At 55.0% G+C, this 57,671-nt stretch carries 45 protein-coding genes and 2 pseudogenes (2 of these 47 running past the window's edge); 24 read left to right on the plus strand and 23 right to left on the minus strand.

Annotation, left to right across the window (positions count from 1 at the left end; genetic code table 11):
* Together IEY11_RS08440 and rsxC are read right to left on the minus strand one after the other, a co-directional pair.
* Positions 1-32, minus strand: partial view of an RnfABCDGE type electron transport complex subunit D gene (locus tag IEY11_RS08440; RefSeq protein WP_110435488.1) — the start only. 982 nt of this gene lie to the left of the window's left edge; 32 of the gene's 1,014 nt are visible here — the first part of the coding sequence; its start codon is at positions 30-32; its stop codon lies off the left edge, out of view.
* Between the two features lie 14 nt (positions 33-46).
* A complete protein-coding gene (rsxC, locus tag IEY11_RS08445; RefSeq protein ID WP_117750996.1) occupies positions 47-1,459 on the minus strand; it encodes an electron transport complex subunit RsxC in 1,413 nt (470 codons plus the stop codon).
* A gap of 460 nt (positions 1,460-1,919) precedes the next feature.
* Here rsxC and IEY11_RS08450 point away from each other — a divergent pair, with 460 nt between their 5' ends.
* Positions 1,920-4,928, plus strand: coding sequence for a heavy metal translocating P-type ATPase (locus IEY11_RS08450; protein ID WP_188886292.1), 3,009 nt, complete (start codon positions 1,920-1,922; stop codon positions 4,926-4,928).
* Between the two features lie 145 nt (positions 4,929-5,073).
* Here the strand turns inward: IEY11_RS08450 and IEY11_RS08455 are convergent, their stop codons facing one another.
* The 5 genes from IEY11_RS08455 to IEY11_RS08475 form a co-directional block, all read right to left on the minus strand.
* Entirely contained in the window at positions 5,074-5,925 is an 852-nt protein-coding gene (locus tag IEY11_RS08455) for a helix-turn-helix transcriptional regulator (RefSeq protein WP_117491843.1), read from the minus strand.
* Positions 5,926-5,944: 19 nt separating this feature from the next.
* A complete protein-coding gene (locus IEY11_RS08460; RefSeq protein ID WP_158578246.1) occupies positions 5,945-6,121 on the minus strand; it encodes a hypothetical protein in 177 nt (58 codons plus the stop codon).
* A 144-nt stretch (positions 6,122-6,265) separates the two neighbouring features.
* Positions 6,266-7,285, minus strand: a complete 1,020-nt coding sequence (locus tag IEY11_RS08465) for a Gfo/Idh/MocA family oxidoreductase (protein ID WP_118728742.1) — start codon at positions 7,283-7,285, stop codon at positions 6,266-6,268.
* Positions 7,286-7,514: 229 nt separating this feature from the next.
* Entirely contained in the window at positions 7,515-7,703 is a 189-nt protein-coding gene (locus IEY11_RS08470; RefSeq protein ID WP_118728741.1) for a ferredoxin, read from the minus strand.
* 47 nt (positions 7,704-7,750) lie between these two features.
* Complete coding sequence (locus tag IEY11_RS08475; protein ID WP_188886293.1) at positions 7,751-7,909, minus strand: hypothetical protein; 159 nt, start codon at positions 7,907-7,909, stop codon at positions 7,751-7,753.
* A gap of 171 nt (positions 7,910-8,080) precedes the next feature.
* On the opposite strand from IEY11_RS08475, the gene IEY11_RS08480 reads away from it, so the two are divergent.
* Positions 8,081-9,913 carry an NAD(P)-binding protein gene (locus tag IEY11_RS08480; protein ID WP_118728740.1) on the plus strand — a complete coding sequence of 611 codons (1,833 nt, stop codon included), beginning with the start codon at positions 8,081-8,083 and terminating at the stop codon, positions 9,911-9,913.
* Positions 9,907-11,667, plus strand: a complete 1,761-nt coding sequence (locus tag IEY11_RS08485) for a [FeFe] hydrogenase, group A (RefSeq protein ID WP_188886294.1) — start codon at positions 9,907-9,909, stop codon at positions 11,665-11,667. Before IEY11_RS08480 ends, IEY11_RS08485 begins: the two co-directional genes overlap by 7 nt.
* Positions 11,668-12,393: 726 nt before the next feature.
* Here the strand turns inward: IEY11_RS08485 and IEY11_RS08490 are convergent.
* Positions 12,394-13,440: a LacI family DNA-binding transcriptional regulator gene (locus IEY11_RS08490; RefSeq protein ID WP_188886295.1), complete on the minus strand. Its 1,047-nt coding sequence runs from the start codon at positions 13,438-13,440 to the stop codon at positions 12,394-12,396.
* A gap of 523 nt (positions 13,441-13,963) precedes the next feature.
* Here IEY11_RS08490 and IEY11_RS08495 point away from each other — a divergent pair.
* From IEY11_RS08495 to IEY11_RS08510, 4 genes are all read left to right on the plus strand, one after another.
* Positions 13,964-14,974 carry a sugar ABC transporter substrate-binding protein gene (locus IEY11_RS08495; RefSeq protein WP_118728738.1) on the plus strand — a complete coding sequence of 337 codons (1,011 nt, stop codon included), beginning with the start codon at positions 13,964-13,966 and terminating at the stop codon, positions 14,972-14,974.
* Positions 14,975-15,242: 268 nt separating this feature from the next.
* Positions 15,243-16,253: an inositol 2-dehydrogenase gene (gene iolG, locus IEY11_RS08500; protein ID WP_188886296.1), complete on the plus strand. Its 1,011-nt coding sequence runs from the start codon at positions 15,243-15,245 to the stop codon at positions 16,251-16,253.
* A 111-nt stretch (positions 16,254-16,364) separates the two neighbouring features.
* On the plus strand, positions 16,365-18,026 hold the full coding sequence (locus IEY11_RS08505) for a solute:sodium symporter family transporter (protein WP_188886297.1): 1,662 nt from the start codon (positions 16,365-16,367) through the stop codon (positions 18,024-18,026).
* 263 nt (positions 18,027-18,289) lie between these two features.
* The gene (locus IEY11_RS08510; RefSeq protein WP_188886298.1) at positions 18,290-19,078 is read left to right on the plus strand and encodes a TIM barrel protein; all 789 of its coding nucleotides are present in this window, start codon (positions 18,290-18,292) and stop codon (positions 19,076-19,078) included.
* Positions 19,079-19,304: 226 nt separating this feature from the next.
* On the opposite strand, the gene IEY11_RS08515 is transcribed toward IEY11_RS08510, so the two are convergent.
* Both IEY11_RS08515 and IEY11_RS08520 read right to left on the minus strand, forming a co-directional pair.
* Entirely contained in the window at positions 19,305-20,330 is a 1,026-nt protein-coding gene (locus IEY11_RS08515; protein ID WP_118728736.1) for a YeiH family protein, read from the minus strand.
* Positions 20,331-20,455: 125 nt separating this feature from the next.
* Positions 20,456-20,851, minus strand: coding sequence for a pyridoxamine 5'-phosphate oxidase family protein (locus tag IEY11_RS08520; RefSeq protein ID WP_118728735.1), 396 nt, complete (start codon positions 20,849-20,851; stop codon positions 20,456-20,458).
* A 174-nt stretch (positions 20,852-21,025) separates the two neighbouring features.
* Here IEY11_RS08520 and IEY11_RS08525 point away from each other — a divergent pair, with 174 nt between their 5' ends.
* A complete protein-coding gene (locus tag IEY11_RS08525; protein ID WP_118728734.1) occupies positions 21,026-21,367 on the plus strand; it encodes a winged helix-turn-helix transcriptional regulator in 342 nt (113 codons plus the stop codon).
* Positions 21,368-21,409: 42 nt separating this feature from the next.
* On the plus strand, positions 21,410-22,318 hold the full coding sequence (locus IEY11_RS08530; RefSeq protein WP_118728733.1) for an asparaginase: 909 nt from the start codon (positions 21,410-21,412) through the stop codon (positions 22,316-22,318).
* Between the two features lie 94 nt (positions 22,319-22,412).
* Here the strand turns inward: IEY11_RS08530 and IEY11_RS08535 are convergent, their stop codons facing one another.
* The 3 genes from IEY11_RS08535 to IEY11_RS08545 are packed head-to-tail and all read right to left on the minus strand — an operon-like array spanning position 22,413 to position 27,755.
* Positions 22,413-25,760 carry an ATP-binding protein gene (locus IEY11_RS08535; protein ID WP_188886299.1) on the minus strand — a complete coding sequence of 1,116 codons (3,348 nt, stop codon included), beginning with the start codon at positions 25,758-25,760 and terminating at the stop codon, positions 22,413-22,415.
* Positions 25,729-26,361 carry a DUF4194 domain-containing protein gene (locus tag IEY11_RS08540; RefSeq protein WP_118753445.1) on the minus strand — a complete coding sequence of 211 codons (633 nt, stop codon included), beginning with the start codon at positions 26,359-26,361 and terminating at the stop codon, positions 25,729-25,731. Before IEY11_RS08540 ends, IEY11_RS08535 begins: the two co-directional genes overlap by 32 nt.
* Positions 26,358-27,755: a Wadjet anti-phage system protein JetA family protein gene (locus tag IEY11_RS08545; protein WP_188886300.1), complete on the minus strand. Its 1,398-nt coding sequence runs from the start codon at positions 27,753-27,755 to the stop codon at positions 26,358-26,360. Before IEY11_RS08545 ends, IEY11_RS08540 begins: the two co-directional genes overlap by 4 nt.
* A 186-nt stretch (positions 27,756-27,941) precedes the next feature.
* Between IEY11_RS08545 and IEY11_RS08550 the strand changes: the two genes are divergently transcribed.
* Positions 27,942-28,157, plus strand: a complete 216-nt coding sequence (locus IEY11_RS08550) for a hypothetical protein (protein ID WP_147358057.1) — start codon at positions 27,942-27,944, stop codon at positions 28,155-28,157.
* A 295-nt stretch (positions 28,158-28,452) separates the two neighbouring features.
* On the opposite strand, the gene IEY11_RS08555 is transcribed toward IEY11_RS08550, so the two are convergent.
* Positions 28,453-29,403, minus strand: coding sequence for a calcium/sodium antiporter (locus tag IEY11_RS08555; RefSeq protein ID WP_119214615.1), 951 nt, complete (start codon positions 29,401-29,403; stop codon positions 28,453-28,455).
* A 583-nt stretch (positions 29,404-29,986) separates the two neighbouring features.
* Here IEY11_RS08555 and prfB point away from each other — a divergent pair.
* The 4 genes and pseudogenes from prfB to IEY11_RS15305 all read left to right on the plus strand — a co-directional run.
* Entirely contained in the window at positions 29,987-31,126 is a 1,140-nt protein-coding gene (gene prfB / locus IEY11_RS08560; protein ID WP_117491877.1) for a peptide chain release factor 2, read from the plus strand.
* A gap of 1,084 nt (positions 31,127-32,210) precedes the next feature.
* Complete coding sequence (locus IEY11_RS08565) at positions 32,211-32,546, plus strand: hypothetical protein (protein WP_116704759.1); 336 nt, start codon at positions 32,211-32,213, stop codon at positions 32,544-32,546.
* A gap of 120 nt (positions 32,547-32,666) precedes the next feature.
* Positions 32,667-35,483 carry a preprotein translocase subunit SecA gene (secA, locus tag IEY11_RS08570; protein WP_118728728.1) on the plus strand — a complete coding sequence of 939 codons (2,817 nt, stop codon included), beginning with the start codon at positions 32,667-32,669 and terminating at the stop codon, positions 35,481-35,483.
* 265 nt (positions 35,484-35,748) lie between these two features.
* Positions 35,749-35,894, plus strand: a pseudogene (locus tag IEY11_RS15305) (IS3 family transposase); the annotation flags it as partial.
* Between the two features lie 263 nt (positions 35,895-36,157).
* Here the strand turns inward: IEY11_RS15305 and IEY11_RS08575 are convergent.
* The 5 genes from IEY11_RS08575 to IEY11_RS08595 form a co-directional block, all read right to left on the minus strand.
* Positions 36,158-37,195 (minus strand): substrate-binding domain-containing protein, encoded by a 1,038-nt coding sequence (locus tag IEY11_RS08575; RefSeq protein ID WP_118728727.1) that lies wholly within the window; start codon positions 37,193-37,195, stop codon positions 36,158-36,160.
* Positions 37,196-37,258: 63 nt separating this feature from the next.
* Positions 37,259-38,245 carry an ABC transporter permease gene (locus IEY11_RS08580; protein ID WP_118728726.1) on the minus strand — a complete coding sequence of 329 codons (987 nt, stop codon included), beginning with the start codon at positions 38,243-38,245 and terminating at the stop codon, positions 37,259-37,261.
* The gene (locus IEY11_RS08585) at positions 38,242-39,717 is read right to left on the minus strand and encodes a sugar ABC transporter ATP-binding protein (RefSeq protein ID WP_118728725.1); all 1,476 of its coding nucleotides are present in this window, start codon (positions 39,715-39,717) and stop codon (positions 38,242-38,244) included. The genes IEY11_RS08580 and IEY11_RS08585 overlap by 4 nt, the downstream gene beginning before the upstream one ends.
* Before the next feature lie 52 nt (positions 39,718-39,769).
* Positions 39,770-41,515, minus strand: coding sequence for a PHB depolymerase family esterase (locus IEY11_RS08590; protein WP_188886301.1), 1,746 nt, complete (start codon positions 41,513-41,515; stop codon positions 39,770-39,772).
* A 217-nt stretch (positions 41,516-41,732) separates the two neighbouring features.
* Positions 41,733-42,890, minus strand: a complete 1,158-nt coding sequence (locus tag IEY11_RS08595; protein WP_118728723.1) for an MBL fold metallo-hydrolase — start codon at positions 42,888-42,890, stop codon at positions 41,733-41,735.
* Positions 42,891-43,113: 223 nt separating this feature from the next.
* On the opposite strand from IEY11_RS08595, the gene IEY11_RS08600 reads away from it, so the two are divergent.
* From IEY11_RS08600 to IEY11_RS15235, 7 genes are all read left to right on the plus strand, one after another.
* Positions 43,114-44,727, plus strand: coding sequence for a response regulator (locus IEY11_RS08600; protein WP_158578244.1), 1,614 nt, complete (start codon positions 43,114-43,116; stop codon positions 44,725-44,727).
* 13 nt (positions 44,728-44,740) lie between these two features.
* Positions 44,741-45,745, plus strand: a complete 1,005-nt coding sequence (locus IEY11_RS08605) for a sensor histidine kinase (protein WP_118728721.1) — start codon at positions 44,741-44,743, stop codon at positions 45,743-45,745.
* Positions 45,746-45,748: 3 nt separating this feature from the next.
* Positions 45,749-46,075 (plus strand): ATP-binding cassette domain-containing protein, encoded by a 327-nt coding sequence (locus tag IEY11_RS08610; RefSeq protein ID WP_188886302.1) that lies wholly within the window; start codon positions 45,749-45,751, stop codon positions 46,073-46,075.
* A gap of 48 nt (positions 46,076-46,123) precedes the next feature.
* The gene (locus tag IEY11_RS08615) at positions 46,124-47,158 is read left to right on the plus strand and encodes a sugar ABC transporter ATP-binding protein (RefSeq protein ID WP_194461867.1); all 1,035 of its coding nucleotides are present in this window, start codon (positions 46,124-46,126) and stop codon (positions 47,156-47,158) included.
* A 121-nt stretch (positions 47,159-47,279) separates the two neighbouring features.
* Positions 47,280-47,516 carry an IS3 family transposase gene (locus IEY11_RS08620; protein ID WP_118728719.1) on the plus strand — a complete coding sequence of 79 codons (237 nt, stop codon included), beginning with the start codon at positions 47,280-47,282 and terminating at the stop codon, positions 47,514-47,516.
* Positions 47,517-47,546: 30 nt separating this feature from the next.
* Positions 47,547-47,888: a DDE-type integrase/transposase/recombinase gene (locus tag IEY11_RS08625; protein ID WP_188886304.1), complete on the plus strand. Its 342-nt coding sequence runs from the start codon at positions 47,547-47,549 to the stop codon at positions 47,886-47,888.
* A 45-nt stretch (positions 47,889-47,933) separates the two neighbouring features.
* Positions 47,934-48,275: an IS3 family transposase gene (locus IEY11_RS15235; protein ID WP_407926650.1), complete on the plus strand. Its 342-nt coding sequence runs from the start codon at positions 47,934-47,936 to the stop codon at positions 48,273-48,275.
* Positions 48,276-49,024: 749 nt separating this feature from the next.
* Here IEY11_RS15235 and recG read toward each other — a convergent pair.
* Positions 49,025-51,079: pseudogene (gene recG / locus IEY11_RS08635) on the minus strand (ATP-dependent DNA helicase RecG); the annotation flags it as partial.
* Between the two features lie 722 nt (positions 51,080-51,801).
* Positions 51,802-52,392, minus strand: a complete 591-nt coding sequence (gene lexA, locus IEY11_RS08640) for a transcriptional repressor LexA (RefSeq protein ID WP_118728714.1) — start codon at positions 52,390-52,392, stop codon at positions 51,802-51,804.
* Between the two features lie 297 nt (positions 52,393-52,689).
* Between lexA and IEY11_RS08645 the strand changes: the two genes are divergently transcribed.
* Positions 52,690-53,040, plus strand: coding sequence for an Asp23/Gls24 family envelope stress response protein (locus IEY11_RS08645; protein ID WP_118360094.1), 351 nt, complete (start codon positions 52,690-52,692; stop codon positions 53,038-53,040).
* 309 nt (positions 53,041-53,349) lie between these two features.
* On the plus strand, positions 53,350-54,999 hold the full coding sequence (locus IEY11_RS08650) for a DAK2 domain-containing protein (RefSeq protein WP_188886306.1): 1,650 nt from the start codon (positions 53,350-53,352) through the stop codon (positions 54,997-54,999).
* Between the two features lie 76 nt (positions 55,000-55,075).
* Here the strand turns inward: IEY11_RS08650 and IEY11_RS08655 are convergent, their stop codons facing one another.
* A complete protein-coding gene (locus IEY11_RS08655; protein ID WP_188886307.1) occupies positions 55,076-55,840 on the minus strand; it encodes a hypothetical protein in 765 nt (254 codons plus the stop codon).
* Entirely contained in the window at positions 55,833-56,387 is a 555-nt protein-coding gene (locus tag IEY11_RS08660) for an RNA polymerase sigma factor (RefSeq protein WP_116704761.1), read from the minus strand. The genes IEY11_RS08655 and IEY11_RS08660 overlap by 8 nt, the downstream gene beginning before the upstream one ends.
* A 937-nt stretch (positions 56,388-57,324) precedes the next feature.
* On the opposite strand from IEY11_RS08660, the gene glgB reads away from it, so the two are divergent.
* Positions 57,325-57,671: the start of a 1,4-alpha-glucan branching protein GlgB gene (glgB, locus tag IEY11_RS08665; protein ID WP_188886308.1), read on the plus strand. The gene runs 1,408 nt beyond the window's last position; the window shows 347 of its 1,755 coding nt (coding positions 1-347); the start codon lies at positions 57,325-57,327; the stop codon falls past the right edge of the window.

A 57,671-nucleotide genomic window follows, 5' to 3' on the forward strand; every position in this document is an offset into this window, starting at 1 on the left:
GTTACGACTACTTTGCTAAGATCATAAGCCATTTTCGTTTTCCTCCTTACTTGTTCTCTGCGGGCTTTTCAGCCTCTGCCTTCGCAGCAGCCTCCGCCTCGGCCTTTTTCTTCTCAGCCTCAGCCTTGGCGCGCTCTGCAGCACGCTTAGCCTGGATCTTGCCCTTGGTCAGACGGAACTGTGCAACCAGCGGGATACGAGCCGGGCAGACATAAGCGCAGGAGCCGCACTCGATGCAGTCCATCATGCCGCAGTCAACGGCGTTGTCCAGATCCTCCTGCTTGCCGTATACATTCATGTAGATCGGCAGGAGGTGCATCGGGCAGGCGTTGATGCACTTGCCGCAGCGGATACACTGGGGATCCTTAACGCGCTTATCCTCATTACCTGCAAAGGCGAGGAATGCGTTGGTGCCCTTGACAACCGGGGCATCCAGAGAGAACTGGGCGTTGCCCATCATCGGGCCGCCGGCAAGGAGCTTGTTCGGAGCTTCCTTGAAGCCGCCGCAGGCATCGATCAGCTTTTCGATCGGGGTGCCGATGCGTGCTTCGAGGTTCTTCGGCTCGGCAACAGCGGAACCGGAGATGGTAACGATACGACGGATGACCGGCATGCCGGTGGTGAAGCGACGGTAAACCGCACCTGCGGTATCTACGTTGAATACCGCGCAGCCGGCGTCTGCCGGCAGCTTGCCGGACGGAACTTCACGGCCGGTGCAGGCATTGATCAGCTGCTTCTCAGCGCCCTGCGGGTACTTGCAGGTCAGCGGATACAGCTTGAGGCGGGAATCGTCCGCGATCAGCTCCTCGATCTTGGCGAAGGTATCCTTCTTGTTTTCCTCGATTGCAATGATTGCGGTCTGTACGCCCATGATGTCGGCGAGCATCTTCAGGCCGCCAATGGTCTCTTCCGGACGCTCGAGCAGCAGACGATGGTCGGACGTGATGTACGGCTCACACTCTGCAGCGTTGATGATGACCGTGTCGCACTTGCCGATACCGGACTGGATCTTGACATGGGTCGGGAAGGTTGCACCGCCATGGCCGACAATACCGGCAGAACGGATGCACTCGATACGCTCCTCATTGCTCATGGAAGCGAAGTCGTAGGGATGCACGGACTCGTGCTTGCGGTCCTCGCCATCATTTTCAATTACGATGGACAGAACCTTGCTGCCGTTCGGATGCAGGCGAGGCTCGATTGCCTTTACCTTACCGGAAACGGTAGCATGGACAGGAGCGCTGACAAAGCCGCCGGCTTCCGCGATAGGCTGTCCCAGGTCCACGGTGTCGCCAACCGAAACGATCGGCTTTGCCGGTGCGCCGATGTGCATGGAAACCGGCAGGATTACCTCATCAGGCAATGCCAGCTTCTCGATCGGCTTGGTGTTTGTCGCGGATTTATAGCCCGGGTCTGCGTGAGTACCCGGGTGTATGCCGCCACGGAACGAATACGCCATTTCTTTCACCTCTCTAATATTTTGCGCAAGAAGAACCGGACGCGCGCCCGGCTTCCTCTTCTTCAGAAATTGGCTGGCTATGCGTGAAGCATAGCCTTACAGTATAGATTATACTGGTTTTTGTACAGTATTGGCAAGACCAAAAGCAAAAAAAAATCGAATAAAATACAGGGAAACTTTGTACATCTTGTTAAGTCTATCATTTTTATCCGCTTTTTCTTTGTGAATAACGCTCGGGTTCGGTCAGTTTAGACGGATGCAGGCATTCTCTTTCCGGCTTGCATTTTTCGCAAAACCGGCTGAAATGCGCGCAAAATGCGAAGTTTTGCCCTCTGCCTTTTGTGCACATTTTTCGTATACCGCTATTGACTTTCCCTTTCTCCAGTTATAATATGAATACATGAACATATGAGCAATCGTTCATATATTATTGACTATCACCGACAGGAGGCGATCCGAAATGGCAGACGAACACAAGCATGAGGATACCTTATTAAATGAAGAAGTGCATGAGCACGAACATCACCATCACGAGCACGATGATGACTGCGGCTGCGGCTGCGGACACCATCACCACCACGATGAGGATGAACATGAACATCACCATCATCATGACGATGACTGCGACTGCGGCTGCGGACACCATCACCACCACGATGAGGACGAGGAGCACGAGCATCACCACCATCACCACGATGACGATGACTGCGACTGCGGCTGCGGTCACCATCACCATCACGACGAGGATGAGGAGCACGAGCATCACCACCATCATCATGACGATGACTGCGACTGCGGCTGCGGCCATCATCATCATCACGACGAGGATGAGGAGCACGAGCATCACCATCACCACGGCGATGACTGCGACTGCGGCTGCGGACACCATCACCACCACGACGAGGATGGGGAGCACGAGCATCACCATCATCACCACGATGACGATGACTGCGATTGCGGCTGCGGTCACCATCACCACCACGACGAGGATAAGGAGCACGAGTACCACCACCATCATCATGACGATGACTGCGACTGTGGCTGCGGACACCATCACCACCATGATGAGGACGAGGAGCACGAGCACCACCATCACGAGCACGCCGCCGGCGCGCACAGCGTCAAGCGCGTTTACACGCTGCAGAATGTCGGCTGCGCACACTGCGCGGCAAAAATGGAGCAGCGCATCAGCGAACTCGAGGGCGTGGAGGACTGCGTTCTCGTATTTGAGACCAAGCAGCTGCGCGTAACCGGCGAAAATCCGGATGCGCTTCTGCCGAAAATCCGTGAGATCTGCTCGTCCATCGAGAGCGACGCCAAGGTCATCGCACCCAAGCCCAAGCACTACGGCAAGGACGGTCAGCGCGTTTACACGCTCGAAAACCTCGGCTGCGCACACTGTGCCGCCAAAATGCAGCACCAGATCAGCCAGCTGGACGGTATCGACGATTGCGTGCTGGTTTATGAGACCAAGCAGCTCCGCGTAAAGGGTGACAATCCGGACGCGCTGCTGCCCGAAATCCGCAAAATCTGCTCGAATATCGAGAGCGAGGTCAAGGTCATCGCGCCCGAGGAGGAAAAAGAGGACAAAGGCGGCAGCCATCCGCTTGCAGAAATGCTGATCGGCGCGGGTCTGTTTATCGCAGGCGTACTGGTTCCGGTTACGGCGGTCAAGATCATTCTGCTGCTGGCAGCATACCTGCTGCTCGGACGCCATGTCCTGCTGACAGCTGCGAAGAACATCGGCCGCGGTCAGGTATTTGACGAAAACTTCCTGATGACCGTTGCAACCATCGGTGCATGGGCGGTCGGCTCGTTCGACGAGGCAGTCGGCGTTATGCTGTTCTACCGTGTCGGCGAATACTTTGAGGATCGTGCGGTTGACCGTTCGCGCAAGCAGATCATGGATGCGATCGACCTGCGTCCCGAGACGGTAAATCTGGTCAAGGACAACGGCGAAATCGAGGTTATTCCGGCCGAGGACGCACAGGAGGGCGACATTGTTCTGGTGCGCCCGGGCGACCGCGTTCCGCTGGACGGCGAGGTTGTCGAAGGCGAAAGCCGTCTGGATACCTCGGCTGTCACCGGTGAGCCGGTTCCGGTTCGTGTCGCTGCCGGCGACAAGGCAACCTCCGGCTGTGTCAACACCGACGGCGCAATCAAGCTGCGCGTCACCCACATTCTCGCTGAGAGCATGGTACAGCGCATTCTCGACAGCGTGGAGAACGCAGCGGCCCGCAAGCCGAAGATCGACCGCTTTATCACCCGTTTCTCCCGCGTTTACACCCCGGCTGTTGTTGCGATTGCCCTGCTGACCGCCATTATCCCGAGCCTTGTTACCGGCGAGTGGCACAAGTGGGTCTACACCGCGATGACCTTCCTTGTAATCTCCTGTCCGTGCGCACTGGTGCTCAGCGTACCGCTGACCTACTTCTCCGGCATCGGCGCAGGCTCCAGACGCGGTATCCTGTTCAAGGGCGGCGCTTCTCTGGAAGCACTGAATAACGTTAAAACCATTGTTATGGATAAGACCGGCACCATCACCAAGGGCAACTTTGTAGTACAGAAGGTCGTTCCGGCGCAGGGCGTTCCGCTCGATGAGAATGAGCTTCTGTGGCTGGCTGCCGCCTGCGAGGGCGCTTCCACCCACCCGATCGCCAAGTCCATCATCAACTCCTACGAGGAGCGCAAAACGTCCGCGGCAAAGGCCGGCGACTTTTCTCTTGTTGCCGTTGGTGCAACGGTTGAGAACATCCGCGAGCAGGCCGGCGAAGGCATTTCCGCCGAGTTGGAAGGCAAAACCATACTCTGCGGCAACGTAAAGCTGATGGAGCGCAATAACATCGACCTTTCCGGCTACCACGGCACCCCGGGCAGCACGGAAGTGCTGCTGGCGATGGACGGTCACTTCCTCGGTCATGTTGACATTGCCGATACCATTAAGGCAGATGCCAAATCCGCAATCAGCCGCATGAAGGCTCAGGGACTCACCACCGCCATGCTGACCGGTGACGGTCAGGCCAGCGCGGATGCAGTCGCACAGGAAGTCGGTATCGACGAAGTGCGTGCCCGCCTACTCCCGCAGGATAAGCTGTCGGCGCTGACCGATATCCGCGAGAAGTGCGGTGCGGTTATGTTCGTCGGTGACGGCATCAACGATGCCCCCGTACTCGCCGGTGCAGACGTCGGCGCGGCAATGGGCAGCGGCGCAGACGCGGCAATCGAGGCCGCAGATGTGGTGTTCATGAAGGCCGACCTGACTTCCATCCCGATCTCGATCAAGATCGCCCGCAAGGCGAATATCGTCTCCAAGGAGAACATCGTGTTTGCACTTGCGATCAAGATTCTTATTATGCTCCTCGGCCTGTTCGGCATCGCATCCATGTGGCTGGCCGTATTCGCTGATACCGGCGTGGCTATGTTGTGCGTGCTCAATTCGATCCGCATGCTGTATATGAAGACCGAATAATGCATACTCTTTGCACATTTTATATAGAAAGACTCCCGTCCGATTGGAACGGGAGTCTTTTGTATACCATATCGTCTGTGCTGATACGCAGGGTTTTCGCCCGAGAGGCGAACGGCAAACCACCGTTTACACCCGGCAAGCAAACTCATTTGTGGAAAACATACTCTTTTCTGAAAGTCCTCGGCGCCATACCCACCGCCTTGGAAAACTGCGCATTGAAATGGCTCGGGTTGTCATACCCCACCTGCGATGCAATCCGTGTTACCGGCAAATCAGTTGTGATAAGCAGCGTCTGCGCTTCGCCAATCCTGCGGCGCAGAACATACTGCAGCGGCGAATATCCGGTCACTTCCTTGCAGATATGCGCCAGATAGTACGGACTGACGTGCAGCGCATCCGCCATCTGCTGCAGAGAAAATTCGTCCGCAAAATGCTTGTCGATGTAGTCCTTGATGCGCTGTGCAAAAGCGTTGCCGCTGTGCGTACTGCCCTCGGCTGCGGTCGCGCGGAACTGCTGCACGAGCGTCAGGATCGCAAGTAGAAGATGATGCGCACCGTCGTCGTTGCCCTCGGTCAGCTCATCGTAAAGCACGTCGTACAGATGCTCCAGCCGCACGGTCTGCGGCTCGGTCAGGCGGCACACCGGACACGAATCCTCCGCGATCAGCGTATTTTCGCGCAGTCCGGGCACAGCCAGTCCGCCAAGCGCCAGACTTGAGGTTGCTACCGGACGATCCGGTCCGGACGGCTCATCGTGCACGACGCGGCTGTTGAAGATGAACAGATCGCCGCGGCGTGCCTCATACGGCGTGCCGCCGACAAAATAGCGGCTCTCGCCGCCTCGCACGAGCACGATTTCCACTAAATCGTCATGCGCGTGCATAACGCGCGGATGCGCCGATGCCTTTTCATCTGTGCGGCTGACCGAAAACAGACGCGGCATCTGCGTCAGGCCGAATGGCGCTTCATATTCCTTTTTCACAAAGCATTGAATCATAAAAACGCTCCTTTTTTCCTCAATTCTGCGGCAAAAGCGCCCTTCTGCGGCGGAGATAGTATCCGCAGCCCACAAAATCCGCGAGAAACCAGCCGATCGGGATAACAATCCGGATACCGACCTCACCGACCGGCCCCGCCAGCGCAAACCAGATCAAACCTTTGGCGATACTGCCTTTTGTCAGATCGCGGTACATAGAATCACCTGCATACTAAGATAAATTCATTATAGCGCTCCTGTGACGAAAACTCAATGCAGCGCTTCACCCGCTGCAGCCCGGCAGGGCTGCGGATAACAGAAAGCCTGCCACCTATGGTGACAGGCTTTCTCTATGCTGATTTTATCGAATCGGCAGCATCTTGCCGGTCTCAAAGGACTCCTTGCAGCGGTAAGCAGCCTCGGAAACGGCGGTGCCGTCATAAACGGTGAGGTCAGTCGGCTTGGTGTTGTCGCGGACATGGCCGGTGAAGGCAACCATCTCGGCTACGAAAGCCTCGTGCCAACGGCTCATGAAGTCCGGATAATACTCCTCGCGGGAGCCGTGCTCATCCACGATATTCAGCAGGTTCTTTGCGCCGACGTTTGCAATGCGCAGCGTGCCGTGGGTGCCGATAATCTCGGTCTCGACATTGCAGCCTGCGGCATGGGTGCGGTTAGTGAACATAAAGCCCATTGCGCCGTTCTCCATCTGGATGGTAGCAGCTGCGTTGTCCGCATCGTTCAGCTCCTTGTACAGGTCGAACTCGAATACGCCGCCGATTGCCCATACATTCTTGACATCCGAGCCGGTGAACCAGCGGATGAGGTCGATATCATGCACGCACATATCGAGGTACTGACCGCCGGAGTGCGGTGCAAACTTGAGGGTGGACTCGATAGTGGAGCGCGGGTCCTGCGTGTAGGAACGAACCAGAACTACCTTGCCGATATCGCCGTTGTCGATCTTGCGCTTTGCCTCGGCGTAGGACTTGTCAAAGCGGCGCATGAAGCCAAGCTGGAAGATCAGGTCGGGATGTGCCTCGATGACCTTCTCGGCAGCCTTGCACTGTGCAACATCCGTGCCGAGCGGCTTCTCGCAGAACACATGCTTGCCGTGGTTCATGGCAATTTCAATCTGCTGGCAGTGCAGGAAGGACGGGGAAACGATAACGATCGCGTCCAGCTCCGGATTCTTGCACATTTCTTCAAAATCGGTGTAAGTATTCGGCACGCCGAGCTCTGCCGCAACTTCCTTTACGCGGTTCGCATCTACGTCGCAGATGGCTGCCAGCCCACAGCCCGGAACCTGCGTTGCAAGGTTCTTTGCGTGCTCATAACCCAGACGACCCAGACCTACCGAACCAACCTTAACAGTTTTCATGGTATATTCTCTCCTTTTATATGTAACTCTCTCACTCTTACGCGGCGGTTTTGCCGCTCTCCATTTGATGATTTTATTGTAGCGTTTCGGGAGCTGAAAAAACAGAGCATTCTTGCGAAAAGAACGCCCCTATTTGCGGGATATGAGCGGGACTCCCGGGCAAACTTTCAAATTCTTGCGGTCGATGTAAAAAGGCAGACCCGACGGTCTGCCTTTACGCTTACGTTGTTCAGCTGACATGAATGACGGCCACCGGACAGCCGCCTGCAGCCTCCTGCGCGCCCGCCTGCTCCTCTGCGGTTTCCGGCTGATGATGGACTTCGGCAAGGCCGTCTTCCGCCATGCGGAACACGGAAGGACAGGTTCCTTCACACAGGCCGCAGGAAATACAGCCGCCTCGTTCGATTGTAACGTGCATACCGATACACTCCTTTCGGAGATTCAGTTTGCCCCGTTTCCGATGATTTATGCGTTCCTGCGCGCGAAACAGCGATGGCGGATGCCGCCGAAGCCGCCCGCAGCTACGGTGCAGTCCTTCGCGGTGATGGTCTGTCCCGGCCGGATAAACTGCTCCACCTGATATACCTTATCTATATTCAGCGAACCGAAATTGATGATACGCACAGCTTTGCTCTCCTTCTCTTTTCTGGCAGTATAGCATATCCGTCCTCCAGCTGCCACTGCAAGCAGCTTTTTATTGGTATTTTCTCCAAAATCACTGAGTTGCAATTGACTTATCCGCCAAAAAGTTCTATTATTTTTTATATGTTTTTACAAGAAAGGGAGGGGACTTTTTTGAGTCGTTTATCCATTGAAACGCCGGGCAAGGCTGAGACCGTCATTGCCGGCTTGTACCGCGATATCGAGCGGCGCATCAGCGCCAGTCCTCCGGGTCTGTGTCCGGTGGATATGTCGCTGTCGTTCCTGCGTCTGTGCCATGCACAGACCTGCGGCAAATGTGTTCCGTGCCGCATCGGTCTGGGACAGCTGACCACTCTGCTCGAGCAGGTGCTGGACTCCACCGCAACACCGGAGACCATTGACCTGATCGAGAAAACCGCCCGTGTCATTCAGGATACGGCGGACTGCGCCATCGGCTATGAGGCTGCCCGCATGGTTCTGCAGGGCGTGCAGGGCTTCCGCGATGACTACCTCTCCCATGTGGAGAGCGGCCGCTGTCTGTTCGGCTGGGATCATCCGGTACCGTGTGTAGCACTGTGCCCTGCCGGTGTGGATATTCCGGGCTACATTGCACTCGTGCGTGCCGGCCGCTACAACGACGCTGTGCGCCTGATCCGCAAGGACAACCCCTTCCCGACCGTATGCGGCTATGTCTGCGAGCACCCGTGCGAGGCACACTGCCGCCGCAGTATGGTGGACGATGCGGTCAACATCTGCGGCATCAAGCGTTTCGCGTGCGACCACGCAGACAACACCACGCCGCCGGATTCCGCACCCTCGACCGGCAAGCGCATCGGCATCATCGGCGGCGGACCGGGTGGTCTGTCAGCGGCGTATTTCCTGTCGCTGATGGGTCATCAGGTCGTAGTCTATGACCAGCGTCCCAAGCTCGGCGGCATGCTGCGCTACGGCATTCCGGATTATCGTCTGCCGCAGGACAAGCTGGATGCGGATATCGACTTCATCCTGTCCACCGGCATTGAGGTGCACACCGGCGTTTCCATCGGCCGCGATATTTCGTTCGCTGAGATTGAGAACCAGTACGACGCGGTTTACATCTCCATCGGTGCGCATAACGACAAGAAGATCGGCATTCCCGGCGAGGACGCAGTCGGCGTACACTCCGCGGTGCAGCTGCTCCGCGACATCGGCGAGGGCCGCGTGCCGGACTTCAAGGGCAAGCGCGTCTGCGTCATCGGCGGCGGCAACGTGTCGATGGATGCAACCCGAACCGCTATCCGTCTCGGTGCCTCCGCAGTAACGTGCGTCTACCGCCGACGTGTGACCGATATGACCGCGCTCGCTGAGGAGATCGAGGAAGCACAGAGCGAAGGCTGCCAGATTCTCTCGCTGCAGGCACCTGATCACATCGAAACCGATGAAACGGGCCGCGTTACCGCTCTGTGGACACGTCCGCAGGTCATCGGCTCCTACGGCAAGGACGGTCGTCCGCGTCCCTACGATGCCGATCAGCCGCTGCTCCGCACGCCGTGCGATGTCGTTATCGTAGCCATCGGCCAGTCCATCGACGCAAAGCCGTTCGAGCAGATCGCTCCGGTCGTACGCGGCAAGATTCAGGCTGAATCCGACGCATTTGTGCCGAACACCCCGCATGTATTCGCGGGCGGCGATGCCGTTACCGGTCCGGCGACCGTTATCCGCGCGGTAGCCGCCGGCAAGGTGGCTGCAGCCAACATTGACGCGCACCTCGGCTTCCGTCACGTTATCAAGAGCGATGTTGAGATTCCGGCACCGCATCTGACCAATATGCCGGCCTGCGGCCGCATCGAGCTGCGCAGCAGACCCGCCGAGGAGTGCGTCGGCAACTTTGATCTGGTAAAGTGCGGCATGACCGAGCAGGAGGTTCATCAGGAGACCTCCCGCTGCCTGCGCTGTGATCACTTCGGCTACGGTATTTTCAAGGGAGGGCGTTCTTCTAAATGGTAAATCTGACGATCAATTCTATCCCGGTGACTGTACCGGAAGGCACCACCATTCTGGATGCCGCCGCCTCTGTCGATATCGAAATCCCCAGCCTGTGCTACTTAAAAGAGCTGAACGAAATCTCCGCCTGCCGCGTCTGCTGTGTCGAGGTAGAGGGCGAGGGCAAGCTGGTTCCCTCGTGCAACAACGTCGTGCGTGAAGGCATGGTCATCCACACCAATTCTCCGCGTGCACTCGAGGCGCGCCGTGTCAATATGGAGCTTATCCTCTCGCAGCACGACAACAAGTGCGCGACCTGCATCCGCTCGGGCACCTGCCAGCTGCAGAAGATTGCAAACGATATGGGCATTCTGGGTGTTTCCTACCCCACCGACCTTGCACGCGGCAAAAAGGCCGACTGGACGACCACGTTCCCGCTCTACCGCGATGTAAATAAGTGCATCAAGTGCATGCGCTGCATTCAGGTATGCGACAAGGTGCAGTCGCTGTCCGTCTGGGATATCAGCGGCTCGGGTGCGCGCACCACCATTGATGTTTCGGAAAACCGCGTAATCAAGCAGGCGGACTGCTCGCTGTGCGGTCAGTGCATTACGCACTGCCCGACCGGCGCTCTGCGCGAGCGCGATGACACGCAGAAGGCATATGCTGCGCTCGGCGATCCGGACCGCGTGACCATTGTGCAGATTGCTCCGGCCGTGCGTGCTGCATGGGGCGAAGCCTTCGGCATGCCGACCGGCAAGGCAACCGTCGGTCAGCTGGTGTCCGTTCTGCGCAAGCTGGGCGCAGATTATGTGTTCGACACCACGTTTTCCGCCGATCTAACCATCATGGAAGAGGGCACCGAGCTGCTCCAGCGTCTGCAGGCGGGCGATCTGGACAATCAGCCGATGTTTACCTCGTGCTGCCCGGGCTGGGTGCGCTTTTTGAAGTCGCAGTTCCCGGAAATGACCGGCCGTCTGTCCACCGCCAAGTCGCCGCAGCAGATGTTCGGCGCGGTCGGCAAGACCTGGCTGGCGCACAATCTCGGCGTGGACGCAGACAAAATTTACAGCATCTCCATCATGCCGTGTATCGCAAAAAAGGCCGAGCGTGAGCTGCCGAGCATGGATTCGGCCGGTCACGGCAGCGATGTCGATCTGGTCATCACCACCCGAGAGCTGGCGCGCATGGCGCGTGCCGAGCACCTCGATGTGGAAAACATCGCGGAATCCGCGTTTGATTCTCCGCTGGGCGACGGCACCGGCGCAGGCGTTATTTTCGGCGCGACCGGCGGCGTTATGGAGGCCGCGCTGCGTTCGGCGTACTTCCTCACCACCGGCGAAAATCCGTCGCCGGATGCATTCCGCGAGGTGCGTGACGACGGCACGATTTCTCCGCTGCCGTGGCGCGAAGCAACGTTCGAGCTGGCAGGCCGGACTGTGCACTGCGCGGTAGCAAGCGGACTGGGCAACGCACGTCAGCTTCTGCACTCGCTGCAGCGCCGTGAGGTACACTATGAGTTTGTGGAGATCATGGCATGCCCGGGCGGCTGTGCAGGCGGCGGTGGTCAGCCGGTGGACGGCACCGACCGCGAAAAAGCCGCCGACCGCGGCAAGGTTCTGTTCCGACTCGATCAGAATGCACCGCTGCGTTTTTCGCATGAAAATCCGGCGGTTCAGGCGTTGTACCGTGAGTATCTGGATGAGCCGTGCTCGCACAGAGCGGAGGAATTGCTGCATTGCGACCATTTCGCATGGCAGATGAACGCTGCCCGCTGAGGGCACAAGAGGATAACAACCTACGGTTTTTACCCTCTTGTGAATCTCCCATTTCCCTTTTGGGATAGCACGGCGGCTGTTCAGAACTGAGACTATAAAGGAACGAGCGTACTGTTCCTCTTCCGCAGGGCGGACCTTTGGGTCCGCCCATTTCTTTTTCTTAGCCGCTCAAGCTGTTTTCGTACTGCTACACATGCGGTTAGTCTACGCTGGGTGCGGCATAATAGTGCCGCACAATTCGTTGGCACGTTATATAATAGACAGCACCTGCGAATTTAGATATTTAATACCATTTATCTTCGTAGGTGCTGTGCGTTACAACGTGTGAAAAAGTTGCGCAACACTGTCATGTTGCGCCTGCGTTGATCGAACCACCTGTGTAGCAGCAAGGAATCCGGCACTGCGTAGAGGTAACGAAATGGGAGCACACTGTGCTCCCCTGCGGTAGAAAAAATCCTCTGCCGTTCCCCCTTTTTCGAAGCGGTCGCCGCTCTCTGGTCTGCGCCAGACTGCGAAACAAAGGGAAACGGGAGTTAAGAGGGTAGAAACCGTAGGTGTCTACCCTCTTGCCCCACCGCCGTGGGTACGGCGCCTCCCTCGCTGAATCTCAGTGAAAAACTCCCCGCCCATCAGGGCCAAACACGCCTAATCAGTTCGTGTCCCCATCTATTCGGTGCAAAAAGAGACAGAAAAACGGCACAGCCAACGCTGTGCCGTTTCGCTTACTTATTCGATATTCTGTGCGCAGATAATGGAAATTTTCGAACCCTCATTACTGTTTTCCGGCTGAATATTCTTCTGCAGCAGGTCTGCGAGCAGGCGCAGCGGCTGGTTGCCTTGCCGGAACATGTCCTGCGTGATGGTCAGGTCAAGCGAGCCGTCAAGCAGCATTTGCTTGCGTCTCAGCGACATATCATGTGCGATCACACGCACCTGCTGATCCATGCCTGCAGCTTTGAGTGCGTCCACGCAGCCGGTAACGCTGCGGTTTGCCATATAGATGGCCGCCGGCGGATTGTCTGACTGCAGCGCCGCCGTGACGCGGTTATAGGTCAAACGGTAGTCGTTATAGGTCTCCTCAATCTCGATCTGCGAGGAAGAGAAGCCCTTTTTCTTTAGATGCTCGCAGAAGCCGTCTAAACGGGTGCGGTGGCCATCGTACTCCAGATTACCCGCCATCGCCAGCACACGCGCGTTTTTCGGCACGCACTTGCTGAGCAGCTCGGCGGCAATACGGCCGCTTTGTGTGTAATTTTGACCTACAAAGCACAGACGGCGGCTGTTCGGCAGATCCGAGTTGAACGTGATGCACGGAATGCCCTGTTCGGCCAATTCTCCGATGCGTGCTTCGATCGAAATATCATTTAATGCACACAGAGCGATGCCCTGCGCGCCCCAGTTTACCAGCTCGTCCAGCAGCTCGATCGTCTCGCGCGGAATATCTGTTTCACAAGTGCACACACGCACCTCAACATCGCGCTTTTCCAGCTCGGAACGCGCAGCCTGAATGCCCCTCGGGACATCCTCGTGGAACGGACCGCTCCAGTTTGGCAAAAGCACACCCAAACGCACAGGTTTGAGCGGCAGCTTTGCCTCTGCGGCCTGCCGATGCGCCTCCTTCGGAGAAAGATAACCGGTCTCCTGAATGGCATTCAGCACACGCGCACGCACATCCGCGCGCACATACGAACGATTATTTAATACACGGTCTACCGTGCCGCGGGAAACACCCGCAAGCTCAGCAATCGTTTGAATAGTTGGTCTTTTGTTCATAGTCCTTCACCTTTTCGTAATTGCTCTTTATATTATCCTGCATCTCTGCGATGTTTCTTTTCTCTGTGCTTATTATACCATATTTCTGTGCTTTGTGAAGACAAAATCTGTGCTTTCCTTCTTTCTGTGCATTTGCACATACCACTTTTGGCACAAGTTTTTCGATATATCCGATGTTTTATGCTCTATTTTTCATCTTTTCCAAAACTATGTGCGATATTCTGTGTTTTTCACAGAATGTGTGCTTTGTACGACATATACAATTACACACATCCAACCTTGTGACCTCCCTTGTTTCCCGCATATTTGTTTTGCATTTCTCGGTTTATACGCATTTTACGCGCATTTTATCCGCTCATTTTGACATTTTTTCATTTGAACGATTTCCACACCGGCAAATTGCCTGTTGACACTTCCGTACCCGCTCGCTATAATAAGAACATAAACAGCACAGAGCACACAATCGCACAGTGCTGAAAGAGAGGCAAGAGAAGAAAAACGAGAAAAGAAAGGGAGACACACTATGAAAAAGAGACTGTTAGCAGCCCTGCTCACCAGCGCCCTCGCACTCAGCCTGACCGCTTGCGGCGGCAGCACCGATTCTTCTGCAGCAAACGACGGCGGCGACACCGCCTCCACCCATGACGGCCCGTACAAGATCAGCATGGTGCTCAAGACCAACGCTGCCGAGTTCTGGAACATTGTTCAGGCAGGCGCTGAGGCATATGAGGATGAGCACCCGGATCAGGTCAGCCTGGACATCAAGGGTCCTCCGGCTGAGACCTACTACGAGGAGCAGCTCAACACCATCCAGACCGACCTTGCGGTTGAGTCCTACGATGGCTACCTGATCGCTCCGCTGCAGTCCGAGGCTGTTGCAACCGCTATCGCAAACACCGACAAGCCGGTCGTAGCATACGATACCCGCATTGATTCCGACAAGTGCCTCGCATTCGTCGGCACCGGCAACAAGGAAGCAGCCAAGGAGGGCGGCAAGGCCGCTGTTGAAGCTGCGAAGGCAGCCGGCTGGACCGATATCAAGTGCATCGAAATCGCAGGCGTTCAGGGTGACGCAACTAACACCGCCCGCATGGAAGGCTACCGCGAAGGCGTAAACGAAGCCGGCGGCGAGTTCCTTGATAACGAAACCCAGTACGCTAACGCAACCGCTGACCTCGCTGTAACCGCGATGGAAGGCATCATGAGCAAGTATCCGGAAGGCGTTGCCATCATCTGCTCCAACAACGACGATATGGCGCTGGCAGCTGCCCGTACCGCAAAGGACAATCCGAACTACGCAAAAACCATCTTCCTCGGCTTTGACGGCCAGAAGTCCGCAGTAGAAGCCGTTCTGAACGGCGAGCTGACCATGACCGCTGCACAGAACAACTTCGACATCGGCTACAAGGCAGTTGAGACCATCGTGAAGATCCTGAACGGCGAGGAGTACGGCGACGTAGACACCGGCACCGAGATCATCACCAAGGACAACGCACAGGCTCGTCTGGACAACTTCGCAAACTGGCTGAAATAATTCCTTGAAATGCGTGCATTTCAAGGAGATGGGAAACACCGCGGCTTTGCCGCGGATGATTCCCGGGCGAAAATCAGCGCGTCGCACAGCGGCACACCGATTTTCTTACTTGTAAAAAAACGCAGATACATGCTCCGCGTTTTTTTGTGAAGGCAACGCCTTCACGATTTAATACCGCCTGCGGCGGAAATTATGTATGGAAACGCGCTCCAACGCTTCATACAAACCTCTCTTTTTATTCCAAATGTTCATTTAAGGAGGAACACCCATGAAAGTAGGTATTATCGGTGCGGGTCGTATCGGTAAGGTACACGCAAAGAACATTTCCATGTTCGTACCGGAGATGGAGATCAAGACCATCGCTGACCCGTTTATGAATGAGCAGACCGAGGCATTTGCCAAGTCCTGCGGCATTCCGAACACCACCAAGGACGCAAATGACATTCTGAACGATCCCGAGATCGAGGCAGTGCTCATCTGCTCCTCTACCGACACCCATTCCAAGTACATCATCGAGGCTGCTCACGCAGGCAAGGACATCTTCTGCGAGAAGCCGATCGATTATGATCTGGAGAAGGTTCACGCTGCCATCAACGCAGCCAAGGAAGCTGGCGTAAAGCTGCAGATCGGTTTCTGCCGCCGCTTCGACCACAACCACCGCGCAGTTTACGACATGGTTCGTGACGGCAAGGTCGGCAAGGTCAACATCATCAAGATCTCCTCCCGCGATCCGGAGCCGCCTCCGGTATCCTACGTCAAGGTTTCCGGCGGTATCTTCTATGATATGATGATCCATGACTTCGATATGGCCCGCTTCCTCGCAGGCAGCGAAGTTACCGAGGTAAATGCAGTTGGTTCCGTTCTGGTCGATCCGGGCATCGGTGAGGCCGGCGACGTTGACACTGCGCTCGTTACCCTCAAGTTCGCAAACGGCACGATCGGCGTAATTGACAACAGCCGCAAGGCAGTTTACGGTTACGACCAGCGCGTTGAGGTATTCGGCTCCGAAGGCTGTGCCGAGGACCAGAACGACACCCCGAACACCGCTGTTCTGTCCACCGCAGACGGCGCGGTACACGGCGTAGCCTACAAGGTAATGTGGGATCGCTACACCGGCGCATTCGTTGCAGAAATGCAGGCGTTCGCAGATGCCGTTATCAACGACAAGGAGACTCCGGTTACCGGCGAGGACGGTCTGTATCCGGTACTGATGGCAGCAGCTGCTACCAAGTCGCTGCATGAGGGCCGCCCGGTCAAGATCTCCGAGATCGAGGCTTAATCACAGCTTAATTTTCACACCACGCACACAGTCTAAGCAATGTGCTAAAACCGTTGGTGCGCTATGCACCAACGGTTTTTTATGCAAATCGAGGAAGTTAGAACAGAGAAAATGATATTCACTTGCGTAACCTTTGTATTTTTCACCATTTTAGTCGCGGTCATCTCCTACGTCAAGACCAAGGGTGATGACCAGACCACCGCCGACGGCTACTTTCTGGCAGGACGCGGTCTACCGGGCATTGTCATTGCAGGCTCGCTGCTGCTGACCAACCTCTCCGCAGAGCAGCTTGTCGGTACAAACGGACAGACCTGGGCGATCGGCATGAGCCCGATGGCATTCGAGGTCATGGCAGCGACCGCACTCATCGTGCTGGCGCTGTTTGCCGCGCCGCGCTACCTGAAAAGCGGCATTACCACCATTCCGCAGCTGCTCGGCGAGCGCTACGACCGACCCACCAAGCTGTGGTTCTCCATCGCGTACATTATTCTGTACCTGTTCGTGCAGATCCCGGTCATTCTGTACTCCGGTTCGCTGGTATTTGAAAACATTTTCAACCTGTCCGGCACGCTTGGCATTACCAAGTTCCAGTCTATCGTTATTCTCTGCATTCTGATCACCATTATCGGTTCGATCTACGCCATCTTCGGCGGTCTGAAGGCGGTTGCGGTATCGGATACCATCAACGGCGTCGGTCTGCTGATCGGCGGACTGATGATCCCGTTCCTCGCGCTCAACGTGCTCGGTCATGCCTCCGGCAGCGACAGCGGCGTTGCTATCATGGACGGCGTGCGCTACCTGATCCACAACCACGCCGATATGCTCAACTCCATCGCACCCGCGCAGAGTGAAGCACCGGCCGTTCCGTGGCCGACCGTTTTCCTCGGTCTGGTATTCCTCGGCTTCCAGTCGTGGTGCACGCATCAGTCGTTCATCCAGCGCGTACTCGCTGCCGAAAACCTCAAGGAAGCACAGAAGGGCGCACTCTACTGCGCATTCCTGAAAATCCTCGGCTTTATGTTCCTCGCTCTGCCGGGTGTTATCGCTTACGCGATCTTCAACATCGAGGGCACGCAGGTATCCATGATGGATGACGCATATCCGGCACTGATCACCCGCGTTGTTCCCCAGCCGGTCATGGGCTTTTTCGCAGCCGTTATGTTCGGCGCGATCCTGTCCTCGTTCAACTCGGTGCTCAACTCGGTAAACACCATGTTCACGATGGACATCTACAAGGAATTCATCAACAAGAACGCCAGCGATAAAAAGCTGGTCTCGGTCGGCAAGAATATCGGCATTGTGTTCGCAATCTTCTCGATGATCGTCGGTCCGATGGTCTACTTCTTCCCTGCCGGACTCAAGACCTTCCTCGATTCGTTCGTTATGCTGGTCGGTCTGCCGGTCCTGTCCGGTGTATTCGGCGGCTTCTTCTTCAACTGCCTGCCGAAGTACAGCGCACGCTTCATCATGGTATTCCACATCATCTGCTATGGCGGCTTCATGCTCCTGTCTCCCAGCTATTCGCTGTTCGGCGGCAACGAGGGCACCATGCACTATCTGTACGCCGTATCCGTTCTGTGGCCGCTTGAAATGCTGATTATGTACCTCATGCACCGTCACAATAAGCGCAAGGGTGCTGAGGTTTGGGTACAGGAGGACGTCGGCGCGGTAGACCTGACGCCGTGGAAGTACCGCAATATCGTCAGCGTGATCGTTATCGTATGCGTTGTGCTGGTTTATCTGGCATTCTCGCCGCTCGGAATCGGCGCGTAACCCGTTTTAATTTTTACAGAACAGCGTATTGCATATCCGATACGCTTGATGTATCATCAAATCACAAGAGTATAGCAATTCAGATAAATAATGCGACAAAAGTAGCGGATGCAGCGCGTAAAGGGTAAGGAAGTTTTGCGCAGCTATGCTGTCGCATAGCAAGCGAAAGTGACGATGCTATTTGCGTGCTGTGTGCGCGCACTTGTTGCAGCATTTATCTGAATTGCTATGATTGAAACAAGAAAGTTTGGAGGTAATTTATTATGGCACTGAGAAAATGCGCTTGCATTGATACCCTTTACACCGAGCTGGACTGGCTCGACCGTTTCCAGGCCGCAAAGAACGACGGCTTTGAGGCCGTAGAGTTCTGGGACTGGCGTATCCGCGATCTGGATGCGACCCGCGAGGCTGCTGAGAAGGCCGGCATTGCAATTTCCGGCTTCAACGGCGACGCGGACTACTCGCTCGTAGACCCGACCCACAAGCAGAAGTATCTGGACTACCTGAAGGAGTCCATCGCAGCGGCTAAGAAGGTTGGCGCTTCGAGCGTTACCATCCACTCCAACGCACTGGGTGACGGCGGCATTGTAGTAAACCACTACGACAACCTGTCCCACACCGTAAAGCTGTGCTCGATGTACGACACGCTGCTCGCCTGCGCTGAGCTGGCCGAGAAGGAAGAGATCAACCTCAACCTCGAGGCGCTGAATATCACCACCGACCACGTCGGCAACTTCCTCGCTACCACCCAGATGGGCGCTGAAATCGTTCGTCTGATCGGCTCTCCGCGTCTCAAGCTGCTGTATGATGTATACCACATGCAGATCAACGAGGGCTGCATCTGCGATACCATCTCCAACTACGGCGATACCTTCGGCCACATTCACGTTGCTGATGCTCCGGGCCGTCATGAGCCGGGCACCGGTGAGATCAACTATAAGAAGGTTATCCGTCACCTCGAGGAGTGCGGCTACACCGGCCGTGTCGGCTATGAGCTGTTCCCGCTGACCGATACCGCAGCTGCCGTTAAGGCCATCATGGAAAACGCTTAAACTTCTCCTTTCTCTAACGTCCCTGCACCGTTTCGATGGTGCAGGGATATTTTTTGTGCTGTAATGCGTGCAGACCCTTATGGATTCCGATTCCAGAAAGGCGATCAGGCATCATGCATCCGTTTTCCGGTGCACACGAGTTGCACCAGAGAACAGATGCATAAATCAAACTTTCCGCAATAACAGAAAAGCACAAAGGACGAATGTCCTTTGTGCTTTTTACGCTTTAGAGGAACCCCAGCAAATGCTGCATTGCAATGCTGACGCACGCAATAGCGACCCAGCAGCAGAAGCCCATGAAAATCGGCTTGCCGCCGGTCTTGACCAGCTTTACGATATTGGTATTCATGCCGATAGCCGCCATCGCCATGACGATAAAGAACTTGGACAGCGTCTTGAGCGGCGTAAACACGCCTGCCGGTACGCCGACCGTGGTGCACACCGTGGTGATGATGGACGCGAGCACGAAGTACAGGATAAACATCGGGAACGCGCGCTTGAGCGAGAAGGCTTCGCCGCCCCTGCTCTGCTCGGTCTTGGCCTTGTGGGTGCGCCACAGCGCCAGTACGAGCGTGATCGGGATGATCGCCAGCGTGCGCGTCAGCTTGACGATGGTGGCGATTTCCAGCGTATTGCTGCCGTGAATGCCGTCCCACGCGGAAGCGGCTGCCGTTACGGACGAGGTATCGTTGACCGCCGTGCCCGCAAACAGGCCGAAACCGTGGTCGGTCATGCCAAGCATGCCGCCGAGCGTCGGGAAGGTCAGCGCCGCGATGACGTTGAACAGAAAAATGACCGAAATCGCCTGCGCGATCTCCTCATCGTCCGCACCGATGACCGGAGCGGTTGCCGCGATTGCCGAGCCGCCGCAGATGGACGAGCCGACACCGACCAGCGTCGAGATATTGGACGGCACCTTCATTGCCTTGCACAGCACGAACGACACGATCAGCGAGGTACCGATCGTCGAAACGATGATGGGCAGCGACTGTGCGCCGACCTTGGCAATCTCGGACAGGTTAAGACCGAAGCCGAGCAGGATAACCGCGTACTGCAGCACCTTTTTCGAGGTAAAGCCGATACCCGGCTGCACCTTGGTCTTGTCCTTCCAGAACAGCGTGAGCACCATGCCGATCAGGATGGAGAACACCGGCCCGCCGACCACCGGCACCGCCTGTCCCAGCAGCCACGCCGGAATCGCAATGCACAGGCATAGCAGCAGTCCGGCGCCGTTTTTCTTGATAAAATCCATTGTTTTACCCCCTTATTAAACCGAATATTAGTATACACTATTTCTGCCAGTCAGTTCAATACTCAGTTCGTGCAGAGGGCAAAAGAAATCAGCCTGCAGGCTCTTTGCAGGCTGATTGGGACTGTTTAGAACTGATACGGCGGATTTCCGGAGAAATCAGCGATGCTGCCGTGTGCATTCTCGAGATAGAACACCTCGAAGATCGGGTTGGTCGCCTCGCCGTACTGGCTCTTGACGATCGGATTTGCGATGCACATCTCCTTGGCAGCCATGTTGTTCTCGAAAACAGCCTTGCCGTGCAGGCGAATCCATGCGTACTCCGGGCTGGAAACCGAGATTTCGATCTCCGGATTTGCCTGCATATCCTTGTAAACGTCCTTCGTGTTGTTCGTGCAGAACCACAGCTTGCCGTCCATCTCACCCGAAAACATGAACGGGCGGCACTTTGCCTTGCCGTCACGGCCTACGGTTGCCAGATACTGTACCGGATTCGCCTGCAGAAATTCTACGACCTTGCTCATGATAAATACCTCCATGAAAATTTTATTTTCTTTTTCTATATTGGGATTGCTTTTCCCTTTCGGTGATTCTATAATAAAGCCGTAGTGACAATCTGTAAAGTAAGCACAATATTGTGGTGTAGTTACCCAAAAGATACTATTGGCGCAAATCGCGTTAACAAGGAGGTTTTTCTCATGGAACTGACCGAATCGACTGCAAAACAAAAACTGCCCGCCTGCCCTGTCGAGACCACGCTGACGCTCATCAGCGATAAATGGAAGGTGCTCATCCTGCGTGACCTGACGAACGGCACCATGCGTTTCGGCGAACTGAAAAAGTCCATCGGGCACGTCACGCAAAAGGTTCTGACCGCACAGCTGCGCCAGATGGAGGCCAGCGGTCTGCTGACGCGCAAGGTCTACGCCGAGGTGCCGCCGCGCGTGGAATACACGCTGACCGAACTCGGGTACAGCCTGAAACCCGTGATGGACGCCCTGTGGAAATGGGGAGAAAATTATCAGGCACAGTGCCGTTAATCCGGCTTTCTATCCGTAAAAACAACTTTCAGGAGGAAAATCATGCCTCATATTTTAATGATCGCCACCGGCGGCACGATTGCGTGCTGCGAGACCGAACGCGGTCTTTCCCCTGCTCTGGACGGCACCGCGCTGCTCGGCGCACTGCCTGAACTGTCTGCGCTGTGCACAGTCGAAACGCTCGATCTCATGCAGCTGGACTCGACCGACGTGACCGCCGCCGACCGTCAGCGCATGGCACAGGCGGTCTGGCAAAACCGCGAGAAATTCGACGGCTTTGTACTCACGCACGGCACGGATACGCTCGCATACACCGCCGCGCTGCTCACCCACCTGCTGCCGCATTTCGATAAGCCGCTCGTGCTGACCGGCTCCATGCTGCCAATGGGCGTGCCGGACTCGGATGCGCCGCGCAATCTGCTGGATGCGTTCCGCACTGCGGCAGACGGACGCGCAGGCGTGTACGCCGTAATGAACGGTCAGATTTTGCACGGCAGCCACGTTTTCAAGCAGCATTCGACCGAGATTGACGCATTTCTCTCGGCAAATGCCGCACCGGCCGGTGAAATCTGCGGCGGCAAAGTGCGCTGGAGCAAACCCGCGTCCACACCTTCCGGCGCGCCGCAGCTTATCGAGCAGATCGACACTCACATTTTGCCCGTGCGCCTGACACCTGATCTTGATCCGTCATTCTTCTCCGTGCTGCTCGGCTACCCCAAGGTCGTACTCGAAGCCTTCGGTGCAGGCGGCGTACCCGCCCGTTTGGAAGCCGCCGTGCGTGATCTGATCCAAAGCGGCACGCGCGTGTATATCACCACGCAGTGCCCGGAAGGCGGCGTACACCTGCACAAATACGAGGTTGGACGCCGTGCCGAAGCACTCAGTGCGATTTCTCTCGGCAGCCGTACCTTCGAGGACGCGCTCGGCGCACTCATGTGCGGTGAATTGTAAGATGTTCTGCCCGCAGCGTACAATTTAGAATACGCCAACCCGTCCGAAATAACACAAAATCCCGCCTTCTCACGCGAGAAAGCGGGATTTTTCTTTACTGTGCATTCTCCTTGCTGAACGGCAGAATGTGCATCCGATACTTATGCTTATCAACCAGCAGCGTTCTATCCGCGATCGGCATGATATCCGAAACCTTATCCGGCGGGGTGCAGATGATCGCCTGCAGACCCATTTTGCGCAGCAGACGCACGCTTTCGATGATGCGTTCGCTGTCCATCTTGTTGAATGCCTCATCGAACACGACCAGACGCACCGTGTTGCCGAAGCTGGACGTATCGCTCACGCGATACAGCTGCGCGAACGAGGCCAGAACCGCAATATAGAACGGCGTCTGCGTCTCGCCGCCCGACTTGGTGTTGAGCGTCTGCGACAGCAGCTGCTTGGAGCCGTTCTGATCGGTGGTCTCCAGATCGAACTTCAGATAGGTGCGGAAGTCGGTGTACCGCTCGATGTTCTCCTGCAGCTCACTCTGCTTGCGGGCGTTGAGCTGGGTATCGTCTGCCATGGTGATCTGGCTGAACAGCTTGTCGATCAGCGGACCGTATTTCTCCTGAAACTGTGCGGAAAACAGCGTAATATCGCCTTCCATCAGCTCCGGCGCCATAATCATGTCGTAATATTCGGCATAATCCGGATTGCGGTCCACGCGGAACTGGTAGCTGTCCGTGCCGAACTGCGCCTGCCGCAGTGCCCGATTGAGGTTCTTGACCTGATCCTGCACCTGCTCGATGCTGCTTTTCAGTCTGGACAGGAAGTCGTTCTGGAACTGCTCCATCGCACTCTCGCGTGCGGCACGGATTTTGGTGCGGTACTGCGGCAGCTCGCTTTCCTCGAGCACACGGCGTTCCGCATCGAACTCCGCATTGTCGTCTGCCTCCACGCGGAACGAGCACGGCCCCAACCGCTCGACATATTCTCGGCGCGCCCGCAGGAGTGCCGCGCGGGCGTTCTCCATCTCGTTGACAACCTGTGCATGGTGGCTGCTGAAATTGCGGTACACGATATCCGGCCGGTGCAGACGCTCCAGCTCCTGCCGGTAGCGCGGCAGACCGATATCGTCGCGGTAGGTCTCCGAGAAGGTTTCCGCCAGCCTGCGCTCCATTTCGGTGCGGCTGCGGTACTGCTCGGGCAGGATTTCCTCGTCCAGCTGACGAATACGCTCCTCCAGTCTGGCCTTGTGTGCGATCTGCACCTCGCGCTGACGACTCAGCGCCGCAATCTCGTCGCTGATTTCGGCGATCAGCTGCTTCTGCTGCTCCAGCCACAGCAGGTCGAGATGGGAAATCTGCTCGTCGATCGCGTTGATCTCCTCCTCCAGTTCCGCGCGGTACAGAAAATCCGCCTGCCGCTGCGGTACGATATTTCGCACATAATATGGCGTCAGCATGGGCGTTTTCTGCTGAGAAACTGCCTGCCAAATGGGTTTCCTGTGCGAAATATTCTCCTGCAGACCGGCGGCTTCCTCTTCCAGACGAGAGATACGCAGCGTGACCGCATGACGGCCGATGAACGCATCCTCCATACGGTCTCTGCGGAGCGCACGCGCCACATAGCCCTGATACAGCATACCCTCATCTGTGATAGCGGTTCGATGCCCGCGCAGCTGCTCAACCGTGTCACAGCACATCACGCGTCCGAGCAGATAATCCATGTAGGTTCGCGCAAGCGCGTTCCCGGTCTCCACCTTTTCCGCAAGACTGCCGCTCTGCGGGTCAATATGCTCACGCTCGCGCAGTGTGCCGATATCGACCAGACCGTAGGCGTTCAGGCTCTTTTCCCACTTAAGTTTGTTGTAAATACGCAAAGCCTGCTCGTAATACGCCGGTTCGACCAGAAAATAAAACTTCTGGTTGTTGAGATAGCCTTCCACGGCTCCGCGCCAGCGCTCATCCTCAATTTCCAGCACATCCGCAAGAATATCTACCGCAACCGGCACTCCCGCCTGCTGCTCCAGTTCCTCCGCCAGTTTGGCACGGAACAGCAGCAGTCCGCGCGGATAATCCTTGATATCCCTGCGCAGATTGGCAAGCGCAGTCTGCTTTTCGGTCAGCTGCTGCTGCAGCTCTGCAACCTTATCGCCAAGCTGATGCGCCGCCTTCGCCAGCGCGTCCGACAGGGTCGCTGCCGCCTGCCGGGCGTCCTCGAATACGGTCTGCTCCTGCGAGAAGATTGCGCATTCGCCGCTTGACAGCCGTGCGTAGGTACGCTGCACCTGCTCTGCCGCCTGCTGCACCGGAATGAGCACCTCCTCGGCGTCCCACGCAAGCGCGGTCTCGCACAGGTGCGTCAGCCGCAGAGCCTCCCGCTTGATCTCAAGTGCGTCGCGCTCCATCTCCTGCACCAGCTTGCTCTGCTCGGTCAGCAGCGACCGCTTCTGGTTGCCCAGCCGCTCACGCTCCTGATAGGTGTCGCTCTGCGCATAATCGCGGTCCAGCTGACGGCGGCGTTCCTCCTTCGCCTGCACCTGCCCGGCCAAATCCTCCATCGCGGTGTCCGCCGCGGTCAGCTCGGACAGGCAGTTTCGCTTTTCCTGCTCGCGGCTGTCGATCTGCGCCTGCATGTCCTCCTTCTGCGCCCACTGCACGAGGAAGGACTGTACGCGCCAGCGGTCCACCGAGCGCGTCATTTCGCGGTACAGAGTGCTGATCTCCTGCAGCGCGGTCAGCTTTTCCTCCTGCTGCTGCGCCAGCTGCTCGTGCCGCTTGTAGTTGCGGATGTTCTGCTGCATGGCTTCGATATCCGGCTTATCCGGAATATCGCAGATATTTTCGGTGATAAACTGCTGAATATCCACGATTGGGCGGAACGACACCGCCTTTTTCATCATGCGGAGCACCTGCTCGTTGTGCACGTTCCACCGCGAGAGCATGTTGCGGCGGTACTCCCACTGGGTATCATACACCTCGGCGCGGGAGAAATTCTGCTTGAGGAATTTGCGCAGATCGTGAATATCCATCGCCTCGCCGTCCTCGACAAAGCAGTTTTCCGGCAGTTTTCCGACGTAGATAAAGAAATGGTCGTGGCGGCTGCCGTCACTGCGGCAGTCGAACATCACGCCGCACACGAAACTATTGTGTTCCACATCGTCCTCAAACTCGCAGGCAATATAGGTCGAAAAGTCCTTGCCTCGGCGGGAATACGGGTTATTCTCGTCCATATCGGCACGCAGATAGCCGTCCAGCGTGCGCTGTGAGCGCTCATTCGCCGCCAGATTGAAGTTGCGCGCATTGGTCTCACCCAGGAGAACGATCTGCAGCGCGTCAATCACCGTGGACTTGCCTGCGCCGTTTTTGCCGGTCAGAAAGTTCACGTCGCCGACCTCGATGATCTCCTTGCTGAAATACAGCCAGTTAATCAGCAGAATCTTCTTCAGTTTCTTCATCGGCGTTCTCCTCCTTTCGCAGCACGGCTGCGACCTCATTCAATCGTTCGCTCGAAACAGCGGTCTGAATGGTCGGCAGAATGGCAAATCTGCAGTCAGCCTGATTAAATTTCCCCTCGATGCGCTGCAGGATCGAGTGGTTTTCAAACACGGTCAGCGCCCGCTTGACCTCCTCCATATTCGGCTTGGCCGGCAGGATAGCGTAGTCGGTTACGACCTTTTCGAGCACCTCGCGCACGGTGCAGAGCGCGTCCTGCTCGAGTCCCAGGCGCTCCTGGCTTTCGTCGTACAGCATGCGCAGGGCAAGCAGAATCGCGGTTTCGCGCTTGGACAGGATACACCGGTTGGCTTCATCCGTGTTCAGCACATAAAAGTAGCCGTTTATGTCGTCGCGCCGCAAATCCCAGTCGAGCAGGCTGAGATACTCGCGCACGGACTCATAATGAATGGATAAAAAAGTGTAGTCCGGGTTGCTCACCCGTCCCCTGCCCGGACGGTACAGCGTGCGCACCACATAGGTGCGGCTGAGCAGCTGATTGCACACCGCTTTGAACTGCTCCAGCTCCTTTGCGGTAGCGGTATTCAGAAATTCCAAATTCATTCGTTGTTCTCCTTCCGGCTGATCTGCAGTTCCGGAATAGCATAGCCGTTTTCCCGGCGTTCGCCGTCCAGCTCCTGCACCGTGAAATCCGCCGAGCGGTCGCCGCCGGTCAGCACCGCCAGCAGGCTCATCACATAATCCTTATCATTCTTGAGCGGAATATCCTCCGAGCGGCACACATCGCTTTCACCGAGCCAGCCCTGAACATACGCCGCGATGGCGCCGCGGCCATACTCCGAGCGCAAAAGTGCAGCCGCCTTTGCGGCGGCTGCCGTATCCGCTTCGGTTTCCTGCACGAGCACAGGCGCGGCCTTTGTCCGCTTGCCCGGACGCTTGCGATACCACAGGCTGCTCTCGGACAGATAGGTCTGCTCGCACAGCCGGAACACCGGCTGAATCGTGTCCACCAGATCGGCGGCTCGCCGGTTGCGCGACAGCGCGGTCAGCACCGTGTGCAGGTTGCCGCGGATATTCTGATCTCGGTTGGTCAGGTTTTCGATCTTCTGCGTAGCCGCACGCGTGTAGCGGCGCACCTGTGCGTCAATCTCATCCAGATAATCACGCTCGAGATTGTCGTAGCACTCCTGTATCCAGTAAATTTTGCGAAGAAGATCGGCGCGGCAGTTCTCCGGCGTGTCCCCTCGGCGGTCAGCCAAAGCGGCATTCGCCATGGCGATGAGCAGATCATCGTTCTCCGCCCAGTCTGTCAGCACATTTTGTATCGGCACACGGTATTTCGGCACGGAATCCTTGATCTTGAGCGGACGGATGTACGCCTCCATCACCTTCTGCCCGAAATCATCAAAGTGCGATGCGAGCACTTCCCCGACATTGTGCATGTCGATCTGCATCTGAAAATAATGCTTGACGTTGTGATATACCATCTGCAGCAGGTTGATGAGCGCGCGCGTGTTGTCATATGCGCCGTAGACAGCAGCCATTTTGTCATACACGCTGTCCGACTCATGCGCGACCTTGAGCGTGGAATAAGTGCCGAACACATACGAATAGCCGCGTGCAGGCGTGTCCTCGCGCAGCGCGTGGAACAGCTCGAGCAGACGGCTGCTACAGCCCGGAACCGTAATATATTCCCGAAAATCTGTACCGCGCTCCTTTTCAAACCAGCCCTTGCTGCCCAGCTTGCGAATGAGGAAACGGGCACGGCCGGAAATATCGCGCAGCTCGTCCTCGTCGATGTCCTCGCCCTCGAAGGTAGCCTCGGCCAGCTGCTGCTCCAGTCTGCTCCGCAGCATGGAATACAGCATATCCTCGGGCAGCTTCAGCTTTTCGCGGTACGCCGTGTACAGCACATCGAGCGCATCCGCGTACAGCGCACGGTTCGGTGACGCCAGCGGTGAAAACAGCTCGTCCGGCACGGCTTCAAAAAATTTCATGTCCTCTATCCTCCTCTGCGGTGCAAAACGATAGATTCGGCACGCAAATTGCTTTTCTATACAAAAATATTATACAATTTTCGAAGAAAAATTACAATGATGAAATCCGTTTCCCGCGTATTGCGCCGCTGCCCGCCGCATGATAAGATAATGCCGCAGCTCTCATGCAAGGAGAATCATCGTTTCATGGCACAGACCAAACACAAGGGCGGTCTGGCGGACAAGCTGATTTTATTCGCGCTGCAGCTTGGTGTGGCCGGTGTGCCGATTGCGACCGTTATCTCCAATGTGCTGAGCGCAGGCATGGTTCTCACTCACCTTGCCCGCCGGAATGACGATTTTGCGTTACAATTAAGGCAACACCCGACAGGAATATCCTATCGGGTGTTTTTCTATGTCTAAGAGAGATTTTATCGCGGGTTTGGTGCTGAACACGCGGATATCCATCCGTTCACCTTTCGGGGCAACGCGCCAAGTCTGAGACGCACCCTTCTTCTCAACGGCAGCACTGCGAATCAGCTTGTCTACGTTCTTTTCTCCGAAAGTCATGGTAAATTTTCCTCTGCCGTTCCCTATATGGAAGCGGTCGCCGGTCTCTGACCTGCGGACTAAGAAATAAAGGAACCGGGATTCACAAGGGCGGAAACCTTGGTGTCCACCCTTGTGCCCTGCCGGGCAGGCAAGAGACCGCGATACCTTATCGCATAATAAGATACACCGTATAGACAGCATACATTGCCACCATGGCGATACCCGGTACACGTCCGAGCTTGCCCTTGCGCGCCGGCAGATAAAATACCGCGCTGATGGCAATCAGGAACAGGCAGTCAACGATAGAGGTCGCCTGCACCGGAATCGGCGTGATAACCGACGAAACGCCGAGAATCAGGAAAACATTAAACAGGTTCGAGCCGATAACATTGCCCATTGCAATGTCGTTCTGTCCCTTGCGTGCAGCCACGATAGAAGTGACCAGCTCAGGCAGGCTGGTGCCCATGGCCACAATGGTCAGACCGATGAGCGTTTCACTCAGGCCGAACATACGCGCAATGCCGGTCGCGCCGTTTACGGCCAGCTGACCGCCGATCACGATGCACGCCAGACCGAGCAGGATATTCACCCAGATCATCGCAGTGGACATGGGTGCTTCCGCTGCCTCGGCCTCAGCTTCTGCTGCTGCGGCAGCAAGCTGCTCGCGGTTCTGCAGTGCGGTGCGGATCTGGTGCGTCAGAATGAATGCGAATATAATCAGCAGTACAACGCCTTCCCAACGGGCGATGGTCAGGTCGGGTGCGATGGCGCCCAACAGCAGCACAGATGCGAGAATGGACAGCGGCCAGTCACGGCGGAGCAGCGTTTTATCCATCACAAGCGGACAGACAGCGGCGGACAGACCGGCCACCACCAGCAGATTAAAAATGTTCGAGCCGACAACATTGCCGACCGCAATCTCGTTTGCACCGCGCAGGGCTGCGGTGACACTGACCGCCAGCTCCGGCATGGACGTGCCGAACGCAACGATGGTCAGACCGATCAGCAGCGGTGATACGCCCAGCTTGCGCGCCAGTGCGGATGCACCCGCAACAAACTTATCCGCACCCCAGATCATAAGTGCAAAGCCGATCACCAGAAATACAAATGACAGCATACAGTTTCCTCCTTCGTTTCCGGAAAATCCCGGGCAGCACCGCACCTTCACGGCAATGCCCTTGTCCCCAACAGTGTACATGCTTACGAGGGAGTTTTCGCTCGATTTCCGGCTGCAGAGCACAAAAAAAGACTTTTACCGCATACTGCGGTAAAAGTCTTGCTGCTTACGGCTCGGTACGGATTGACTTTTCGTCAATCGGGCTTGTCGGCACCGACCACGCGCTCTTGCGTGAGCTACTCCCTTTTACAGTAACTATCATATGGGAAAAAAAGCGATTAGTCAAGCCGAACTTGTGGAAATGTACACAATCTTTACGGGACAACCCCTTATAGCAGTTCAGACAAATACTGCAACAAGTGCGCGCATACAGCACGCAAATAGCATCGTCAATTTCATTCGCCATGCGCCCAGCATGGCTTCATAAAATTTCCTTGCTCTTTGCGCGCTTTATACGCTACTTTTGCCGCATTATTTATCTAAACTGCTATAATTCACGAAAAAATCTTTACAAGTCCCTCGTGAACCTATATACTATAAGGTACTGAAATTTTGAACAATCTGAAAGTGAAGGAGCATTTTCATGCTGGAATTTGAGGAATACAAGGTCAAGCTGAACAACCTCAAGCCCGAGCTTGAGGAGCTGTACACCTCGCTCGGTCTGGAGCAGGCGAAGCGTGAGGTAGAGGAGCTGGAGATCAAGTCCTCTCAGCCGGGTTTCTGGGATAATCCGGAGGAGAGCCAGAAGATCGTCTCCCGCATGGGCTCGCTCAAGGGCAAGGTTGAAGCGTACAACAAGATGACCGAGCTGTGCGATGACCTGCTCACCATCTGCGAAATGGCGATCGAAGAAAACGACGAATCCATGCTTGAGGAGCTGGAAAGCGGCTACAAGGAGCTGGAAGACGGCATTGCCGAGCAGAAGCTGCGCACGCTGCTGACCGGCGAGTACGACAGCCACAACGCACTCGTATCCTTCCACGCCGGTGCCGGCGGCACTGAGGCACAGGACTGGTGCGCGATGCTGTACCGCATGTACACCCGCTGGGCAGAGCGTCACGGCTTTACCTATAAGATCATGGACTACCAGGATGGCGATACCGCGGGTATCAAGTCCGCCGATATTCTCATTGAGGGCGAAAACGCCTACGGCTTCCTCAAGGGTGAAAACGGCGTACACCGTCTGGTCCGTATCTCTCCGTTTGATGCATCCGGCCGCCGTCAGACCTCGTTCTCGGCGGTAGAGGTCGTTCCGGATATTCCGGATACCTCCACGGACTTTGAGATCAAGCCGGATGATTACGAAATGCAGGTTTACCGTTCGTCCGGTGCAGGCGGTCAGCACATCAATAAGACTTCGTCTGCGGTTCGACTGATTCACAAGGCGACCGGCATTGTTGTAGCCTGCCAGACCGAGCGAAGCCAGCTGCAGAACAAGGAAAACTGCCTGCGCATGCTGCGTTCCAAGCTGGTTGAGATCAAGGAGCGCGAGCATCTTGAGAAAATCTCGGACATCAAGGGCGTTCAGCAGAAGATTGAATGGGGCAGCCAGATTCGCTCCTACGTTTTCATGCCGTATACGCTCGCCAAGGATACGCGTACCGGCTTTGAAAATGCCAATATCAACGCTGTAATGGATGGCGATATTGACGGTTTTATCAACGCATACCTGTCTGCACTCGCTACCGGCGTGTGGGAAGGCAGCAAGGGCGGCAGCATGTAATTTGCCGCCCTTCGCGTTACCGCCGTACCCACGGCGGTGGGCACAAGGATGGACACCAAGGTTTCCACCCTTGTGAATCCCGTTTCCTTTGTTTCTTAGTCTGGCGCAGATCAGAAACCGGCGACCGCTTCGAAAAAGAGGAGCGACAGAGGATTTTTCCTCTCATAAGGACGGACCTACTTCGGGTCCGTCCTTTTCTTTTACCTATTCGCAGTTCGGTTACCCTACTGCTACACATATCGGCTACTCTGCGCAGGCGCGACACAAGGTGAATTGCCCGAAGGGCAAGAGAGGGTCCCCTGGGGGATGACAGTGTCGCGCAATTCGTTAGCTTGGAAATTACAGACAGCACCTGCGAAGATAAATTGTGCCAAACAGACAGATTCGCAGGTGCCTTCCGGTATAACGTGCCCAAAAATTGCGCGACACGGTTATGTCGCGCCTGCGTAGATGAAACCGTATGCGTAGCAGTACGCTATCTGACACTGCGAATAGGTCGAGACATGGGAGCACACTGTGCTCCCCTACGGTAGAAAAAATCCTCTGCCGTTCCCCCATAGTCTCAGCTCTCTGGCAGGCAGACGCTAAGAGGAAACGGGGAGATTCACAAGAGGGGTGGAAACCTTGGTGTCCATCCCTCTTGTGCGCCCGCGCGGCGTCAGCGCACGTTCCCGCGCTCCGCAGAGCGCAACTCCCCCGCTTGATATAAGCAAAAAACTCCCCGCCCGTTAGGAACGAACACGCTCACGCAGTTCGTGCTCCCCGCCCAGCCGGTGCTGAAAAGGTTCCACCCGGAAAATCCCGCTTGCTGAAATTTCCATTTTGACAAATCCCGCGCATTCCGCGTGATACAATAACACTCCGCGGCACCGGCATGGAACCATTCGATTATCCACAAGTCTGTGGATAAATCCGTGCAAAATCACGCCGCAACGGAGGAGTTTTTACGCAGACAGCAGTTTTCACCGCAGCGGCTAAAACAAACGCGCTTCCGCTGCGATTTTACCCGTTACGCAACAATATCGCGCTGTGCACGCTCGGTGCAGACGAACGGCCGCTGACCGGTCACGATGAAGTCACCTCGGTGGACCGCAGTCTGGTGCTGAGCAGCACCGCCGTCCATCTCGGTGAGCACGGCAGCATCCACGACCTCGCTGAAAGCGAAATCTACCGCTGGGCCAACGTGCGCGGCTACGTTGCACTGCACCGCACCCAGCCCATCTATCTGAGCGAGAACCGCTGCATGATGCACCTGCGGCTGACCGGCGTGCGGCTCGGCATGGAGCAGGTGGTAGTCTACACCCGGCTTTCCGGCGGCATGGCGCGTGTAGACCGCCTGTGGCATCCCCTGTCCGAACGGGAAAACGACCCATCCGCCGCCGTGTTTGCCGCCACAGCCGCCGCTTTAACGGCTTTATAATATCAGCAATTTGCTTATTCACAAAAAATTTATTTATATTCTGTCCACTTTATGCTATAATACTATCGTATATGTAACAAATGGGGCTATTGCGCCCTTTTGAAAGGCTGAAGAAAAGTAATGGCTAATTTTTTGACCAAAATTTTCGGCACGCACTCGTCGCACGAGCTGAAAAAGATCTACCCCATTGCGGATAAAGTGGACGCACTCGAAGAGCAGTTCAAAAAGCTGACCGACGACGAGCTGCGCGCCAAGACAGACGAATTCAAGCAGCGCTACCAGAACGGCGAAACGCTCGACCAGCTTTTGCCGGAGGCATTTGCCACCTGCCGTGAAGCCGCATGGCGCGTACTCGGTATGCGTCATTACCGTGTACAGGTCATCGGCGGTATCGTCCTGCATCAGGGCCGTATCGCTGAGATGAAGACCGGTGAAGGCAAGACCCTTGTGGCTACCCTTCCCGCTTATCTGAACGCACTGACCGGCAAGGGCGTACACATTGTCACCGTCAACGACTACCTCGCCAAGCGAGACAGTGAGTGGATGGGCAAGGTATACCGCTTCCTCGGTCTCAAGGTTGGCCTTGTCATTCACGAGGTCCCGCCGCAGGCCCGCAAGGCGATGTACGCCGCTGACATTACCTACGGCACGAACAACGAGTTCGGTTTCGACTACCTGCGCGACAACATGGCGATCTACAAAAATGCAATGGTTCAGCGTGACCATGCGTTCGCCATCGTCGATGAGGTTGACTCCATCCTGATTGATGAGGCGCGTACCCCGCTGATCATCTCCGGTCAGGGCGAGAAATCCTCTCAGCTGTACGAGATTGCTGACCGCTTTGCCGCTCAGCTTTCCTGCCTGCGCGTCAAGGAAGTGGATGCCAAGGAGGAGCAGGACGACATCGATGCCGATTACATCGTCGATGAAAAGGCAAAGACCGCGACGCTGACCCCCCACGGTCAGAAGCGCGCCGAGGCTTACTTTAAGGTAGAAAATCTGTCCGATCCCGCGAATACCACGCTGCAGCACCACATTAACCAGGCCATCAAGGCACGCGGCGTTATGCAGCGCGATGTAGATTACGTTGTCCGTGACGGTCAGGTCATCATTGTTGATGAGTTTACCGGCCGTCTGATGTTCGGCCGCCGCTACAACGAGGGTCTGCATCAGGCGATCGAGGCCAAGGAAGGCGTAAAGGTCGAGCACGAGAGCAAGACGCTGGCAACCATCACCTTCCAGAACTACTTCCGTCTGTACGGCAAGCTGTCCGGCATGACCGGTACCGCGCTGACCGAGGAAGAGGAATTCCGCCACACCTATCAGCTGGACGTTATCGAGATCCCGACCAACAAGCCGGTAGCCCGTAAGGACAATCCGGATGCGGTTTACAAGAACGAACGCGGCAAGATCATGGCGACCATTGCCCGCATTGAGCAGTGCCACGCAAAGGGTCAGCCGATTCTGGTCGGCACGGTTTCCATCGAAAAGTCCGAGGAACTGAGCAAGATCCTGAAGGCCAAGGGCATCAAGCACACCGTCCTGAACGCAAAGTATCACGAGCGCGAGGCAGAGATCGTTGCACAGGCCGGCAAGCCGGGCGCAGTTACCATTGCAACCAACATGGCAGGCCGAGGTACCGATATCATGCTCGGCGGCAACGCCGAGACCATGGCGCTGGATGAAATTAAGAAGTATCTCCGTCACGAGGTCGAGGACCGTGTGCAGAAGGGCGAGATGGACGAGCGCGTTGCGCACGACTACATCGATCACATGATCTACGAGGCAAACGGCCATGCCGACACCGACGATCAGGAGGTTCTGGCTATCCGTGCCAAGTTTGAGGAACTGTACAGCAAGTTCAAGACCGAGACCGACGCGGCAGCCGAAAAGGTTCGTGCGGCAGGCGGTCTGTATATCCTCGGCACCGAGCGTCACGAGTCCCGCCGAATCGACAACCAGCTGCGCGGTCGTGCCGGTCGTCAGGGCGACCCCGGCGAATCCAGCTTCTACATTTCGCTGGAGGATGACCTCATGCGTCTGTTCGGCTCCGAGCGTATCCAGAACATGATGGACACCCTCGGCATTGCCGATGATGAGCCGATCGACCAGAAGATTCTGTCCGGCGCGATCGAAAATGCCCAGAAGAAGATCGAATCCCGCAACTTCGGCGTTCGTAAGCACGTCCTTGAGTATGACGATGTGCTGAACACCCAGCGTCAGACCATCTACGCACAGCGTCTGCAGGTGCTTGAGGGCAAGGACGTTAAGGACAACATCGTCAAGATGATCGACGAGACCATCGCCCATGCGGTTCATGCCGCCATCGGCGAGCATAACCTGATTTCGACCGAGATGGTTGAACAGGCGCGCCGTCCGTTCATCGGCGTATTCCTGCGTCCGGAGGACTGCACCTTCACGCCCGAGGAGTGCGACGATCTGACCGCTGACCAGCTGACCAACATTCTGGCAGATCAGGCGCACAAGGTTTATGACGCTAAGGAGCAGGCCCTTGGCTCGCCCATCATGCGTGAGCTGGAGCGCGTTGTACTGCTCAAGAACGTAGACAGCAAGTGGATGGACCACATCGACGCTATGACCGAGCTGCGCAACGGCATCGGCCTGCGTGCATACGGTCAGTACGATCCGGTGGTCGAGTATAAGCGCGAGGGCTTTGATATGTTCGACGCGATGATCGATTCCATCCGTGAGGATACCGTCCGCATGATTTTCCTTGCACAGGTTCGCACCCGTGAGGAACCCAAGCGTGAGCAGGTAGCCAAGGAGACCGGCGCAGCAGGCGCAACCGACGGCTCCGTCAAGGCAGAGCCCAAGCGTGCCGGCAAGAAGCCGGGCCCGAATGATCCGTGCCCGTGCGGCAGCGGCAAGAAGTATAAGAAATGCTGCTACCTCAAGCCGGACGACCCGTATAAATAAAACAAAAAGGACGCAATTTTGAACAGCACCCCATTTGTTAGACAGTGTGATATACTATCTAACAGATGGGGTGATTTTAATGTCAAAAGGAGTACCGAACAAACGATACACACCAGAATTCAAGAAACTGGTGGTCGAAACGATGCTCAATGAGAAATTGAGCTACAGTAATCTGGTCAGCTATACGATTTCGGATCGACCTGTACTAAGCATGGTGACCACGATGCTGGACAAGGCGCTTGCCAAAATCCCGGACAACACAAATCTAATCCTGCACTCAGATCAATGCTGGCAGTACCAACATAGCAGTATCAACGGATGCTCTGAGAGAAAGGCATCCGGCAGAGCATGAGCCGGAAGGGCAACTGTTTAGACAACGCTGTGATTGAGAATTTTTTCGGACTGCTCAAAAAGGCAAAATCGAAGGGCTTGCCGCCTGCGGTTCACAGACAACAAGCCCTTTCGGCAGCTTGAATAATTTTTACTTTGAAAGATTGTCTAACTTTTTTGGGGCAGTTCATTTTCGTCTCTTGCTTTTTCATTTTTCTATTCTGAATACGTTAGAAACCCGGTTGCAGCTTAATGTGCAACCGGGTTTCTCGACAAACTGAGACGCGGCGCATATTGCGCCGCGTCTTTAGTAGGGGGTCGTTTTTTAATAAGAAGAAGAAAGGTTATTTTGCTGCCAGTGCGGACGAGGTGTATTCATCCATATTATCAGCGTTCAGAGTGGTCATAGAAACGTTTACAAAATTCTTGGTCGGTGCATTATCCATGAATTCCAGCTCATCGGTGGTACCATCTACCATATGACGCATCATATCAAGTGCAGTGGTTGCCTCCAGATCCGGGTCCTGATACAGATCGCAGTATTCGGTGCCTTCCTTGATCCAGTCGCTGCTGGAGGCAGAGATACCGCCAAGGATAAAGTTGGTGTTGTTCAGGCCAAGAGCCTTCATGCTCTCTACGATGCCCTGCGTCTGCATGGAGCTCTGAGTTGCTACGCCGTCAAAGCCGCCGACACCATACTTCTGGATCCAATCCTCGAAAATACTCTGTGCGAGAGTAGCCTCGTTGCGCTCTACATAGTTGACCTCGAGAATTTCAATGTCCGGGCGGTTTGCTGCGAACCAGTCCTGCAGGCCCTTCAGGCGGCCTGCGGCGTTGTCCTGACCATATGGCAGACAGATAACACAGATTTTCGCGCCATCCTTCAAGCCGGAAGACATGGATTCCGCCAGCTGAGCACCGATTGCTTCCTCAGAGCTGCCTGCGTAGCAGAAATCAAGATCCTTACTGGAATCCGAAATCTGCGGTACGATGTTGACAAAGCCAACCTTAACATCCTTCTGCTGGAACTGCATCAGCATATCCGGCACGGAGAACAGCGGCTGACAGAGAATAGCGTCAATGTTCTTCTGGGCCAGTGCTTCAGTGGCTTCAATATAGCCGGTAACGTCCGCCATACCGTTCGGGCTGGCGTTCAGTGCCTCAACCTCAAAGCCATATTCCGGACCGTGCTCAACGATTGCGTCATTCAAGCGTTTGCAGTAATCGTCACTCCATGCAGCGGAGATATAACCCAGCTTGTTGAGCTTCTCGCCGCCGTCCGCGCTGTCACCGCCGCCGGAGGAGGAGCCGCCTCGCCCGCATGCTGCCATGGCCACTGCTACACTTGCTGCCAGTAAAGTCGCCAGTAATCTCTTTTTCATTCGTTTTTCCTCCAGTCTCTTTCTCCTTTGTTCTTTTCCTATCACAAAATCCAGCGTTGCGGCTTAGCGCTTCTTCGTGGATTTCATAATCGCATTGCGGGTAAATACGTCAAGCAGTACCGCAACCAGAATAACAATACCCTTTACAACCTGCTGCCAGAATGCGTTAACGCTGCACAGGTTCATTACATTGTTGATGATACCTACAACATAGATACCAACGATGGACATGGCCACGTTGCCGATGCCGCCTGCCATGCTAGTGCCGCCGAGTACGCTGCCGATGATCGCCTCAAACTCGAAGTTTACACCGCCTGCCGGAAGACCGCTGTTGGTACGGCCTGCATACAGAATACCGGCGAAGGAGCACATCAGACCCATAATGATGTAGTTGACAAATACCTGACGCTTAACATTGATACCGGATGCGCTTGCAGCCTCCGGGTTGCCGCCGATGGCATACAGATAGCGACCGTGCGAGGTACGGGTCATGACGAACAGCATGATCGCGGTTGCGACCAGTACAACGATCAGCAGCATGGGGAAGCCGCCGACATTGCCCTGACCGAGAAATACGACCGAATCGCTGACACCGTAGACCGGTGCGCCGCCTGCCACCAGATAAGCCAGACCGCGGACGGTCATCTGCGTCGCGAGCGTTACGATGAAGGGCATAAGACCGATGTAGCTTGCGAAGTAGCCATTGATTGCGCCGATGATCATGCCGGCGGCAAAGGTAACGACCACTGCCAGCAGCGTGCTGCCGGTCTGTGCGTAGATAACAGCGAGGATAACGCTGCAGAATGCTACGTTGGAGCCTGCGGAAAGGTCAACGCCGCCGCCGATCAGCAGACGGGTCATGCCCAGTGCGATGATCGCGTATACGCCGACATTTCGCGCCACACTCATCAGGTTGGAGCCGGTGAGGAACTCCGGCGAAAGAATGGTGCCTACGATCAAGCTGAGGATCAGAATCAGCACAACGCCGAATTTACTGTACAATTCCGCAATAGACGCGCCTTTGAAGATACTCTCTTTTCCTTTTTTCATTTTTGAACCTCCGATGCCAGAGCCATGATCTTTTCCTGCGTGATACCGTCCTCTTTACTCAAACAGCCGTTGATCTGTCCTTCGCACATGACCATTACGCGGTCAGACAGGTTGATGACTTCCTCCATTTCGGACGAAACAAGAATCACGCCTACTCCTTGCTTTGCCAGATCGATAATGATGTTGTAAATCTCCCATTTTGCACCGATATCGATGCCTCGGGTCGGCTCATCGAGGATGAGCACCTTGGGATCCATCAGCAGCCATTTGCACAGGATCAGCTTCTGCTGATTGCCGCCGGACAGGAAGTTTGCCATAGTGGACAGCGAACTGGTCTTAACCGATAGACGCTTGGAAGCAGAATCTGCGATTTCGTGCTCTTTCTTTACGTCCAGGATGCCGCCCTTGGAGCGGCGGTACAGCGATGGCAGCATGATGTTCTCCTCTACCGAGCGGCAGAGCACCAGACCATCATCCTTGCGGCTTTCGGTCGCCATTACGATATCGTGCTTGATGGCATCGCGTACACAGCGGATTTTGATTTGCTGACCTTCTAAGTATATCTCGCCGGACTCATATGGATCAAGTCCGAAAATCGAACGCATGGTCTCGGTACGGCCGGCGCCAACAATACCGGCGAAGCCGAGGATTTCGCCCTTGTGCAGCTGGAAGGAGATGTCCTTTACCTTGGAACCGTTATTGAGGTTTTTGACCTCCAGCAGAACATCGCCGTAGCCGGTGTCCTTGGACGGGAACAGGTTTGTCATTTCGCGACCTACCATCATCTTGATCAGCTCAGGACGGCTGAGTTCACCGATTGGCTTAGCGCCGATGTACTGGCCGTCACGGAGAACAGTAACTTCATCTGCGATGGTGTATACCTCATCCAGTTTGTGTGTAATGATGATAATAGTGATATTTTCACGCTTGAGAGCACGGATAAAATCGTACAGCATCTCGATTTCGTTCTGAGAGATGGAGGAGGTCGGTTCGTCCATGATAACAAGCTGTGCGTTAAACGAGATCGCCTTGATGATTTCGATCATCTGAATATCTGCAGTTTTGAGCATCTTGATCTTGGTGCGGGGATTATAATTGAGTCCCCAGCGGTCAAAGATCTTCTGACAGGAATCGTACATGGTTTTCCAGTCAATCGCACCCGCTCTGGTTTTCGGATAGCGGCCGACGAATACGTTTTCCGCAATGGAAAGTTCCTTGATTGGGCTGAGTTCCTGATAGATCATCGAGATGCCCGCGTTTACCGCTTCCTTTACTGATTTGAAGTGGACTTCCTGTCCGTTAAACAGGATCGTGCCGCTGTCGGGCGGCTGCTGTCCGAACAGGATTTTCATCAATGTAGATTTGCCTGCGCCGTTTTCTCCCATTAGTGCGTGGACAGTACCCTTTTCCACTTTCAGGTTCACGCCGTCGAGGGCTTTCACACCCGGGAATGATTTCGTGATGTCCCGCATTTCCAGTATCGTGCTAATAGGAATCCCTCCAATCTTTTTTCTCTAAAAGCGCTTAGTCTGTATAAATGATCGTTCCGTCGGATTTTCGGCGGAAGTGGCAGAAAAACGTATCCCAATAAAGCTGGGCAAATTCCGGAGTATAGGTATGCGGCGTGTCTGTGATGCCGGTGAACTTTACCAGCGGAACACGTTCTGCGTTCACAAAGGTGCGGGTATGATACTTGCCGTTTTCACGGTCAATGCCACCTGTGCGATCGAGATCGTTCAGTTCACACATCATATCGAGAAAACGGTCGTTGATCGAGCCGCAGTCCAACTTGTCCTGATCGCCGATATCCTCGGCACCCATCATCAGCCATACCGGACGGATGATGCCATCCTTGCGGATAGTACGATCAGCAGCAGTACCGTCCAATCCCATATGATAAGGTGCGCCCTGTGGTCCGAAGGCTGCAAATGCAAGCGGTCGTTCCTCCATCAGTCGCTGCGTCAGCAGAGAGCCATTGGAGTGACCGGAAACGTAAACACGTTCAGAGTCAACCGGATAGGAGTTTTTAACACTGCTCAATACATAGTCAATGTATTTCACATCATCGGTTTGCGCATGGATATTCAGCGCATTCCACGAAGGAAGAGGCACGGTGTGTCCGCCGCTGATGCCGTTATCGGGAAAAGCGGAAACATAAACCAGAAGAAAACCACGCCGTTCGGCTAACTCGTGCCAACTGCTGTTTTCTGCAAACAATTCGCCGGTGCAGCTGTATCCATGAATGGCCAGTACCAACGGCAGCAGCTTTCCGGTACGGAGTGCCGTAGGTTCGTATACGAACCATTCGCGCTGTCTGTTGTCTATCTCGGCGGTGAAGCGGTGAAGTCTCATGTCCTGCCATGTTCGAGCGGGTCGGAAATCGCCGTTGCCGATGCTCAACCACCGTTTGAAGCGAAGCACAAATTCTGCCATGCGGCGGTATTTTTCATCTGCTTCGGGATTCCATCGACCGGGTTCGGTGTGCCAGATTTCCACCATCGGCAGACCGTTCGGCTGGTCAAAATACTGCTTGAGATTTTGACGATAGATATATGCCGCATCGTTGTAAAGCTGTTCGTCGCTGGCATCGGCTGCACGTTTCAGGCTGTCCAACAGAGGAGTAGCTTTGCCAATCAGCCAGGCCGGCATCGCCACATCCAGTTTGGACTTGTTTGCTTCTCGGTCAGAGCGGATGCTGCGGAGCTGTGCCATTAAATCCGGATGCAGGTCGTAGTCTCCATCCAGAGCGACAGCTGCAATCAATGCCGAGTTGAGCATGGCGTATGCTGCTGCAACGTAAGCGCCGTTTCCGAAACCCATGCAGTAGTAGGTGGCTTCGTTCATGCTGAAATACACGCGGGCAATGGATTTTTTGGAAACCGCTTCGCTATAACTGATTTCGCTTTGAACATCTTTTTTATCCCAGCCACCGGAACGGGATTCAAGTACGATCAATGCGGCATTGGTCTGCTCGGCAACCGGCTTCCAGCCGCTGTTTTCCAGATAGTCTTCGGCAGATACGTTGTCATCCGGATACAGGAAGATGCCTGCGCCCGAAATTGGATAATGCTGAGGAATATACAGAAGGAATGAACGTGCTATGCCATCTATCTCGACTTCTTGCCGGATGCTTCCGGTAAAGAAGGGCTTAGTCGGATTCTGTGAGTCAACTGCCGGATAGGAAATTGGCTCCTTATTGTCAAGAAACATATTCAGATCACCAAGGGTATATACGTTGCTGTCGATATCCAGACAATATTCACGTTTCATCGTCTTCCCTCCCGTATTTCTTTTTGATGATATAAGCATACCGGTTTCTTACCAATTTTCCAATGCGGGTATTTTTTGATTTATGGGGGTGTTTTTTCGGAGTTGGCGGAGAGACGTAAAAATCACCCCATATTTGTTCGCACAAAGAAGAACCGCCGACCGGAGGACCGATCGGCGGCAGAGAAGAGAGATGAGTCGAAAGATGCGGAGAATGATTTCAAAGTATGGTTTTGATCTTTGGATCAAAACCGGGTGCATAACGCGGCGGATCCTGTTGTGTGTCGACATCGTACAGGAATTGCAGATTAGCTGCGGCCCAAATCGGGTCATGCCGCCAGTCACCCTCTACGGCAATAGAGCCGGAGCCGAATGACTCGGCTGCGCTGCGCAGAGAGGGAGAAAGACAGGCTGCACCGTTATCCACAGCGTTGTGCATAGCTTTGCGCAAGGTGGACAAATATTGTTGGGCGTCCATCATTTCTGCGTTGTGGCCAGTGAAAATGCGTTTGCATTTATTGCCTGCGGCATCAAGAAAAGTCTCCAGAGAGCGCAGACAGCTTTCCAGTGAGTATCCGCTCAGTTGGAGCCATGCACTGTCCGGAATTTCACGGCGGTTGCTGCCAAACGAATCGGATGCAAACAGATCACCTGTGTTTTCATCTAAAACAACAACGCTGCCAGGGGTATGTCCGGGCGTAGCATAGATTTGCAGTACGGTGCCGCCGAGATCAAAGCGCATGCCGCCTTTCAAATCCTCAATATGGGTAAAGTCCAATCCGCAGTCCAGTTGCTTCATAGATTTGTCAGCATAGGGAGCATAGACCTTACATCCATATTCAATAAATTTTTCAGCTTGTGCAATATGGTCGGGATGACCATGTGCGATGAGCAGATCGACAGGAAGACCGCCGGTAAGTGCGTGACATAGCGCCGGAAGATCACCGTCATAGTCCCAGCCGGCGTCAATCAGTGCAGCGCGTTTTTGACCTATGATGAGATACATGCGGTCGAGATCGAAATCCTCAATACGGATGAGACCGGCAACCGTATCCGACGATTCGCGCAGCAGAGAATGGCGGAATACGCCTTTGGGGCGGCAGGCAAAACGGTAGGTAAACGCAACAGTATCGCTCGGCTGCAGACCATCTGCCTGCGCAAAAGCGCGGATGGTGACGGATTCCACTCCGTCGGTATGTTTGACCGGAATCAGACCTGCTTCTCGGTGATAGACCGGACTGTTCGATGTCGGCTCGGTGCCGTCTGTTGTGTAGCGAATCACGGCATGCGGTGCCGCGCAGGAAAGATTAACATGAAGTGTGGACAGTTCGTAAGTACCTTCCGCCGGAAAAACGGACGGGATAGCGGTTTTTCCCATAACGCAAAACTCCTTTGCCGTGTTGTAGGAGAGAAAATATCGGTGCCGGTTCTCTCACTGTAACCAGTATAGCAGACTGGCAGGCAGACAGAACAGGTCGTTTTTTAGATTCACAGGGGGTATCTTTTGAACCTGCCGTAAAAATTTGAATCATGAGAAGTTTTATGGTACTTTATTATTAGAAGAAGAGAACACCCGAGCAAAGAGAGGATGGGGAATAGCCGTGTTGAGAATTATCATTGCGGATGATGAATTTGATATTGTTGAGTTATGCCGTGCGCTGATCACCTATCCCGGCGCAAAGATAGTCGGTGAAGCGTGCAATGGCATAGACCTGTTGAAAAAGATAAGAGAACTCAATCCGGATGTTGTCATTACGGATATTTGTATGCCGGGCATGACCGGACTGGAACTGATCGAACGCGCCAAACAGGAATTTCCGGCCGTAAACTTTATTGTGATGAGCGGCTACACCGAGTTCCAGTACGCGCAGACAGCACTGCGTTTCGGCGTATGGGATTACCTGCTCAAGCCGCTCAAAAAAGCCGAACTGAACCGAGCGCTCGAAAAGCTGGATCATGAACTGGGCGATCGGGCCGAGCAGCGGCAGGAGGCAGCCCGTGTACAGAATGAACTGCAGGAGAGTATGGACATCCTGCGGGAGCAATACGTGCGTACTGTATGGGAGACCGGACATACGCCGACACGTTCCCAACGGCATGGCGGTGAGTTGTTTGTGCTGGATAACGCAAAACTGCAGTGTGTGACCTTCTGCATTGACAGCAATTTTACTGCATCGTCCGATGAGGCCGGTTCACTGGTCAATCAGGTGAGCGATACGCTCGAGCACATTCGGGCGCTTGCACAGGAGCACAGCACTCTGCTATCGGCGTTTTCTGATCATCTTGATGCCGTATGCCTGCTGTCCTATTCCGCAGAGCAGGCTGAATCCGAAAGCGAGACGCTGCTCCGTGCTATTAGACAGGAGATTCGCAGCCTGAACAGCGTCAATCATCTGATCCATTTGACCGGTGCAGCAAGTAAGCTGTTGGACGGCGATACTGAAAATATTCCGACTGCGGTAGAGCAATCGAAAACAGCGCTCAAGTGGCGTCTAGAAAAGCGGCAAAGCTCGGTACTGGTGTTCAATGAACAGACCGATGCTGCATTGCGGGAAATCGTCATGTTTTATACCGGCGAGTGGGAAAACTTGCTGAGTGATGCGGTGGAGCACATGAATACGGACAGCGCCGCTGCCCTCATTCGTCGGGTATGGAGCAAGTGGGAAAGCGAGAATATCGTACCAGGCAGCCGCTATTTTCTGCTGGAGCAGATGCTGTCCTGCCTCAATAATGCGGCAGAACAGCTGCCTCGTGATGAGCAGGCCCGGGCACCTCGGCTGCTGGAGCCGTTTGACGTACTGTGCAGCGGTTATTCCTGCGAAGAACTTGCAACACGTTTTGTGGAGCTGACAGCGCAGATGCTTGAGAACTGCCGTCAGTTTGTGCAAAATCGGGAGAATAATGTGATTCGACAGGCAAAAAACTTTGTGACACAGCATTATGCAGAGAGCATCTCTCTGGCGCAGGTAGCAAAGCATGTGTGCCTGAGCACATCGTATTTCAGCACGCTGTTCAAGACCGAGACCGGTGTTGGATTTGTCGAGTATTTGCAGCATATCCGCATTGAACAGGCGAAGAAGCTACTGAAGACCTCAAAAATGCGCATTGCAGATATTGCTGAGAAAGTAGGCTACCGCGATATCAAGTTTTTTAACAAGATTTTTGTAAAGGAAACTACGGTTACTCCGTCTGAGTACCGTAAATTCTATTCGTGAGGCTGGAAGCACCATGAAGTATTGGAAAGAGATTCGCAATCAACGAAGTGTATGGCTATTTGCGGGCGGCTTTGTGCTGTTGCTGGGTGTCATGACAGGAATGCTGTGCACGCTCGGCAGACGTGGCATTATACCAATATGCGGTATCACGACAGCTCTGCTGGCGATGACCATCAGCTATACAGCGGAACTGCGGTGTAATATTGGCAGACGACGTGCGTTGGAAAATATGCTGACAGACGGCGATCCGGATTATTTTGAACCGGAGGAAAAAGACCGTCTGCTACACATGGATGATCAGGAAATGCTTGAGCAGGTGTTTGACAAGCTGCATGAGGTATCTATTTCACGAGCGCTGAAGACCGAAGCTGAGTTGCACGCGCTGCAAAACCAAATCAATCCGCATTTCCTGTATAACACACTGGAAATCATCCGCAGCCGCGCTATGCGGCGAGGCAGCGAGGATGTAGCGGAGATGGCCGAAGCACTTGGCATGCTGTTCCGCTACTGCATTAACAGCCCGGGCGAACTGGCTACGCTGGCACAGGAATTGGACAATGTACATCACTATTTGCTCATTCAGCGGTATCGCTATGGCGATCGCTTCACCTATGAGGAGCATATCGAGAATGAAGACGTAATGGACAGCAGTCTGCCCGTTATGACACTGCAGCCGTTGGTGGAAAATGCGCTGTCACATGGTATTAACCGCCGGGTAGATGGCGGTAAGATCACCATGCGTGTGGAAAGTGTAGGAAGTCGTCTGCAAATTTCAGTAGAGGATAACGGTGTCGGTATTGCGGAAGATGAGCTACGTCGTGTGCGCAAAAGTTTGCGGGAACGCAGCGGCCCGATTGAACGCAGAGCAGACAGTTCTCGGTCAACAGGTATTGCGCTGCGCAATGTCAATCGCCGTATCCAGTTTTATTTTGGGATGCAGTACGGTGTGGATGTGGCCAGCACGCAGGATATCGGTACAACAGTTATCGTAACACTGCCGCAGATGAGGGGAAATTAAACCATGAAACAGGAGATTCTTTATCTGGAGCAGATTGTTACTGCACAGACATCCGGACAGAATCTGGAGTATGTTTCCCTGTCCCTTCGAGTGGGTGAAATACTGGGTGTTACGGGTATCAGCGAAAGCGGCGCCTCTGTGCTGGCGGATGTACTGTGCGGCAAGTTATGCCCGGCTTCGGGCACAATCTATCTGGATGGCGTTCCGGTCAGCTACCGTTCGGAGAACGAAGCCCGCAAGCTGGGAATTTACGAGATTACCCATCAAGCTTCCGTAGTGAATGGTATGACAGCGGCGGAAAATCTGGTAGTATTGCGCGGATTTTCGTGAAAAAATCTATTTTTGCACCGAAAGAATATAGATGAACTGTCCAAACAAGTGTTTGAACACTATGGCATCGGCTGTGAGCCGCACGCCCGCGGCAGCAGTATAACAAACGAGCAGCGGCTGGAAATCTCGATCTGCCGTGCACTGTTGTGCGGCGCAAAGGTGTTGATCTGCCGAGAGGCCGGTGAGGGTCTTGACAGGGACGAACTGATACGTTTTGCCGCCTTCCTACATCAACTGAGGGATGAAGGCGTATCGGTCATTGTATTTAATTCCAGTGTATCTAAGGTGCTGCAATATGCGGATCGTATCGCGGTGATGCGCGGCGGCATGATATGTTGGGAACGTCTGCGGAAGGATATGACGGCTTATGGTATTCATCAGCGCCTGCGTATTTCATCAACGGGGGTGTCTCCGAAGGAAAGGACCGTGCCGCGGCTGTATCTCTCGCTGCAGGAAATCTGTCTGATAGATAATGATATAGCGCCGTTTTCTGTGGATTTATACACCGGACGAGCCGCAGGAGTGCTGTGTGGCGGTTTAACTGGCAGGGGTATCATATACCGTATGTTTTCCGGGCAGGGGCAGACGGAAGGTATTGCAATGCAGGACGGCCGGATGTACCATTTAGCTGATTGGCGGCAGCGGCATGCAGATGAAATTTGCTGTATGGGACCGCGCTTTTGGGAGAAGGGCGTGTTTGAGAATCTGACAGCGGCAGAGAATATCGTATTCCGGTCGATGAATCGTTTTCGTGAACGCGGTGATGTGATCAATCGTCGAATGCTGCGGTTGGCGCTGCGTGATTTTGCAGCGGAGATGGGCTTTGATCCGGAAGGGTTGGACGTATATCCGCGTCACCTGTCCAGTCGTATGCGGGATCAGCTTGTGCTGCTGCGTGTCATGTTTGCACCGGTTGGTCTGCTGGTATTGGACTATCCCTTTTATACCATTGATGAGCAGATTAAAGCGGAATTGCTGCACTGTATTGCGGTACTTCGCGCACGAGGAACCGCCGTGCTGTGGAGCTCCAATGACCGCTCAGTGCTGCAGGATAACTGTGAAAGTGTTACGGTTTGTGAATAACGCATGCTTTATAAAAAACTGACCGTTTTTCAGCAATGTAACTAAGTTAATGTGAAAATGCCAGCACATTGAAAGAATTCAGTGTGCTGGCATCTTTGGTGTAAATATTTGAAGAAAATGCTTGACAAATAAGCTCGGGGCAGCTCTCCGGAACCAGGAGAAGAAAAATAAATATTCGCTGCCGGAACTTCTATCCGCATTAAACTGCCCGCGCAGTAGCTATTATTACCAGCAAACGCGAGTAAAGAAGCAGGATAACTACTTCCATGTCAAAGAGAAAATCAAGGATATTTTTGAAGCAAATCATTGCTGTTATGGATACCGGCGCATTCATGCTGCGCTGAAAAAAGAGGACTGACGGCTATCCGAAAAGGTAATTCGCCGTCTTATGAAGCAAGTAGGAGTGCAGGGAGCGAACAGAAAGAAGACACGCTACAGTTCCTATCGGGGAGAAATTACGCCAGCTGTCCCCAATCTTCTAAAGCGGGATTTTCACGTAAATCGTCCCAATGAAAAGTGGCTGACTGATATTACTGAATTTGCAATCCCTGCCGACAAGGTTTATCTTTCTCCAATCATCGATTGCCTTAATGGTATGTCTGTTTGCTGGCGCATTGGCACCAGTCCGAGCGCAGAGTTGACAAATGGAATGCTGGACAAAGCGATTTATCTTCTAAAGGTCGGAGAGCATCCGATTGTCCATACGGATCGTGGATGTCACTATCGCTGACCGGGCTGGAGCAGCCGTATGGATGCAGCGTATTTGCATCGATCCATGTTCAAGAAAGGGGGCTCGCCTGATAATTCAGCCTGTGAAGGTTTCTTTGGGCGAATGAAGAACGAGATGTTTTATGGGGTTTCATGGCTAAACGTTTCAATAGAGGAGTTTATTCATATAGTCGAAGAATATATGGTTTGGTATCAAAAAAACAAATCAAGATTTCTCCGGGCGGGCTTAGCCCTCTGGAGTATAGACAAAAACTCGGTCTATCGGCATAGTCCAAGATTTTGTCCGCAGCCCTCAGAAAGATTACACCAGAAACCGAAAGCTATCACTCAAAAAGACCATTTCGGCTGTCTTGACATTTCGAAGCGGAACGCTGACACACGATATTGAGGATTTTTCGAACTGAGTCCGTCTGTTCCAACGTCTCCTGCATCCATTCAGCAGCGAGCTAAAATTATCCCAGAAGCGTTCGAATATCTCTTTCACAGATTTACAGCAAGCACTGACAAACATACAACCTGTCGAGGACTTCGACCTCTGGCGGTCGATAGATCTGATTTGCGATGCGCAACGAATCCTGATGACCCAGATTCTTTCCCGGAGCAAGTGGGAAACTTCTTTCCGCAATTAAAGTACATGCTGTCCTTACTTTACTTACACGCCAAAAAAGATGGACTTCATCTTTCAATAAATCTTTGCAAAACTGATGATATACAATTTTTGTCAACCAATTACCCGTTCTACCGTCATTGAATCGGCAAAAAAGAAATACACCTATAAGGTCAATTTCTCTGATGCTGCACATATTTGTCTGCAATTTTCCCTCGGCAGAGTCCGTCCACCAGAGCTTGAATCCTTGCTTATGAGATTCACTTCGCCTATTCGCCCGGGTCGAAAAGATACTCGTAAGACACGACAGAAATCTGCTGTCAACCTCATCTACAGAGCAGCATAATTCTTTTCTTTTGAATAGTCTTTTAAGCGGATTTTTTATACACTTTATTCTCATACCTTCGTGCTCGTAAAGTAGCGCACAGTTCGCTTTCGCTTTGCCGTGCGCTGTTCTCGCTTATTCGATTGTTTACATCTTTAGGGCTTATCTAAGTGACATTGAACTGAGGTTCTCTCCTGTTTTTAATTTAGTTAAACGCTTCATCATTTTGTTCGGCGAACATACGCTGCACACGGTCGAGCAGGATGGGATAGCCGGCGAGTGTCGGATCGGCAGCCAGCAGCGCTTCCGCTTCCTCGCGGGCGTTTTGCATGAGCGCAAGGTCAGCCGCCAAATCCGCAACGTGCAGTGCGGGCAGGCCGTGCTGCCGCTGACCGAAAAAGTCACCCGGACCGCGCTGTGCGAGGTCTGCGCGTGCGACCTCGAAGCCGTCACCGGTCCTGCACAGGATGCGCAGGCGCTCCCGCGCGACCTGTCCCTTATCCGCACCGAAGAACACGCAGTACGACTGCCGTGTACCGCGGCCGACACGTCCGCGCAGCTGATGCAGCTGCGACAGACCGAACCGGTCTGCGTCCTCGACCACCATTAGATTGGCGTTCGGCACGTCCACACCGACCTCGATAACCGTCGTTGCAACCAGAATATCGTATTTCTGCGCTGCAAAATCGCGCATGATCTGATCTTTTTCCGCGTTTTTCATCCGTCCGTGCAGCACAGCCACACGTCGGTGCGGAAGCAGCTTCTGCAGGTCTTTTGCGTGCTGTTCCGCACTTTTCAGCTTGGTTTCTGCATTTTCGCTGTCCTCGATGAGCGGACACACGACGTAAGCCTGCCCACCGAGACCGACCTGCTTGTCGATGAAGGCAGTAATACGCTTGCGCATATTTTCGCCCACGGCGTAGGTCTCGACCGGACTTCTTCCGGGCGGGATCTCGTCCAGCACGGACACATCCAGATCGCCGTACATGATGAGTGCGAGCGTGCGCGGAATCGGCGTAGCCGACATGACGAGCACATGCGGCGAGCCGCCTTTCGCGGACAGCGCGGCACGCTGCGCCACACCGAACCGATGCTGCTCATCCGCGATAACGGCACCCAGCCGGTGGAACTGCACACCCTGCTGAATGAGCGCGTGCGTGCCCACGACCACCTGCGCCGCACCGGTCTCGATGGCGGCCAGTGCCGCACGTTTCTGCGCGGCAGTCATCGAGCCGGTGAGCAGCGTGCACGAGATGCCCAGCTTATCCAGCATGGGTGCAAGCGTTTCCGCGTGCTGCGCGGCGAGGATTTCGGTCGGCGCCATGAAAGCCGCCTGCCAGCCGTTCTGCGCGGCCAGCGCACACAATCCGGCCGCTACCACCGTCTTGCCCGAGCCGACATCACCCTGCACCAGCCGGTTCATCGGCCGTCCGGAGGCGCAGTCTGCCGCGATCTCCATAATCGCACGCCGCTGTGCGCCGGTCGGTGTAAACGGCAGGGCTTCAAAGAACGAATCCAATCCATTCGAGGTGAAAACAATGCCGGAATCCGCCTTTCGACGCTCCTTCAGCTGCTGCAGGCCGCAGCAGAGCAAAAACAGCTCCTCGAATACCATGCGTCGGCGCGCCTGCGCCATATCGTCCTTGGTTTTCGGTCGGTGAATGGCAGAAAGCGCATCTACTGCGTCCGGCAGGCGGTATTTTGCCCGCAAAAGTTCGGGCAGCGGATCCGGCCATTCACCGGTCAGCGTGTCGAGCGCGGCAGCGGTTACACGCTCAAGATCGCGCTGGGTCAGTCCCGCCGTCAGCGGATAGACCGGCACGATGCGTCCCGGGTGGTCAGCGTCCGGTGCGACCTTCTCCGACTGCGGGGAGAACATCGTGCGGCCGCGTCCATAGCCCTGCACCTTGCCGTAGAACACATACTCCTGTCCGACGCGGAGCTGTGCCGCAGCATACGGATTGTTGAAGTAGGTGACGTTCAGCGTGCCGGTTTCATCGTAAATCGTACACTTGACCAACGTCAGGCCCTTGCGGATACGGTTGACCTTAGGTTCGGTGCCGACCACCGCGCGCACGGCGTACTTGTCCTCCATGTCGATTTCCGCAATCGGTGTGATGTGGGTGCGGTCCTCATAGTCGCGCGGGTAGGTCTCGAGCGCGTCACGGAGCGTGCGTATATGCAGTTTTTCGAGCAGCTTCGCCTTTTTCGGGCCGATGCCCTTGACGAACTGGATGCTGTCATCAACCGATGGCATGTGGACTCTCCTTTGGGAATTTTGATTTACAAAGCACCCGCTTTACGGGACGCACGAACCGCGCAGGCGGTTCGCCCATTCTGGGCGGCACCCTTTTTCTGCACCAATTGACCGGGGCGCACGAACCGCGCAGACGGTTCGCCCTAACGGGCGGAGCGTTTTTCGCTGAAGTTCAGCGGGAGTTCGCCTACGCGGCGGGCGCATAAGAGGGATGGACACCAAAGGTTTCCACCCCTCTTATGAATCTCCCCGTTTCCTCTTAGCACAGCGAAATTTGCAGAACTGAGACTATAAAGGAACGGCAGAGGATTTTTTCTTCCGCAGGACGACTGATAGCCGTCCATGTATCCGCGTATTCGCAGGGTCAGATACCTTTCTGCTACACATACGGGCAACTCTACGCTGGGTGCGGCATAACAGTGCCGCACCCTGTGTAGCAGCAATCTATCTGTGAACTGCGAACAGGTTGCGAAAGATACGCTGTGGTAACCCGACTGCCGTTCCCCTTTTCGAAGCGGTCGCCGCTCTCTGGTCTGCGCCAGACTAACAAACAAAGGGAAACGGGAGTTAAGAGGGTAGAAACCGTAGGTGTCTACCCTCTTGCCCTCGCTGCGGGCGCGGCAAATCCCCCGCTTGATTTCAAGCGAAAAACCTCCCGCCCGTTAGGGCGAACACGCCTGCGGCAGTTCGCGTCCCCCGCTCAGCCGGTACTGAAAAGGCTGCTCTTAATACTCGCGGTAAACCGCCTTCACCACGCCTAAAATCTGGCACCCGGTGCCGTTGATCGGCGGATACGCCGGATTCTCCGGCATGAGCCAGACACCGTCCGGCGTGATGTTGAGCGTCTTGCAGGTGGCCTCATCCTCGAGCAGCGCGATTACGATGTCGCCGTTGCGCGCCTGCACATCCTGCCGGATAATGACCAGATCATCATCCATAATGCCCACGCCGATCATCGAATCGCCGCGAATGCGCAGCGCGTAATACTCGCCGCCGCCCACTGCCGGTTCGAACGGCACATAGCCGATATGCTCCTCCACCGCGAGGATCGGCATACCGGCGGTGACGCGGCCCAGAATCGGCACGCGCGGCACCATGGAAGGGCCGCTGACCGGCGTCAGCGCACGCGATTTATGCTCATTCGGCTCCAGATAACCGGCCTCCTGCAGCTTTTTCAGGTGCGCATGCACGGTGGACGGCGACCGCAGTCCCATCTCTGCACCAATCTCGCGCACCGAAGGCGGATAGCCGTGTTCGAGGGAATAACTGCTTATATACTCCAGTATCTGCTGTTGTTTGGCGGAAATCTTCTTCATTTTCGGCACTCCTCGCTGTTTCCGTCGGAACATACGTTCGTAATTTTATCCTTATTATACCGCAATCCGCTGCAATAAGCAAACATTTGTTTGCATTAACCTGCACGAATTTTCCGCGTTATTCGACACTATCCTTCAATTTATCCATTTTCTGCCGCCGTGTTGAAAAATAACGCAGTTTCATCACCGCATTGCTTGTATTTTACATGATTTTGTTATATCATATAAACAGCAAAAGTATTGATTATTGCAAGGGGACCCGCATTCTGCACCCCTAACTCGCAGGGAGGTTTTTATATGACCATCAAGACCGATCTCGGATATATCGACATTACCAACGAGGTGCTGGCCGGCATTGCCGGTTACGCAGCATCCTCCTGCTTCGGTGTCAAAGGCATGACCATCCGCTCCATGTCGGACGGACTGGCGCATCTGCTCGGACTGGAAAACCAGTCGCGCGGTGTAAAGGTCACCGAGGCTGTGGACGGCGGTGTCAACATCGACCTGCACATTGCAGTCGAGCACGGTGTGAATATTGCCACCGTCTGCCGCTCTATCATCGGCGAGGTACGCTACAACGTTGAGCGTCTGACCGGTGTGGACGTGAAGAACGTCGATATCTATGTAGAGAGCATCAAGGCGGACTGACACCTATAGGGGACTTCGCAAGTCCCCTATATACGGAAATCAGTTCCGTAGAAACTGACTTCCGATACCCGAACGACGCGCCCCAAGGGCGCTGAGTCGGAGTAACAAAACCCACGCTCATGTCGCGGGTTTTGTTGCGGCGAAATACGCCGCTGATTGCATGCCGCGGCGTAACCGCGGACGTCTGCGGACGGGACCAATGGCTCGGATTGCCCTAAGGAAATCCTGCCATGCGGTTACGGTTTGCAAGCAAACCGAAATCTTATTACGCGCAACTGCGCGGTTACTTTTAGGGAGAGATTAAATTAAATGGCAGATCAGAAAATCAACGGTGCGCTGTACCGGTCCATGGTGATCGAGGGCGCACTCGCCATTGCCGAAAAGAAGGAACAGGCAAACGAACTGAACGTATTCCCGGTGCCGGACGGCGATACCGGCACGAATATGTCCATGACGATGGGTTCCGCGATGGCTGAGATGGAAAAGCTCGCTGAGCCGACCCTCGCCAAAGCGGCAGATGCGACCGCTTCCGCGCTGCTGCGCGGCGCGCGCGGCAACTCGGGTGTTATCCTGTCGCTGCTGTTCCGCGGCATGGCGAAAAAGCTGCGCGAGACCGACGAGGCCGACGGCCGCACACTCGCGCTTGCGCTGCGCGAGGGCGTAGACACCGCCTACAAGGCGGTTATGAAGCCCGCTGAGGGCACCATCCTGACCGTATCGCGCGTTGCGGCACAGCACGCGGTCGAGCTGTGTCAGGCCGAGCCGACGCTCACCGCAGAGCAGGTTCTGGCAGCGATCCTCGAGCAGGGCCACACCGCACTCGAGGAGACCGTTCACCAGAATCCGGTGCTTGAAAAGGCAGGCGTGGTTGACGCCGGCGGCTTCGGCTTTATCACCATCTTCGAGGGCATGCTGGACGCGCTGCGCGGCATCCACAAGGAACGTGCTGTTGCGGCAGAGCCGACCAAGTCCACCGCAGACTTCGCTGCGATCAACGACGAGGACATCACCTTCACCTACTGCACCGAGTTCATCGCATCCCGCAAGGACAAGGCACGCAATGTCGCTCGTCTGCGCTCCATTCTGAACGAGATCGGCGATTCGCTGGTGGTTGTCGAGGATGATGATATCGTCAAGGTACACGTTCACACCGACCAGCCGAACAAGGCGCTTGAGGAGGGTCTGAAATTCGGTCCGCTGCTGACCGTTAAGATCGAAAACATGCGCGAGCAGCACACCGCCAAGGTAATCGAGGGCACGGCAGACGCGCCCAAGGAGCGCGTGATCGTCCCCGCAGAGAAGAAGTTTGGCTTTGTAGCCGTTGCTGCCGGTGAGGGTCTCAAAACCCTGTTTACCGACCTCGGCGCGGACGTTGTCGTGCAGGGCGGTCAGACCATGAACCCGTCCACCGACGACATCCTGCACGCTGTCGATGCCGTTCCGGCGGAGATCGTTTTCGTGCTGCCGAACAACAAGAACATCATCATGGCAGCCGAGCAGGCCGTTCACCTCTCCGATGAGAAAAAAGTGATCGTCGTGCCGACCAAGACCATCCCGCAGGGCATTTCGGCTATGCTGGCGGTCGATCCGGAAGCCGAGCAGGACAGCGAGCTGGCGCTTGCTATGCTGGACGCGGCAAAGCACGTCCGCAGCGGTCAGGTGACGTATGCGGCCCGCGACAGCGAGTTTGACGGCAAGAAGATCAAACAGGGTGAGTATCTGTCGCTGTGCGAGGGCAAGCTGTGCGCCAACGGCAAGGAAACCTCGGTCCTCAAAAAGCTGGCGCGCGAGATGGTCTCCGACGACAGCGCGTTTGCAACCGTTATCTTCGGCGAAGGCGTTACCGAGGAGCAGGCCGCTGAGGTTGAGAACCTGCTGCACAAGGAAAACAAGGAGATGGAGATCAACGTCATCGACGGCGGTCAGCCAGTTTACTACTACATCATTTCGGTGGAGTAAACCATCCAATAAGCATAAAAAGGCATCGGAAACTGCGTTTCCGATGCTTTTTTCGTGTAATTTCGTCTGCTGCGATTTACTTTACAAGCTCAGCTGCCATATCGAACATGGTCTGTGCATCCAAACCGGTATCGAAGCCGCTGATAAGGTAGGTCACGCCGTCCTGCTCCCATAGCACGGACTGGAACATTTTATCCTCCACCTCGTCTGAGCCGCAGCTAATAACGAGTTCACCGTTCTTCTCCTGCTGCTTTTCCTCGTCGGACTTCTCGTAGTCGTCCGGTACGAAGCGGTAGTGCGCATCGCGATAGGTCAGCGTAACGCCGTTTACCTCGGCAGTCGTTGCCGGAACCGGATTCTCCATCTCGTCCTCGGTGAACACGGTGTAGCTCTTGTGCGCGGACAGATTCAGCTTCACGCCATCCTTCGTGTAGGTTGCATCCACCTCGGCGATTTTCTCCGTTTCACCCACACCATTCCGTGCGGTGGTAGCCACATCAGAACCGTAGCTGAACGTATACTCGCCAATCTTGTCCGGCAGCGTGAGCACTACACCGGCATCAGCCAGATGCGCCTGCGTGCTCGACAGATCCAGCCGCTGGTCAGACCAGCCCTCACTGAAAATGCCGCCCATGCCGCCTGCCGCAAATGCGCCGGTCACCGCAATCGCAGCGACAGCAGCAACCGCCACAAAGCGTTTGCTCCACAGATGACGCTTGCGTGCCGGTGCATTGTTCAGTGCGAATTTGACGCGCGCCTGCATCGAATCCGGTGCATGCAGCTCATCTGCACACTGATGCAGCATTTCCTTGATTTCACGTTCCATTTTGATTTCATCCATGATTTGCAGCCTCCTTCGGCTTCCGTTCTTCGGTCAGCGCCTGCCGCAGATGGCGGCGAGCGGAAAAAAGGCGGGATTTCACCGTTCCCTCGGTCACGCCGGTCGCCTGCGCGATCTCGCGCACCGAGCGATCATCGAAGTAATACAGCACCACGGTCACGCGGCGTTTTTCGTCCAGTGTGTCGAGGGCGGCATACAGTCGGCGCTGCTCATCCGTCCGCAGCACGGCGGACAGTGCGCTTTCGCTCTCACCTGCATCGAAAAATTCGGATACCGGCGTTTCCCGCTTGGCTTTGCGGCAGTACTTCCATGCCGCGCGGGACAGCGTTCTGAGCAGCCACGGCCGGAATTTGCTGCCGTCGCGCAGGGATTTGATGGACTGTGCACAGGTGACAAAGGCCTCCTGCGCCAGATCCTCGCCGTCCGTCCTGCTGCCGGTGATCAGGCACGCAAGGCGGTATGCATCGTCCTTGTAGCGCTCGTATAGCTCATCGAACGCCTGCATATCGCCGTGCTGCATGCGGCTGACAAGCTCTTTATCGTTCATAACTTTCTATCCTTTCCCTGGGTGCGTCTGTATATAAGAGCAGCCAGTTTGGACTCGGTTCATTTTATTTTCGGTGAAACCCGCGTCCTTTGACGCACCCGAGTATAAGAGCCGCGAAGCGGTGGGCTGGTTCATTTTTATTTAACGGACACTTTGTACAGTTTTGACGGTTGCGTTTAACGTGGATGTATTCTATACTGGATGTATGAATATGCCAGTTCCGCTGACTCCAGCGGTGGTGTCGCCTGTCCGGCGGGGACACAAGAAGGAGACAACCTGCGGTTTTCTCCTTCTTGTGAATCTTCCTCTTTCCCTTAGAGGGCACGGCGAAAATCGGAGAGACGAGACCGCTCCGAAAAGGGGAACGGCAGAGGATTTTTTCTTCCGTTGGGGAGCACAGTGTGCTCCCATTCCCCTGCCTATACGCAGTGCCAGATACTCTGCTGCTACACATGCGGTTCCGTCTCCGCAGGCGCGACATACCCGTGTCGCGCAACCCTTTGGCACGTTGTAACGGAAGGCACCTGCGAATTTAGGTATTCGCTACAATTTATCTTCGCAGGCCCTGTCTATCATAACACGCTAACGAATTGTGCGGCACTGTTATCCCCCAGGGGACCTTCTCTTGCCCTTCGGGCAATTCACCTTGTGCCGCACCCAGCGTAGATTTAACCGCATGTGTAGCAGTAATCTATCCGACACTGCGAATATGCGGATACATGGACGCGCAAAGCACGTCCTGCGGTAGAAAAAATCCTCTGCCGTTCCCTCATTGTCTCAGTTCTGAACAACCACCGTGCCCTCTCAGGAAAGGGGTGATTCACAAGAGGGTGGAAACCTTGGTGTCTACCCTCTTGTGCGCCTGCCGCGTAGGCAAGATTCCGTTCGCTTCGCAAGCGACCATCCCCCGTTAGGGGAAAAGAAAGGAAGTGCTTCCATGAATCAGCACCAATTCTTCACAGGAGAAATTTTCGACGCCTACCGCTGGTTTGGCGCTCACATAGAGCAAAACGCTGTCGTTTTCCGTACCTTTGCGCCCAATGCCAGCCGCATTACGCTGACCGGCGCGTGCAACGGCTGGACCGAGACCGATCTGGTACAGGACGGCCGCAGCGGCTTCTGGTCGGTCTCTGTGCAGGACGCCCGCGCAGGCCAGTTTTACAAATACCGCATCTACGGCCCGGACAGCTCTGTCACCGAGCACTGCGATCCCTACGGCTTTGCCATGGAGCTGCGGCCTGCCTGCTGCTCGATTATCACCGACCTTGACGAGTACCGCTTCAC

It is taken from the genome of Butyricicoccus faecihominis, from assembly GCF_014648015.1.
Taxonomy (GTDB): Bacteria; Bacillota; Clostridia; order Oscillospirales; family Butyricicoccaceae; genus Agathobaculum; species Agathobaculum butyriciproducens.

Coding starts and splice junctions, on each gene's coding strand:
- rsxC (WP_117750996.1), bottom strand. CDS start 1,459: ATGGCGTATTCGTTCCGTGGCGGCATACACCCGGGTACTCACGCAGAC.
- IEY11_RS08450 (WP_188886292.1), top strand. CDS start 1,920: ATGGCAGACGAACACAAGCATGAGGATACCTTATTAAATGAAGAAGTG.
- IEY11_RS08455 (WP_117491843.1), bottom strand. CDS start 5,925: ATGATTCAATGCTTTGTGAAAAAGGAATATGAAGCGCCATTCGGCCTG.
- IEY11_RS08460 (WP_158578246.1), bottom strand. CDS start 6,121: ATGTACCGCGATCTGACAAAAGGCAGTATCGCCAAAGGTTTGATCTGG.
- IEY11_RS08465 (WP_118728742.1), bottom strand. CDS start 7,285: ATGAAAACTGTTAAGGTTGGTTCGGTAGGTCTGGGTCGTCTGGGTTAT.
- IEY11_RS08470 (WP_118728741.1), bottom strand. CDS start 7,703: ATGCACGTTACAATCGAACGAGGCGGCTGTATTTCCTGCGGCCTGTGT.
- IEY11_RS08485 (WP_188886294.1), top strand. CDS start 9,907: ATGGTAAATCTGACGATCAATTCTATCCCGGTGACTGTACCGGAAGGC.
- IEY11_RS08490 (WP_188886295.1), bottom strand. CDS start 13,440: ATGAACAAAAGACCAACTATTCAAACGATTGCTGAGCTTGCGGGTGTT.
- IEY11_RS08495 (WP_118728738.1), top strand. CDS start 13,964: ATGAAAAAGAGACTGTTAGCAGCCCTGCTCACCAGCGCCCTCGCACTC.
- iolG (WP_188886296.1), top strand. CDS start 15,243: ATGAAAGTAGGTATTATCGGTGCGGGTCGTATCGGTAAGGTACACGCA.
- IEY11_RS08505 (WP_188886297.1), top strand. CDS start 16,365: ATGATATTCACTTGCGTAACCTTTGTATTTTTCACCATTTTAGTCGCG.
- IEY11_RS08510 (WP_188886298.1), top strand. CDS start 18,290: ATGGCACTGAGAAAATGCGCTTGCATTGATACCCTTTACACCGAGCTG.
- IEY11_RS08515 (WP_118728736.1), bottom strand. CDS start 20,330: ATGGATTTTATCAAGAAAAACGGCGCCGGACTGCTGCTATGCCTGTGC.
- IEY11_RS08520 (WP_118728735.1), bottom strand. CDS start 20,851: ATGAGCAAGGTCGTAGAATTTCTGCAGGCGAATCCGGTACAGTATCTG.
- IEY11_RS08525 (WP_118728734.1), top strand. CDS start 21,026: ATGGAACTGACCGAATCGACTGCAAAACAAAAACTGCCCGCCTGCCCT.
- IEY11_RS08530 (WP_118728733.1), top strand. CDS start 21,410: ATGCCTCATATTTTAATGATCGCCACCGGCGGCACGATTGCGTGCTGC.
- IEY11_RS08535 (WP_188886299.1), bottom strand. CDS start 25,760: ATGAAGAAACTGAAGAAGATTCTGCTGATTAACTGGCTGTATTTCAGC.
- IEY11_RS08540 (WP_118753445.1), bottom strand. CDS start 26,361: ATGAATTTGGAATTTCTGAATACCGCTACCGCAAAGGAGCTGGAGCAG.
- IEY11_RS08545 (WP_188886300.1), bottom strand. CDS start 27,755: ATGAAATTTTTTGAAGCCGTGCCGGACGAGCTGTTTTCACCGCTGGCG.
- IEY11_RS08550 (WP_147358057.1), top strand. CDS start 27,942: ATGGCACAGACCAAACACAAGGGCGGTCTGGCGGACAAGCTGATTTTA.
- IEY11_RS08555 (WP_119214615.1), bottom strand. CDS start 29,403: ATGCTGTCATTTGTATTTCTGGTGATCGGCTTTGCACTTATGATCTGG.
- prfB (WP_117491877.1), top strand. CDS start 29,987: ATGCTGGAATTTGAGGAATACAAGGTCAAGCTGAACAACCTCAAGCCC.
- secA (WP_118728728.1), top strand. CDS start 32,667: ATGGCTAATTTTTTGACCAAAATTTTCGGCACGCACTCGTCGCACGAG.
- IEY11_RS08575 (WP_118728727.1), bottom strand. CDS start 37,195: ATGAAAAAGAGATTACTGGCGACTTTACTGGCAGCAAGTGTAGCAGTG.
- IEY11_RS08580 (WP_118728726.1), bottom strand. CDS start 38,245: ATGAAAAAAGGAAAAGAGAGTATCTTCAAAGGCGCGTCTATTGCGGAA.
- IEY11_RS08585 (WP_118728725.1), bottom strand. CDS start 39,717: ATGCGGGACATCACGAAATCATTCCCGGGTGTGAAAGCCCTCGACGGC.
- IEY11_RS08590 (WP_188886301.1), bottom strand. CDS start 41,515: ATGAAACGTGAATATTGTCTGGATATCGACAGCAACGTATATACCCTT.
- IEY11_RS08595 (WP_118728723.1), bottom strand. CDS start 42,890: ATGGGAAAAACCGCTATCCCGTCCGTTTTTCCGGCGGAAGGTACTTAC.
- IEY11_RS08605 (WP_118728721.1), top strand. CDS start 44,741: ATGAAGTATTGGAAAGAGATTCGCAATCAACGAAGTGTATGGCTATTT.
- IEY11_RS08610 (WP_188886302.1), top strand. CDS start 45,749: ATGAAACAGGAGATTCTTTATCTGGAGCAGATTGTTACTGCACAGACA.
- IEY11_RS08625 (WP_188886304.1), top strand. CDS start 47,547: ATGAAGCAAGTAGGAGTGCAGGGAGCGAACAGAAAGAAGACACGCTAC.
- IEY11_RS15235 (WP_407926650.1), top strand. CDS start 47,934: ATGTTCAAGAAAGGGGGCTCGCCTGATAATTCAGCCTGTGAAGGTTTC.
- lexA (WP_118728714.1), bottom strand. CDS start 52,392: ATGAAGAAGATTTCCGCCAAACAACAGCAGATACTGGAGTATATAAGC.
- IEY11_RS08645 (WP_118360094.1), top strand. CDS start 52,690: ATGACCATCAAGACCGATCTCGGATATATCGACATTACCAACGAGGTG.
- IEY11_RS08650 (WP_188886306.1), top strand. CDS start 53,350: ATGGCAGATCAGAAAATCAACGGTGCGCTGTACCGGTCCATGGTGATC.
- IEY11_RS08655 (WP_188886307.1), bottom strand. CDS start 55,840: ATGGATGAAATCAAAATGGAACGTGAAATCAAGGAAATGCTGCATCAG.
- IEY11_RS08660 (WP_116704761.1), bottom strand. CDS start 56,387: ATGAACGATAAAGAGCTTGTCAGCCGCATGCAGCACGGCGATATGCAG.